Here is a 56,674-nt window from a genome sequence, read left to right on the forward strand (position 1 = left end):
GGTGTTGGTGTACGCCGCCTTCGCATGGGTGCTGCTGGCGCGGGCGGGGGCGCTCGAGGGCGACGAGAGCACCGTGGTCGTGGTGCTCACTTGGGTGCTTCTCGGCTACTTCGTCGTCGGCACGATGATGAACCTCATCTCTCGCAGCCGCGCTGAGAGACTCGTCATGACGCCGACCTGTGCTGCGCTTGCCGTGGCGACGCTGATCGTCGCACTCAGCTGAACCCGACGACCCCACGAGCGCTGGGAGCTGACGCCTCAGGCGACGCCGTCAGTCTCGTTCGATGAGACCGATCGCTTCGTGCAGTCCCGCGATCTCGTTGAGTCGGGCGCCACCGGCGATGACCTCGAGGGTCCGTATCCGTTCGCCCATAATCTCGAAGATCATGACTGAGACGATCCGACCGTTGACGACGGCTGCGACTGCCGGCCGTCTGTTCACGAGCACGGTGCGGGAGTTCGAGGCGAGGCGCTGGGATAGCGCCGCCCTCTCGGCGATGCTTCGTGCCCCTCGAATCGTCTCACTGTGAGATCCGTAGTCCGCGTGGAGTACGGCTCCCTCATCGAGCAACTCCAGCAGCGCGGCGAACTCGCCGTGTTTCGCGGCGAGCAACCACGCTTCGACGACTTTTCCGTGCGCGCGCGTCACGGCCTTGTGCGGCGCGCTCTCGCGGACGCGCGATCGAGCGCGCGAAGCGAGCTTGCGGGCCGCAGCCTCGTTCCGTCCGAGGACCTGCGCGACCTCACCAAAGGTCAATCCGAAGACATCGTGCAGCACGAACGCGAGACGCTCTGCAGGGCTGAGGGCATCGAGAACGACAAGAAGTGCCACGCCTGCGTGATCCGCCTCCGCGATCTCGTCTTCTGGCGTTGCGGGAGTGCTCGCGACCTGTGCCCAGTCCTCTGCGAACAGTGGGCCTTCGTGCCGACGTCGCGAGGAACGGAGCAGGTCGAGGCTGAGACGCGACACCACGGTCGTCATCCATGCGGCGAGATTGTCGATGTCTGAGGGCGTCGTCCGTTGCAGGCGCAGCCAGGCTTCCTGCACGACGTCTTCCGCCTCGGACGCGTCGCCGAGGAGGTTGTACGCGATGGTCGTGAGCCGACCGCGCTGCGTTTCATACCAACGCGCCAGAATTCGAGGATCGGTCATGTCGTCGTTCGCCTATCTGCTCCGTCACTCACTTGACGGCGAGTCCTCGGGAAACGTGACGAGGTCGGGCGCTCCTCGTGGCGACCAACCTACGCAGCCGACTGGTGCGTCATCAACTGCCGAGGCTGAGATGGGCCCGACGGCGGTACTACGAGCAGTTGGCCGCAGGTGTGCGTGTGGCGGAAAGCCGTGAGGAAGTCAGTTGGTGGCGTACGACTTCTCCGGTCTGGTCACCTGCGGCGGCGAGCACCTCGCCGTCTGGCCCCCAGATCGTGGAGCGACCGCACGTGTGTGGGTAGACAGCGCCGGCTCGGCCAGCGAAACTCGCGAACGCCGCATAGGCACGGCACGCGCGGGCCGCCACGAACCCGCGAGCGGACTGCTCATCGAACTCCTCCGGGGAGTGGACGACTCCCGCCGCGTACAGATCGACATCGAGCCTCGCGAGGTCCGACGTGTGGACGCTTGCGCTGGTGTCCTTGCAGATCGACATTCCGACCTTCCAGCCGTCGACCGTGATGGTCCGAGCCGCACGGCCCGGGGCGAACCGGTTCAACTCAGGGGCGTGCAGCGTGCGTTTGTGGTAGACGACGTCGGCGCTTCCGTCGTGCACCCTGATGCTGCTGATGAACTCCCTCCCCTCCCCATCTCGCGTCGGCGCGCCCACGATCGCGATCGACCGACAGTCGCGGGCGGCGTCGATGAGAGGTTGCAGGCGTGGGTCGTCGAGCTCCAGAGCTGGTGCCTGCAGGCGATACCCGGTCAACGAGAGCTCTGGAAACAGGATCAATCTCGCCTGTGCGGAACGAATGGCTTCCGCGTGGCGCTCAGCATTGCCTGCGATGTCCGACGGACTCGTCGCCGGCTGGGCAAGAGCGATGAGCAACGTCTCGCTGCGCCGTGTCGGCACGGACGCCTCTCCAGACAGATCAAGTGTTGCGCTCTCTGCCGCTTGTGTCACGGTTCGCACCTCCTCCTCGTCAACACTCTGACGACGCCCGGCAGGTCGGCGTGACAAGACAGGGAGAAGAATCAATGCGAAACATGCTCGTCACCGGCGGTACCGGAAATCTCGGACGACACGTCCTCCCGCACCTGCAGGAGGCTGGTGTCAACCCCCGTGTGCTCACGCGGTCGCCCCGTTCGGACTCAGACGGTGTCGTGTTCTTCCGGGGAGACACGGTCAAGGGCGACAACCTGGCTGAGGCGGTTGCCGGGATGGAGACGGTTCTGCATCTCGCCGGAGGTGCGAAAGGCGACGACGTCGCCGCGCGCAACATCGCCGCCGCTGCGAAGGCTGCCGGAGTCGAGCATCTCGTGCTGATCTCCGTCGTTGGGGCGGATCACATGCCGATCGGCTATTTCCGCGCGAAGGCGCGGGCCGAGGAAGAGTTCGCAAACTCAGGGGTTCCGTACAGCATCGTTCGCGCGGCGCAATTCCACGACTTCATCCTCAAGACGATCGGATCGATGGCAAAGCTCCCGTTCGTGCCACTTCCGTCTGGGCTTCGATTCGAGCCGGTTGACGTCTCGGAGGTGGCCGCGTACGTTGCTGAGATCGCTTTGCGAGAACCGTCTGGCCGCGCACGAGACATTGCCGGGCCCGCCGTGATGGATGTCGAGGAGATCGTCAGGCCGCTCCTCAAGTTGCGTCAGCGGCGATTCCGTCCGCTTCGTGTGCCATTGAGCGGGGCGATCGGGCGTGCGTACAAGGCTGGAGACAACCTTGCGCTACCCGGAGTGATGAGAGGCGGCATCCCGTGGTCGGAATACCTTGTGGCGCGCGCCGCGGTCGAGCAGAAAGTCTGAGATGTCGGTCACGGAGGGGGAGAGTGCTCAGCTCACGCTGTGTTGTCTGCTTTGGGCACGAGATGGCGCACGCCGTGAACTTCGTGAGTACGAGGATTCAGTGATCGAGCTGTTGCCCCGGCATGGTGCGGGATTGCTGCTGCGGGCGTTCGGATCAGGAACGGGAGATGGCCCAGACGAGGTCCAACTGTTCCGTTTTCCGGACGATGCAGCTCTCTCGAGCTTTCTCGCAGACCCCGATCGGGTAGCCAGAGCAGAGGCCAGGGATCGAGCCATCGCCAGGACCGTGACGTTCTCGGTGACGGTGGCAGATCCTGCGGGACGAGGAAACGACGAAACGAGGATTCATGAGTGACGGAGTGTTCGACGAGGATGTCGCGCGTTCGTACGACGCCGACATCGAGCATATGTATGCCCCTGAGGTCCTGATACCGACCGTCGACGTCCTGTCGAAGTTGTCGTCCGGCGGGTCAGCGCTGGAGTTCGCGATCGGAACCGGCCGGGTCGCGGTGCCACTGGCGCGTCGCGGGGTGCACGTCGAGGGGATCGAGTTGTCCGCGGCGATGGCGGACGTCCTCCGTGAGCGCGAAGGCGGCGAAACGATCAACGTCGTCATCGGGGACATGGCGACGACAACGGTCCCGGGAGCGTTCGATCTGGTCTATCTGGTCTTCAACACCATCGGGAACCTGACTTCCCAGGACCAGCAGACTGCGTGCTTCGTCAATGCCGCTCGCCATCTCAAGCGAGGCGGTCGGTTCGTCATCGAAGTCGGAGTCCCGGCGTTGCGGAGACTGCCTCCCGGCGAGCGGTTCGTCACGTTCTCCATGTCCCACCACTACATCGGCGTCGATGAGTACGACCTGGTGACCCAGTCGCTGGTGTCGCATCATCTCAACGTCGACGACGAGGGACGAGCGAGGTCCTTTCGAACGCCGCAACGGTACGTCTGGCCGGCCGAGCTGGACCTCATGGCGCAGATCTCGGGAATGCGTCTCGAGTCCCGCTGGGAGAGCTGGGACAAGACCGCCTTCACTCACGAATCAGAGCACCACGTATCGGTCTGGATCAAGCCCTAGGGGTACGACTGCGAGAGGGTCGTTTCGGTAGAGGGCCCGCCGACGGTACGCGCCCCGAACCGCGGTCAGACTCCGGTCTCCGCCGGGAGGCGTCCGGATGCGACGGCTCGGCGCAGCAGCTCGAAGTCGGCCTCGGCGACATCGGCGTACGCGGCCGACCATTCCGCTGTCGCCTCGGCGAATTCTTCGGATCGGCCGAGGTAGCCCACGATCGCTGCCGAGGCGGGGGACTGCCCGTGCGCCCGAGCCAGGAGCGCGGCGCACAGCGCACCGTACGAGCGGAACTGGTCGGCGTCGAGCGTGTCCGGCTCGATCGACCCCTTCATGTCGCGGAACTGCCGCCAGTAGTAGTCCACCCGATACCGGTCCGCGGAGTCACCGGCCCAGCCGCGGATCCATCCGACGAACAGGTCGGAGTTCGCCTGCAGGATCCGCTGGGCGGCGACGACGCGGTGGCCCTCGATGAAGTCGGTCATGCCGGGGCGACCGGGGATGATCGATCGCCGGCCCCCGTACGTCGTCAAGACGGACGGCGGAGCCTCCTTGGCCTGGAGGAACAGCATGTCGCCGGTGGGGCCCTCGACTGCGAGCAGGTAGCAGCGGGTGCCGACGCTGCCGACACCGACGACCCGCAGGGCGAAGTCGACCACGCGGTACTGCTCCAGCAGGAACGCGATGTCCTCGCGCAGGGTCGCGCGGTACTGGGTAAAGAGGTCGGTGACCTCGCCCAAGGTCGCGTGGTCGACGTGGCGCAGGATGGGAGGCTGATCGACGATGCGGATGCCGCCGTCGACCGAAATCGTCGTCAGGCGCTGCAGGAGCCGCTCGGACGTGCGTGCGCGGGCCTTCTTCGCTGCTTTGCGGACCGTCCGCTCGCCTTTCTCCCCGAGGTGACGTGCGACCGAGGACGTGTCGACCCGGGTGTAGTAGCGCTCCCGCGTGGAGAGGCGGCAATAGCCCCGCAACATCTCGCGGTACCCGTCAGCGGCGGCGAAGGCCGCGTCGCGGCATCCGTCCTCGCTCAGGCCGATGTCGCGTCCGCTGAGGTACACGCTCGCGGTGAGCCGGCGCACGTCCCACTCCCACGGCGCGACGCCGGCCTCGTCGAAGTCGTTGAGGTCGAAGACGAGCGCGCGTTCGGGCGAGGCGAAGAAACCGAAGTTCGAGATGTGGGCGTCGCCGCAGGAGACGACCTCGAGGTCGGTGGTGGGTGCACGGCGCAGGTCGGCCGCCATGACGGCCGCCGTGCCGCGGTAGAACGAGAACGGCGATTGCAGCATCCGTCCCACCCGCACCGGCACGAGATCCTTCAGTCTCGACGCGTGCTGTTCCTCGAGGATGCCGAGGGGATCCCGGTCGACGGGGAGGACCAGCTCGGCCAAGCCTCGCCGCGGCAGACGCTTGCGCACCCGGCGCCCGGCTTCATTCGCGGAGGACCGTCGCTCGCCGTTGCCCATGTGGGCAGGCTACCGCGTGACCGAGCGCGACCGGGGGCGGATGGTCACACGTCGGCGCGGCAGAAGCCGGCGGATGGGCGATCGACGATGGCCAGAACACCACCGTCGGCGGAGACGATCGAGCGCGGAAGGCCCCATCGTCGTCACAGGCACCAACGGGCGAGGACACAGTGCTCGCGGTCAGTCGGGCGGTGCGTGTCGCTCCGCGGCCACCAGGCGCCGGTACTGCGAAGGCGTCAGCTCGAGCGTATGGCGGAACGCCGTGGTGAGATGTGCATGATCCGCGTACCCCATCTCGGCGGCGATCTGTGCGATGGGGACGGCTCGGTCGCTGCCGATTCTCTCGAGCGTCTCGTGGAGGCGGTGCCGCCGGATGACCGCGAGCGGGGACACTCCGAGGTAGCGACGCGAGAGACGCTGCAGCGTTCGAGGGCTCACGCCAAGACCGTCGGCAAGCTCGTCGACCCGCGCGATGGACGTGTCGCTGTGGATCAGGTCGACCATCCTGTTGGCAAGGCGTCCGCGGGCGTCTGGGATCGGGATGCGCGCTCGTGCCCACTCGGCAACCGCGGTGACGGCCTGCTGAGGTCCGGGTTCTGGACCGGCCGTCATCGACTCGACTGCTGCACGTCCGAGTGACGGCTCCGCTCGCGGCACTTCGCCGTCCAGATATGGGGCCGGGTCGCCGAAGAGGGCTGGGGTGGATGCGGGTCGGAGCTGAATCCCGACCAGCCAACCCTGCCCTCGCAACTCCCGGGAGAAGAAGTTCCGGGATGGGCCCAGTACCGTGACGTGGCCACGGTCATCGACGATCAGGTTCATCGAGTGGAGCACGAGGGCCTTCGGCCGAAGCACCACTCCGGATGGCACGTCCCACCGTGGCACCCACACCCACTGCAGCCGGTCGGCGACATCGGTCGGCGGCGCGATTCGCTCGTACGGCGGAATGTCCCTGTGGAACAGCAGGCCGCGCCCGCGAGGTTGAGATCCCGAGTCGACGCTTCGTCGAAGGGAAATGGGCATGATGACGCTCCGTCTGTGAGTCGTCCGAGCGCACGAATGAGGCCCGGGTGATGACACACGGCGAAGAGGTCGCGAGGAGCTTCGCCGCGCTAGCGGCTGAGCCAGATGACGGCAATTGCTGCAGTACCCATACGAGGGAGTGTATGGCGCCCGAACGTTCGGCCCAAAGTTCGAGCACGAGACGTCGGGGTGGGCCGTTTCGCCCCGGCCCGTACGGTGCCGGGGCGAAACGGGCTCGCGCGGTCTGCAGATCAGCCCGGAACGCGGTCGAGGAATCCATAGACATCTTGGATGAACCCTCGATCGTCGGCGACGACCACGTCGAAACCGATGACGATCGGCTCTTCACCGGCGGGCCCGAGTCCCCACCGGAAGCGGGACAATCGACCGTGCGCGTCGGGCTCGCCGACACTCGTGAAGTGGAAGCCCGGAAACTGCTTCCTCACGCCATCGATGACCTGGGCGATCTCCGCGTGGCCGACCGCCTCGACGAGAGGGTCGGCGTACACCGCGCGTTCTGACCAGTGCTCCTTCAGGAGCGCTCTGCGGAGTTCCTCGTCTGCCGCATTCCACGTCGCCAGGTAGTTCTCGACCAAACGCATTGCGCAGTCCTTTCTCATCGGCACAAGGTGTCGGAAGCATGCTGGTGCCAACAGAAGCGAGTGGTCCATTACCTCCGAGGTCATTGGATTGCAGCGCCGGCTCGGTACCCTCGACGTCATGTCCGTGACCGACGACGCGCAGGTGGGCGGTCTGCTGCGCATGTGGCGGGAGCGCAGGCGCCTCAGTCAGCTCGAGCTCTCGGCACGCGCCGGAGTGTCCTCTCGTCACCTCAGCTTCTTGGAGACGGGTCGCTCGCGACCTACGCCACAGATGATCGACCGACTCGCGACACAGCTCGACGTGCCATTGAGAGAGAGGAACCAGTTACTGCTCTCCGCGGGCTTCGCGCCGGCGCACCCCGAGCGGTCGATACGTTCCCCTGAGCTCTATGCGGTGAGTGTTGCGTTCCAGCGGATCCTCGACGCCCATATGCCATTCCCGGCGCTCGTTCTGGACCGCTGGTGGAACATCGTCGACCGCAATCCTGCGACTGATGTCGTGCTGCGGGGCTGCGCGTCTCACCTCCTGGAGCCACCTGTCAACGCCGTCCTGGTCACGCTGCACCCTGAGGGGCTTGCCCCGCGCATCCGCAATCTCGCGCAATGGCGTACTCACCTGCTCGGGCAGGTTCGTTCGCGTGCCGAGCACACCGGCGATGCGCGACTGCACCAACTTGTGCGCGACGCATCAGCCCTCGGAGAAGTCGAGGAGAGCGCTGGCAGCGCCACCGATGTCGTGTTGCCGCTCGAGCTCGATCGAGGTGGTGACATCCTGCGGCTCTTCAGCATCGCTGCCGCTCTTCAGTCTGCTACGGACATCACCATCGACGAGCTCCATATCGAGGCGTTCTACCCCGCGGATCAGGCGACGGCTGCATGGTTCGGACGACTGGGCAGCTGAGATTCCCGCTGCGAGCACCGCCGGCCGCCGGGGACGTGGTGGGAGCCTGGTCGCAAATATGCAAGACCGCCAGTTTCGGCGACCGTACCGTCGGGCACATGACTCTGCGCGAATCTCGGCCGCCGCTCTCCGAAGCCCGCACCGACCCCGCTCTTCCGAACGGGTTCACCAGCGTGACCCCCTTCATCACGGTCGCCCGAGCTCGAGACGCGATCGAGTTCTATCGACACGTGTTCGGCGTCCGCGTCGTCGACGTGACCGAGGTCGATGGGAAGGTGGTGCACGCAGAACTGGAGTTCCCGAGTGGCCGACTCCAACTCGGCGAACCCAACGACGTCTACGGCCTGGTGGCGGCCGGAACCGACGGGGACTGCTATTCGCTCGGCCACTACTGCGCCGATGTCGATGCGGTCGCGGCACGCGCCGTGGCGGCCGGCGCGGCGATTCGCGAACCCATCACCGATTTCGTCACGGGTGACCGATACTGCAGCCTGCGAGACCCCTTCGGGGTCAGGTGGTCGGTCATGACGCGGATCGAGGAGATCCCAGAGGCCGAAGGGGCGCGTCGTGTGGCGGAATGGGCACACACGCAACAGGCGACCACGTGAGCACGCGAAGTTCGGCCTCGGTTCCGGGTCCGGCCCCGAACGCGGGGATCGATGAGGCGGCGAAGCAGCAGTACCGCGCACACTTCGATGCTCGTGTTCGCTTCGGGAACGGTGGGCGGCTCGACGCGTACGGATTCCGGCTGGATGTTCCCTCGGAGGCGACGCCACGGGACCGAATCGGTCAGCTGTTCATCCGTCATCTGGGCCTGTCGATGGTCGAGTCCGTCGAGCTCTCCGATCTGGTCATCGTCGAGGAAGCGCACAAGGGCAGTCGAGGCGTCGAGGATTCGGCTCGCCCGCCATCGCTGGTCGACCTGAGCCACGCTGTCCCGTGGGAGGCGCTCGGATCCCCGAGCCGGCACGATCACAGCGCCCTGTCTGCGTGGCGTGTTGACACGGCCACGCGTCCTCCTACGTCCATCGTCGTCGGGGACGGCCGCTCGGGCGTCGGCGACGACCTCGAGCACACGTCGCTCGTCAAGTTGGCAGCGATCCAGGGTGAGGTGTTCCATCTCACCGATCTGAAGAGCCGATCCATCCCGCCGGGCGTCTTCTACGAACGCGAGGTCGCCGGACGCGCCGTCCTTCTCGACACCGGATGGAGCCCGCGCTTCGGAACGCCGCTGTACTGTGAACCCGCTCCATTCCTCAGCCGTGAGGCCGCCGACTACCTCATCTGCGAGGGCGTCACCATGGTCGGCATCGACACGTCCGGTCTCGACGACTCCGCCGCTCGCCGGGAGGCGAAGGCGATGGTGCGCACAACTCTGCTCCAAGCCGGTGTGGTTCTGCTCGAGAACGTGACCAATGTCGACCTGCTGCCAGCCTCCGGTTCACGCATCGTCGCGGCGCCCCCGGCGTTGGCAGGGATGCACACATGTCCCGTCAGGGCATTCGCCCTCGTGGGTGAGGGAGCGTGAACGGGAGGGAAGCCATCGGGGCAGGTGCTCGTGAGCGCCGAGTCGTCCGATCAGTCGAACCCGGCGATCGCCCTCGATGGACGCAGCTGTTCGAACAGTACCGATCGATCGAGGGCGCACCTGCTGACGATGCCGTCGCGTCTCGCGTCTGGTCGTGGATCACCGGGTCTGGCGGCCCACTCGAAGGGGTCGTCGTCGAGACGGACGACGACACCGGCGCAGGCGGCTTGGCCGGCTTCTGCCTGTACCGCGAATTCGCGCGCCCCGCGAGCGGCACGATGGGCATCTACCTCGACGATCTCTACGTTGCGGTCGAGCATCGCGGACAGGGATACGCGAGGCAGATGATTCACGCTGTTCACGACATCGCGATCCATCGCCGGTGCAGTCTGGTGCGGTGGATCGTCGACCCCGCGAACACCACGGCCTACCGCCTCTATGAGCGGATCGCCGACCCGAAGGCGTGGGTCACGTTCGAGATCGACGGCGGCGAAGCCGGGCGCGGCTGAGCGGCGTGGAACGTCGCCCCTCGTTCCGAGTGCCCGCCCCACGGCTCGCCGGCTTCGGGAAGATCGCGCTTGCAGGAGTGCTGTGGGGCACGGCCCCGATCGCCTTCGAGATCGTTCGCGACGAGACAGCGGCCAGCGCCTACGCGGTGAGCGCGGCGCGGATGACCATCGCCGCGGTCGCGCTCCTCGCGGTGATGGCGGTCACGAGAGGACGTGCTCCAGCGCTCGGCCTTCTGCGCGTTCGGCCATGGATGGTGGTCGGGATGGGTGTGGGCGTGGCGGTCTACCAGACGACCTGGTTCGCTGCCATGACCTATGTCGGCGTCAGTGTGGCGACCGTGGTCTGTTTGGGCGCGGCGCCGCTGCTCGTGATCGTCTGGGAGGCGGTCCGCGATCCGCGAGGGGTGACGTTGGCGAGCATGCTGACCCTGCTCATCGGTGTGCTGGGGCTTGTACTCGTGTGCGTCCCGGGCGCCGAGGTGTCGACCGAGACGTCGTGGATCGGCATGGCACTGGCGTCTGTGTCTGCCGTGACGTTCGCCACGTGCATGGTCGTGGGTCGCAGCCTCGCACTGGCTGGGGAGCCACGCGCGCTGACCACGGTGACCACCGTGGTTTCAGCGCTGACACTTCTTCCGTTCCTCTTCGTCTCCGGCACGGAACGGATCTCACCCGGAGCTGCGCTCGCGCTGACGTATCTCGGTGTCGTGACGCTCGCCGTCGGCTACCTGCTGTTGTATTCAGGCCTGCAGACGGTACGAACGAGTTCCGCGACGCTCGCCGCGTTGCTCGAGCCGGCGACGGCGACCGTGCTCGCCGTCTGGCTCCTGGGCGAGGTCCTGACGGGGCCTGAGGTCGCGGGCGTCGCACTGATCCTGGTCGCTCTGGTCGTTGCGGGCTCGCGAGACGAGTGAGCACGCCCGCGCCAGACTGGGGCGGACGAGCGCCCCCACCCTCATTCCTCGGCGGCGGTCTGCTGATAGGCCGCGAGTCGCAGCTCGCCGTGCTCTCGGCGGTAGGCGCTGGTCATGATCGCGGTGAAGGGAGGTTGCCCCTTGCGTGATGCCGACCCGGCGTAGATCAGGAGCGCGGCATCCGGACCGAGGCTGAGCACTCGCGGATCGCGTATCTCGTACGAATCCCAGCTCTCTGCTGCGTCCAGTGCCTCGGCGGAGGCTTCGCGATCCAGCGTCATGCCGTTCACGAGGATCATGGTGCCGTCCTCGCTCATCACCCGCCGGTAATAGGCGCCGCCGCGGCCCTCGCAGAGCGCCTGCCACCCGGCGTGTTCGAGTTCGAGCAGCGCGTGGAGTCCGATGTCGGTCATCTCGGTTCCCTTTCAGATGTGTGGCAATGGATCATGCGCGCTCGGACGGCCGAGCTGCCGAGCTCGATGACCGCGTGCCTGCCGCATCCTCGTGGGTCCGCGTGGTGGGAACATCGTCACGGATGAGGCCACGCACGCGAAGTTCGTCCCAGAGCGCCTGTGGCACAGGTTCCACATAGTGAGCCGCGCTCCGCGCGACGTGCTCGGGACGGTCCGCGCCCACAACCGTGCCGACGACGGTCGGATGAAAGCCGGGGAACTGGAGTGCGGCCGTCGACAATGCCGTCCCGTGGCGCGAGCATACTTCGGCGATCGCCTCGCATCGTTCGATCTCGTCGGGGGTCGGGGAGCGGTAGTTATAGGTCGCGTGAGGTATCGCCCCAGTCGCGTACAGTCCGGAGTTGAAGACACCGGCTGCCACGACACCGATGCCCTGCTCGTGGCACAGCGCCATGTCATCGTCGATGGAATCGTGCTCCGCGATCGTGTAGCGGAGCGCGAACAGCATGAGGTCGAGGTCCGCGAGCTGCAGGAGCCGGCGAATCATCCCGCGCTCGTTCACGCCCGCGCCGAATGCCGCGATGGCGCCTTCGGCGCGGAGCTCCTCCAGTGCGCGGAAGCCTCCATGTATGAGTTGCATGATGCCCGCTTCGACAGCGGCGGGGCTGCCGAGGTTCGGCTCGTCCAGGTCGTGGATGTAGAGGATGTCGACCCGTTCCAGCCCGAGCCGCTGAAGACTGTCTTCATGCGACCGCATGATGCCGTCGTACGAGTAGTCGACATGGTGGTCGAACCTGAGCCCGCCGCGCCATGGGAGTGCGGTGCGCCCGCGCGGGCGAGTGAGTACGCGACCCACCTTCGTGGATACGACGAAGTCGTCTCGGTGTTTGTCCCGGAGGAACTGACCGACGCGAAGCTCGCTCAGCCCGAGTCCGTACCAGGGGGAGGTGTCGAAGTACCGTGTGCCGGTGTTCCACGCAGCCTCGAGGGTCAGGAGCGCGTCCTCCGGTGTGACCTTGCGAAACAGCTCGCCGAGAGCGGATGCTCCGAATCCCACGCCCTGGGTGAGCGGTGTCAGTTCCACCGGAAGCGCTGGACTCATCGCGACAGTCCGGCGCCGGCAGCTCGGTCTCCGAGGATGGATGGGCGAGATTCGCGGGACGTCATGTCACCGACGTTACGGAGACCGAGACGTGCGGTCTTGGACATTAACGACGCAGATCTGCGCCGGTGCGCGAGCCCCAATCGGGAGCAACAGATGGCCCATCTCGGCTGAATGTCACGCAGATAGGTATGATCACCAGTGACACGGATGGGAGTGTCCATGGCCAGGCAGTCTCCCGCGGACGTACAGCCGCTGGGCGCGTCGTGAGCGGCGCGTCGTGAGCAGCGCGTTGTCCGCTCGCCTCGCCGCCGTCGTCGAGGCGCTGCCACTCCGGCCCGGGCTCCGGGTGCTGGAGGTCGGCGGCGCGCCCGGTGCTGCCGCGAAAGCGGTCGCACGGCGGATCGGCGACGGGCACATCCTGGTCATCGACCGATCGGCCAAGGGCGTCGCGCAGGTCGAGCGGAACGCCGCCGAGGAGATTGCGGCGGGTCGGCTGAGCGTGCGGCAGGTCGCGGTCGAGACGTTCGAGCTTCAGGCTGGAGAGGCGCCGTTCGATCTCGCCTTCGCCGTTCGTGTCGGTGCGCTCGACGGGCGGCATCCCGACGCCGGTGTCGAGGCGCTGCGACATCTCGCCGCCGCGCTGACGCCCGCGGGGCGTCTCCTGATCGACGGCGGCGACCCGCTTCGCGAGGTCGCCCTCGTCCGCTGAGCCGATTGCCACGGCAGAACCGACTTCTATGCGTGACGCACGTGGGCTCGCCCCGCCGGGTCGCGAGCTGGCGCCCGACATCGCGCGAGGCGTCGCCCTGTGCTTCATCGGCCGAGCAGCTGCTCCGCTGGTTCGCCGACCGGTCTCCAGGGCGGGTCCGAGTCTCGCCGTGAGCACCGTTACGCTGGCCGCATGATCTCGACGGCTGATGCCCTGATCGGCGAGCTGCGCGACGCGGCCGATCCTGAGGCGTTTCCGAATCGGCACTATCGGGGCGGGGCAGACGTGCTGGGCGTGCGCATGGGGACGGTGTTCGAGATCTCGAAGCGGCGGAGCGCGATGGACCTCGGCGAGGTCGAGCGGCTGCTCGAGCAGACCGAGTACGAGCCGCGGCTCGCGGCATTCTGCGTGCTCGACTTCCAGGTGCGTCGCCCGGGCATGACCGACGGGGAGCGCGAGCAGCGGTACCGCCTGTACCTCGACCGGCACGAGGCGATCGATTCGTGGGACATGGTCGATCGCGCGGCGCCGCGCGTCGTCGGCGGGTATCTGCGCGGCCGCTCGCGTGCGCCGCTGTTCGAACTCGCGGCATCCGGCGACCCATTGCGCCGGCGCACCGCCATGACCGCGCCGCTCGCGTACACGCGCCCCGCCGACGTTGCGGGCATCGCCGACCTGCTGCGCCTCGCCGAGCTGCTCGCGGCGGATCCCGACCCCCTGGTGTCCAAACCGGTGGGCATCGCGCTCAAGCACGCCGGCGCCGTCGCGCCGGACGAGGTCCGGGCGTTCCTCGACCGGATGGGCGACCGCCTGCCCGCACCGGTGCGCCGCGAGGCGGGGGCCAAGCTGCCGGCGGCGCCGCGATGATGCACCGCGTGTTCTCGTACGGGACGCTGCAGCAGGCCGACGTGCAACGCGCGCTCTACGGGCGCGCAGTGCCGACCGTCGTGGATGCGCTTCCGGGGTATCGGATCGACTGGCTCCAGATCACGGACGCCGAGGTGCTCCGCATGAGCGGATCGGATCGTCATCCGATCCTGCGGCGAGGTTCGGCCGGATCCCGGGTCGAGGGCGCGTACCTCGAGCTCTCGGAGGCGGAGCTCGCCGCGACCGACGCGTACGAGGTCGACGACTACGTGCGCCGGACGGTCACGCTCGCATCTGGTGTGCAGGCGTTCGTGTACCTCGCGCGCGACGACGACACCGGCTCGCTCACGACCCTCATCGGCCGCTGATCGCGCGTCGCGGCGTCGATCGCGGCGAGCCGGGACGTCTGATACGTCTACGCGCGCGAGGCATCCTTCTCGCCCTCGACCGCGTAGGGATCGAAGTAGGCGACGTCCTGTTCGGCCGCCTCGATCACCCTCGCCGGACGGAATCCGTCGAGGAGGTGGGTCGGGGTGCCCGATGTGATCTCCTCAGCCGCGAGCCGGCTCATGATGGCACCCATCGTGACCCCGCTGTGCATCGTCATCACGTAGAGGCCCGGAAGGCCGTCCCAGTGGCCGACGACCGGGAGCCCGTCGAACGGGTACGGTCGCGCAGCGATCTGCACGCGCTCTCCGCGGACGGATGCGGGATCCACGTCGGTGAGGGCGAGGGCGGTCTGGTCGATCAGCCCCGTGACCGCCGAGTCGGGGAGGGTCCAGCCGGCGAGGTCGATCTGCTGGTCGGCCCGGGAGTTCCGGATCGCGAGGCGGCCGCCGGCGTCGGGACGGATGCTGAGTCCCGGGAGGTGCAGCATGGTGGTCAGGTTGGATGTGCCCGGCGAGGTCGTCACGGTGACGCCCGGGCTGCCTTCGGTGCGCACCTCGACGCCCTGGGAGGACATGACCGAGCCGATGCCGGCGCCGGCGGCCAGGACGACGACGTTGCTCTCCAGGCGATCGCCGTTCGCGAGCACGACACCGCGGACCTTGCTGCCGTCGGTGATGAGATCGACGACCTCCGCCCCGCCGACGACCGTGGCACCCATGCCCTTCGCTGCGTGCAGCAGATCGTGAATGAGCTCAGGCACGGTGATATGGCCCTCGGACGGGAAGAACACGGCGAGCTCGTACTCGTCGCGGACGCGGATCACGGGATCGAGATGCACCAGCTCAGCCGGCGTCAGCGGAATCGCTGCGTACCCGTAGGAGTGCAGCCGCTCGGCCTTCGCGCTCAGCTTCTGCGCGTCCTCGGCCGTGGCGGCGACGTGCACGTTCCCGTCCTGGTGCAGCCAGCGCGCGTCGCGCAGCTCTCGGGCGATGGCGCTCCATTCAGCGATCGACATCACATTGAGGTCGTGATAGGGGCGGAGCTCCTTGTTGTTGGAGTTCAGCCAGGCGAAACTCGCGGCGCTGGCGGCGTCGCCAGGCACCCCTTTCTCCAGGATGGTGACGTCCACGCCGCGCTTGGCGAGCTGGTACGCGGTGGACGCACCGAGCACGCCTGCTCCGATGACGATGGCCTTCATTGGGTATCTCCTTCTTCTGGACTGATCGCGGGTCGTGGTGATCGCACGGATTGCGGGAGTGAGAGGGGGCGGTGCGCCGACGAGTAGGCCACCTCGCCGTCGACGATCACGAGCTCCACGTCGGCGAGGGTGCGCGGCGAGGTCACCACGAGGTCCGCGGCCCGGCCGGGCGTGAGAACGCCGCGGGTCGCGCCGATTCGTGGGATCGCGCGCGCGAGGTTGCCCGTCGCCATGGCGACGGCCCGCTCGATGGGTGCGAGGCCCGCCTGTACGAATGCGGCGGCCATCTCCCACATGCCGTCCCAATGCCCGGCGGCGTAGTCGGTGGCGATGATGTCGATCATGTCCGCTTGGGCGAGCGCGATGAGACACTCGTGCATGCCGCTTCGGCTGGTTCCCGTCCCGCCGGTCCACAGGTCGAAGGTGTCGACCTCGACATGGCCACCGTGGTCACGGATCCACCGAGCACTGGCGAGCGCCTCGTCGACGCTGAAGGTGGGGTGGTTGGTGTGGCCGCCGATGAACAGCCCGCCCGCGATCTCCGCGGCCTGACGAGCGACATCGTCGGATGGCGCGGAGTTGTGGACGAGGGTCGGAAGCTGCAGCTCGACGGCGAGCGAGGCGGATCGAAGCAGCCCGTCCAGCGCGAGCTCGATCGACGGGAGCACCGACTGCTCGATGATTCCGACCAGGTCGTCGACGGTGAGCGGACTGAGACCGAACTCCTCGATGAGCTGCGTGAGCCGCGAGCGGTCGGGGTCACCGCTGCGGATATGGCGCCCGAGCGCGGCGTACTTCAGTTGCTGCGCCTGCGCCTGGACGATCCTGACGCCGGTGGCCTGCTCGATCGCCGCCGGAATGTAGATGTAGTCCTGCCCGCCGCCGCCGAGCGTCATGCCCGCGCCGACCTCCCCGAGAACGACCGCGCCGTGCTCCTTCATCTCCTGAGCGGTCAGACCGCGGTGGAGGTCGCTGAGGCCGGACCCGTCGCACGCGTCGGCCGCGCCGAACATCGGATCGAAGTGCACCGAGGACATCTCCACCTTGACGGGCTGCACGAGGGAGACCTGGGCGTGGTCGGCGGGCGACTTGAAGCCGTCGAGGTCGACGACCGTGGTGTGCCCCTGTGTGAGGTGCCGCCGAAGGTTGCCGAGCGACTCTGCGAGCGGCACGCCAGGGGTACCGCTGGCGAAGCGTGGTCCCGGCGCGGTGGCGTGCGCGTGCGCATCGATCGCGCCGGGAACGGTCAGTCGCCCACCGAGGTCGATGACGGTGTCGCCGGTACCGCCGGCGAGGTCATGCGGCGACACCGCCGCGATGAGTCCGTCTTCGATCGCGATCGATCCGCGAAACGGCTTCCTGCGGCCGTCGCCGGTGACGATCTCGGCGTTGTTCAGGACGAGCACCTGTTCTCCTCACTGCGCCCTCGACGGGGCTGATGGCTGAACTCGGAATCGGGGGTGCCGGCGAGCAGCGCGGCGGCCGGCAGGTACGGCTGGGCGAAGCGGGTGTGCTTGCCGACCACCTCCTCCTCGCTGAGGCCCCACGGGGCGGGGTCGAGCGGGTCAGACGTCCCGACGGCGAGCTCGAGACTCCGCCCCTCGGCGACCACCTCCAACGCGGCGACGGCCGAGTGCTCGTAGCGGACCCTGCCGCGGTGCATGAGCTCGGGCGAGCCATCGTCGAAGGCGTCCCAGGCTGGACCGGGGGCGACGCCGGAGACGAGGAGGCTGATGCAGGCCGGGAGACTGAACGCGACGTCCGCGGAGCCGGTGATGCGGTGGTCGCAGAACTTCTCGACCTCGCGCGGGCCGCGCACCACGACCGCGTCGAGCGCCGTGCCTTCGGGCAGCTGTGCGAGGGCCCGCGACATCGTGGTGAGGTACTGCTGCAGGTGCCAGCACGCCGGGTAGCGCTTGAAGCCGACCCGCATGACGCCGGGTTTGGAGAACACGGACGGGTCAGGGCGCCAGCGGTCCGATCCGGCCATGGCCCACATGCCGGAGTCGCCTTCGAGCGGCCGGGTGATGCCGGACTGGCCGGCTGCGACGAGCTCGGTGGCCAGGACGGCGCCCACTGCCGCCCAGCCGAGGTTGTTCTTCACGCCTGGCACAGGGCGGTCGTACCACTTGCCGGTGTAGGGGATGAGCGAATGCGATGCGGCGACGCCGACGATGCTCGCCAGGTCCTCGTCCCGCGTGTCGAGCGCGACCCCGATCGCGAGGCCGGCCGCGACGGTGTCCCACACCCCGACCGATCGAACACGCGCGGCTCGTTCCGGCGTGGGCCGGGCAGCGGCGGCGAGCAGCCAGTGCGCCTCGTAGCCCGCGGCGATCCCGCGGAGGACGGCGTCGGTGGTGAGGCGGTCACGGGAAGCGACCGCGAGGACGGCGCCCACGATCGGGGCGCCCGGATGACCGATGAGCGTGTCGTCGAAGTCGAGCGCGTTCGCAGCCTGCCCGTAGACGTACGCGGTTCTGAGCGCCGCCGGAGAGCCGTCGGCTCCGAAGAGGGTGCGCGCGGCGACAGCGTGCGGCCCGAAGTGCTTCAGCTTCTGGCCGACCGAAAAGCAGGCGAGGCTGTCGAGCAGGCAGAGCACCGTCCGCCGTCGCTCGGCGGCGTCCCACGCGCGGTCTCGGTACCGCGTGATCGATTCCAGGAGGGCGTCGAGCGCCGGTTGGGGAGAGTGGATGGCGCCTCCGCGGGCGCGCGTGTGCGTGATCATGCTGCGGCCTCAGTTGGTTCTGCTGGTGTCGAGTCGCGGATCGAGACGGTCACGCAGCTGCTCGCCGAGGACGTTGACGAGCGCGACGGTGATGACGAGCGCGGCGCCCGGCAGCGTGGCGATCCACCAGGCCGTGCCGATGAGCGCACGTCCTTCGGCGGCCATTCCGCCCCACGACGGCTGTGGCGGCTGGACGCCGAGCCCGAGGAAGGACAGCGAGCCCTCCGTCAGCATCATCATGCCGAAGTCGAGGCTGGCGAAGACGATGACCGTCGGCATGATGTTCGGCAGGACGTGGCGCAGCATGATCCGAAGGTGCGATGCACCGAGGAGCCGCGCACTGGCGACGTACTCCTGCTGCCGGACGACCATGACCTCGCTGACGACGAGACGTGCGTAGAGCACCCAGCCCGCGATCGCCAGCACGAGGATCACGTTGGCCAGGCTCGGACCGAGCGCGGCGATGATCCCGATCGCCAGGACCAGCGAGGGCAGGGCGAGCTGCACGTCGCCGAGCCGCATGAAGAAGGTGCGGATCGGGCCGGCGTAGTACCCGGCGATGAGCCCGATCAGCACGCCGACGACGAGGCGACACACGACGGCGATGGCGCCGACGCTCAGCGAGACCTGCGCACCGTAGAGGATACGGGTCAGGATGTCTCGTCCGAGGTCGTCGGTGCCGAGCAGGTGTGCCCCCGTGCCGCCTGACTGCCAGAACGGGGGCAACAGACGTGCGGACAGGTCTTGTGCGTTCGGCGCGTAGGGGGCGATCAGCGGAGCGAACACCGCCGCCGCGACGATGAGGGCGAGCAGCACCGCGGGGAGGATGAGCCGCCAGCTGATGCGCCTCCTCGCGATCGGGATGGCGGCGGTGGGAGGGTCGGTCGGGGATTCCAGCATGGGAAGTTGCGACATCAGCGTGCCCCCACTCGGGTTCGGGGATCGAGTCGGGCATAGACGACGTCGATCACGAGGTTGGTGATCACGACCAGCACGCCGACGACGAGGACGAACGCCTGGACGACGGCCATGTCACGGGACTGGATCGCCGAGAGCGCGAGTGCGCTGATGCCGGGCCACCCGAAGACGGTCTCGGTGACGATCGCGCCGCCGAAGAGCCCGCCGAGCTCGAGGCCGATGACGGTGATGATCGGGAGTGCGGCATTGCGCAGCGCATGGCCGAACACGATGGACCGCGATGACGCGCCCTTGGCTCGGGCCGTGCGCACGAAGTCGGAGTCGAGGACCTCGATCATGGCTGATCGGACGATCCTCGAGAAGGTGCCGACCTGGAACACGGCGAGCGCGACCGCCGGCAGGATCAGGTATTCGGGTCCGCGGAATCCCGACGTGGGCAAGAGGCGCAGCGTCGCGCTGAACACGAGGATCAAGACGATTCCGAGCCAGAAGGTCGGAAGGGACTGGACGAACACCGAACCCGCGATGACGAACCGGTCGAAGGTGCTTCCGCGGTACACCGCGGCGAGGACCCCGATCACGATCCCGATGATCGAGGCCAGGACCAGTGCGGTGGCGATGAGCAGCAGCGTGCGGGGGAGTGCGCCGAGGATCAGCTCGAGGGCGGGGCGCCCGCTGCGGTACGACGTGCCCAGGTCACCCTGGACGGCGTGCCAGAGCCAGTCGAAGTACTGGACGAAGATCGGCCGGTTGTAGCCGTTCGCCTCGCGGACGGCCTCGACTTCCGCCGGAGTTGCGTCCTCGCCGGCGATGAGGACGGCTGGGTCGCCGGCGAGATACACCAGTAAGAAGGTGATCGCGGAGATGCCGAGGACCACGAGGATGCTGTGCAGGAGCCGGTTGAACAGGCGACGAGCCACCATCGTCCTTTCGTTCTGTGGTGGTCCCGTGGCCGCGGGTGAGTTCACCGCGGCCACGGGAGGGGTTACCGCGTCTTGGTGACGTCGGCGAGATAGATGGCGCCGTCCGCGCGCGGCTGCCAGTCGACGCGATCGCTGGCCCCGTAGATCAGGTCGGTGCTGTAGAGGAACAGCACCGGTGCCGTCTCGTTGAGGTCCGCGTTCAGCGCGTCGTACAGGGCCTGCCGGGCGCTGGGATCAGACTGGCCTCGCGCGGCCGCGATCGCCGCGTCGGTCTCGGGCGTGCTGAAGTACAGGCCACGGCGCTCGCCGTCGAGCTCGAGTCCAAGGGCGAAGTCGGCGTCCATCGTGAGGTTGTTGTTGGCGCGGATCGCGATCTGGTTCGGCGCCTGGTTTCCGACCTGCCACACGTCGGTGAAGTAGTTCGGGTCGAAGCTCGTGGTCACGTCGAACCCGGCGTCGCCGAGGTTGGCGGCGACCGCTTGCCACACGGGGTTCAGTTCCTCGCGGAAGTTCACGAACTCGACCTGCACCTCGCCCTCGCCGTAGCCGGCCTCCTCGAGCAGCGCCTTCGCCTGGTCCGGGTCGTACGGGTACGCCTCGACGTTCGGGCTGAACCCGAAGACGCTCGACGCATAGAGCTGGCCGGCCGGCGTGCCATACCCGCCGAGGAGCTGCTCCGTGATCGCGTGCTTGTCGACGGCGTAGTTCATCGCCTGCCTGACCCGCTCGTCCGCGAAGGGACCTTCTTTCGTGTTCATCGAGATCCAGTTGGTCTGGTTTCCCTCGACCGATCGCACCTCGACGTCGGCGCTGGACTCGAGCGACGCGGCGAGGTCGGACGTCACGGCGGTGGCGATGTCGATCTCACCGCTCTGCAACGAGCTGATCTGCGTGGCGGGCTCGGAGATGAAGCGGAACTCGACCTCGCTCGGGATCGGTTCGTCGCCGTGGTAGTCACAGTTGGCGGCCAGGACGACACTGTCGCCCTCGTTCCACGAGTCGAGCTTGAACGGGCCCGTGCCGACGGGGCTCCGGCCGAACTCCGTGCCTCCGGCCTCGGCGATCACGCCGCCTGGCGTGATGTAGATGAGAGTGGCGAGCACTTTGACGAACGACGCGTCGGGCTGCGTCAGGGTGAAGCGCACCCGGTGCTCGTCGAGCTCTTCGACGGACGCGACATTGGCGACGTAGCTTCGTTGTTTCGACGCGAGCTCGTCATCGTTGGAGATGCGGTCGAAGGTGGAGATCACGTCGGCCGCGGTGAACGCGGATCCGTCGTGGAACGTCACGTCCTCCCGCAGCGTGAGGTCATAGGTCAGGTCGTCGACCTGCTCGTACCCCTCCGCGAGGTTCGGCTGCACCTGCATCTCGTCGTCCAGCTTGAACAGGCCGTCGAACATGTTTCGGCTGATCTGCGCGAACATCACGAGCGTCTCGGCGTTGGGGTCGAGCGTCGTCGGCTGCGTGGGCCAGGCGAGGTTGACCGTGATCGGCTCGCCGGATCCGCACCCGGCCGCGTCGGACGTCCCGGTGTCGGTCGGGCTTGCCGAGCACGCAGCGGTGCCGAGGGTGAGTGCGGCGAGGCTCGCGGCGGCGAGCCATCTGTGTCGTGTGTTCAACTCGGTGCTCCTCTTGCTGGTCGGAATGGATGGGTGCACTGGGCGGGCGGCTTGTGGTCGTCACCGCGCCAGCGTGTCGGCTGTGTGCTCGGGTCCGTGTGCCGGGAGGTCGGGAACCGCGGCGCGGAGCGCGCGGGTGTAGTCGTCGGTCGGATGGTCGATGACCGTCGCCGTCGGTCCGGACTCGACGACCTTGCCTCCGTGCATCACGACGACACGATCGCCGATCTGGCGCGCCAGGGCGATGTCGTGGGTGATGAAGAGGTAGGTCATGCCCTCCTGGTCCTGGAGGTCGATCAGCAGCTTCACGATCTGCGCGCGCACCGAGACATCCAGCGAGGTGACCGGTTCGTCGCAGACGAGCAGCTTCGGTCGCAGCGCCAGGGCCCTGGCGATGGCGATGCGCTGCCGCTGGCCGCCTGAGAACTGGTGGGGATAGCGGTCGGCGTGGCGGGCGTGCAGCCCGACCATCTCCAGCAGTTCGACCGCGCGGGTCTTGGCCTGTGCTCGAGACCTGACCCGCTTGGTGATGAGCAGACCTTCGGTGATGAGATCGGCGACGCGCATGCGTGGATTGAGGGACGCGTAGGGGTCTTGGAAGACCATCTGGATGTCCTGCCGCACCCCATGCCAGGCCTTCCGCGTACCGCCGATGAGCTGCTGCCCGTTGAAGACGATCTGTCCCTGTTCGGGGGAGATGAGCCCGACGACGCTTCGGGCGAGGGTCGATTTGCCGCTTCCCGACTCTCCGACGACGCAGACCGTCTCCCCGGTTCGCGCTGAGAGGCTGACCTCGTCCAGCGCGAGCGGAGTGGGATGCCCTCTGCGTGCCTTCCCGAACGAATGGCTGATCGCCTTCACCTCGAGCAGGTTGCCGAGGGATCTGATGCCGTGCGGCCGGGATTCGAGTGGTGGGCGGAGCGGGCCGTCGAGCGTGGGTGTCGCGCGCCACAGCCTTCGTGTGTAGGCCTCGCGCGGTCGCATCGACACGTCGGAGGTGGGCCCCTGTTCGACGATCCGGCCGTCATGCATGACGACGACGTGTTCTGCGACGCTCGACACGAGCGCGAGGTCGTGGCTGATGAACAGGATGGAGGTGTCGAACTCGTCGACGATCTCACGCAGCAGTGCGACGATCTGTTGTTGGACGACGACGTCGAGGGCGGTGGTGGGCTCGTCGGCGATGAGCAGCGCCGGGCGGCAGGCGAGCGCCATGGCGATCATCACCCGCTGCCGCATTCCGCCCGACAGCTCGTGCGGATACTGCTGCGCGACCTGCCGTGCGCGCGGCAGGCCGAGCCGCTCGAACAGTGCGACCACGCGATCGGCGACCTTCCGGCCGTCGACGTGCGGCTCGTGGATGCGGATCGCCTCTGCGACCTGGTCCCCGCAGCGGCGCACGGGGTTCAGAGAGCTCAGCGGATCCTGGAACACGTACGAGATGCCGGCGCCTCGGATCTTCCGCAGCTGCTGGGCGGAGCGTGTCGCGAGGTTCTGGTCCTGGAACTGGATGGTTCCGCGAATGGTCACGTCCGCGGACTTCGGAAACAGGCGGGTGAGTGCGAGGGACGTGACGGACTTGCCGGAGCCGCTCTCGCCGACCACGCCGACCGTGCTCCCTGACGGAACGTCGAAGGACACGGCCCTCACGGCGTCGACCTGGCCATCACCACGACCGAAGCTGACGGACAGGTCGCGGACCGCGAGCAGCGGTCGTACGGCGGATGCACCATGGTCGGTCGTCGGGGGCTGCGCCACGTTCACACGAAGTCCTCACTGTCGGGCCGGGTCGTCACGCGATCGCGGCGGGGAGTTCGGCCGAGTCGCTGACGTCGAGTATGATGTAACTAGTTACATTGCGCAAGTGCCGACGCCGAGACGCATGAACGCGTTATCCAGTCGCAACTCGCGCCGACACGGTTCGAGGGTGATGCGTGAGGTAGAACGGACACGGAAGCCCACCGGGCTTTCGCGGGTGAGATCGAGGGGACCAACATGACGTCGACGCCGTCGCGACGCGCCACCATCGCCGGTGTCGCCAAACTCGCCGGGGTGTCGACCGCCACGGTGTCGCGAGTGCTCTCCGGCGGCTCGCCCGTCAGCGAAAGCACGCGCCTCCGTGTCACGGCCGCCGTGAACGAGCTCAACTATCGACCGAGCGAACTCACGCGGGCCGTGTTCGCCGGACGCTCGAACACCATCGGTGTGCTGCTGGCCGACATGCGGAACCCCTACTACATCGACCTCATCGACGGCGTGTCGGGGGTCGCGAACGAAGCCGGCGCGCTGCCGTATCTTGCGGCGGGAAACCGCGATGTCACGACGGAGCGCCGTCTGCTCTCGCTGATGGACTCGCATCGCGTCCGCGGGGTGGTCACGACGGTCGCCAACGAGAACGAGGACATCTTCCACGCGATGGCGCTGGCCGGCACCGAGTGCGTCTTCATGACGAGGAACCCGACCATCGACCACCCGCGGATGCACAGCGTCCGCCTGGACGATCGCGCGGCCGGACGGCTCGCGTGGGAACACCTTGCGTCCGTCGATCGCACCAGCATCCTGATCGTGCAGCAGGCGCGCGATCTCGGGACGGTCCGCGACAGGACGGCGGGTCTCGTCTCCGCCGCGCGGGAGGCGGGCGTCGAGGTCGGCCCCGAGCACATCTTCAAGCTGTCGTCGCTCGACCGCCCGAGTGAGGAGCTGCGGGATCGCCTCCGCGCCGGCTTCGCCGAAGGCGTCGTGAACGCGGTCTTCGCGACGACGGGGATCGCGACCTTCCGCGCCTACGAGGCGCTCACCGCGACCGGTCTGGACGTCCCGGGCGAGGTCGCGATGCTCGGCCTGGACGATTTCGCGTGGGCCGAGTACCTCTCGCCGTCGCTCTCCGTGATCACGCAGCCGACGGTCCGAATGGGCGCCACTGCCGCGCAGCTCATCCTGGACGAGCCAGGCGAGAGCCAGCGGCTGACGTTCGAGCCGTCGATCACCGTTCGTGCCTCGACGACGATCTGATCACCGACCGTGCTGCGACGCGCGTCGCGCAGGTCCAGCCGTGGTCGGGACCGCGAAGCAGCCCGGCCGCCGACGCCTCACCAGGTCGAGTCGCCCCGGATCACGGCATCGGAGCCGCCGTCGATGAAGATGATCTGCCCGCAGAGGTGCGCCATCTCTTCGCCGGAGAGCCAGAGCAGCAGCTGCGCGATCTCCTGCGGTTCCACAAACCCGTTGAGCGGCATGGGCACCTGCTCGAGGAGGGCGGCCTTCGCGTCCTCGGTCGCGGTCAGATCGGCCGTCATCGGCGTGTTGACGACTCCGGGAGCGATGCCGTTCAGCGCGATGCCCGCTCCGGCCCACTCGGGCGTGGCAGCGTGCCGCCGGACCCAGCGGGCGAGCGCCCGCTTGGACGTCCCGTAGATGAGGTTCGCGTGCTCCGGCCCAGCTGCGGCCAGCTCAGCGGCGCGGGCGAGGGCGGATGCCTCGTCGCCGTCGAGGAACGCGTGCAGCAGGGCGTCGTCCGGCGGAGCTGGCTCCTTCGATCCGGTGAGTCTCCACCGTGGCACAGCTGGCGTCGCCGGTCCAGATCGCGCGCGGAGCCCGTCAGCCGTTCCGTGGCAGTACGGCCGCCGCGATGATCACGTTGTTGACGATGATCGCGGTCATCGTGCGGGTGACCGCCTCGGCGGCGCCGGCGGCGCCCCAGTTGCCCTGCTCGAGTTCCTTCGCGCGGGCGATCACCGGTGAGCTCCACGGGATCTCGCGATGGAACTGGGGGAGCGTCCCGCTTCCCGAGATGAGCGCGGTGAGCGCGGCCACCCGCGGCGTCGGTTCCGCACCGTCGACGAGGACCTCGCGTACGCTCGCGACCAGCTCGGCACGCCGCCCGGTGTCGCCTTCGGTGAGCGACGTCGTGGGGAACAGACCGAGCGCTTTGCCATGCTCACGACGGATCTCTCCGCGCTCGACGAGCCGGTCGAGCACGGGCTCGCGCAGGCGCGGCCCGATGGCCGCGAGCACCGTCTGCACGCTGCGCGGCTTCTCCGCGACGTAGTCCCATGCAGACCTGAGCAACGGGTCCGATGGCGGATGCCCGACGACCGCTCCGACACGCGGGCCGCCGGCGCCGTCGTCGTCGGCCCGCACGTGCTCGCCCAGCGCCAACTCGGTGACCACCGCACCGCCGAGCACGTAGAACAGCGTGTTCTCGCCGGCGATCGTGCCGGATCCCGGCTGGAACAGCGCCAGCATGAGATCCTCGGCGAGGGTCGGTGCGCCGTGATCGTGCGCCGCGAGCTCCGGGCGGTCGTCGCGTGATTCCTCAGGCGTCGGTGATGCTTCGGGTGTCTGGGTCATGGTTCGGTCCTTCCGGTCGCAGGCTGAGGTCCACCTCGGTCGATGGTCCGATCCATCACACACCGTGTTCCCACCACAGGGTCAAGTCCGGCATCCACCGCTTGACCCTGTGGTGACCACATGGTTTTCACTCGACGTGTATCGCGACCAGGCGGACGCCCGCGTCGCGCGAGACACCGGAAAGGTGACGCACATGTCCAGTCCGTATGAGGGTCTGCAGAACGCCGTGGACCAGCTCCCCGAGTTTCTCCAGCCGCTGATCGTCGCTGGCCTCGGGGCGATTCCGTACGTCGAGGGCGAGGGCTCCGCGGCCCTCGGCATCCTCGTCGGAATCAACCCCGTGGTCGCGGCGGTCGCCGGCGCCGCCGGAAACATCCTCTCGGTCGTCCTGGTGGTGTTCTTGAGCGCGCGCGTCCGCCAGTCGGTGGTCGCGCGCCGCGCCAGGTCGAAGGCGCTCGCGCCCGCCGGTGCCGGCACCGGCTCCGGCACGTCGGGCGACACCTCCTATGCATCCTCGGTTGCGGATGCCTCGTCTGGAGCGGATGCCTCGGCCGGTACCGATGTCTCGGCCGGCACCGATGCCTCGGAGGAGGCCGACGGCGCCACCTCGACGCGTCGCGCCAAGGGCCGCAAGCGGCTTCGCGGCATGCTGGTGAAGTTCGGGGTGCCCGGCGCGAGCATCCTCGCGCCGTGGGTCCTGCCGACGCAGCTGACGGCCGCGTTCTTCGTCGCATCCGGAGTGGCGAAGGGCTGGGTCATCCTCTGGCAGGTCGTGGCCATCGTGCTCTGGACCGGGTTGGTCGCGGCCGCGGCGCTCGGCGTCGTAAGCCTGCTCGGATGGTGAGCCCCCTCGGGCGCGGCGACGTGGGATGATGTGGCGATATGGCGTGGAGTACGCGTGAGCTCGCCGAGCTGGCGGGCACGACGGTGAACACGATCCGGCACTACCACCGGCTCGGGCTGCTCGATGAACCCGAGCGCCGCTACAACGGGTACAAGCAGTACGGGGTCCAGGACCTCGTCTGCCTGCTGCGGATCCGCCGACTCGCCGACCTGGGCGTCCCGCTCTCGCAGATCGGCGACGTCCGGGCGTCCGGGGAGAGCGACCCGGAGCTGCTGCGCGAGCTGGATGCCGAGCTCGACGCGACCATTCGACGGTTGCAGCGCGCCCGAGCCGACATCGGTGCGGTCCTGCGCGAGCGTGCGCCGGCCGACTCGCCGGCGGGGTTCGCGTCCGTCGCAACGGGGCTCTCGGAGGCCGATCGTTCGATCATCCACATCACCGCACAGCTGTACGACGAGGACGCGCTGGACGACGTGCGCAAGATGGTCGAGGCTGCCAAGGGCGACGACCTGTCAGGCGAGATCGACCGTCTGCCCGCCGACGCCGACGACCGGACCAGACAGCTCCTCGCCGATCGACTCGCCCCGACGCTCGCGCAGCACATGCACGATTATCCATGGCTGGTCGACCCGGCCTCGCATCTGTCGAAGAGCCCCGAGGTGACGGCGCGCACATTCATCGAGTCGATGGTCGAGCTGTACAACCCCGCGCAGCTGGACGTGTTCGGGCGGGCGGGCCTGCAAGCGCACGAACTCCTGCGCGAGTCACGGGAGCCGGGGAAGAGCGACGGGTGACCGGCGGCGTCAGAGGAGGCGTTCGCACCAGGCGCGGTACCGCTCGCGCGCCTGCCGAGTGCGGTTGACGACGTCCGTCCCGGGACGGGGAACGGTGACCGTCGAGATGGCGGCCGCGGCATCGGCCGCTGAGCCGTAGACCCCGGTGCCGAGTCCGGCGAGCACCGCGGCGCCGAGTGCGGAGCCGCCATCGGGAACCAGTTCGAGCCGCGCGTCGACGACGCTTGCGAGGGCCTGCCGCCAGATCGCCGACCTGGTGACCCCGCCGACGAGATGCACGGCCTCGGGCTGCCCGGTCACCTCGGCGACCGCATCGATCGCGTCGGCGCACGCGAACGCGATGCCCTCGAGGACCGCAGCCGCGAGCTCGGGAGCTCCGTGCTGCTCGGTCTGACCGAGGAACGCCGCACGCACCGCGTCGTTCTTGCGGGGGACGGTCGATCCGAACATGAACGGCAGGTAGGTCAGCCCGGCCGAGCCGACCTTCGCGGCCGCGGCCGCCTCGTTGATGTCGCGTCCGCCGAGCACGCTCCGTTCGGCCCACCGTACACTGGCGCCGGCCGCGTAGAGCGAGGCCATCGTGACGAACCCGTCGCCGGTGGCCGAGCCGAACAGGAAGCCCGGCCCCGGGTCGGCCGTCTGACCGACACCCATGACCTGCGCGGCCGTCCCCACGTTGAGGACCATGCGACGGCGGTCCACGACGCCGGCGCCGACGACCGACGCGGAGACGTCGCCGGCGCCCGCGACCACCGGGGTGCCGATCGGCAGGCCGGTCGCATTCGACGCCGTCGCCTGCACCACACCCCGCATCGCGGTCGAGCGGAGGACCCGCTGGCCGAGCCGCGGCGATGCGCCGACCGCCTCGAACAGTTCGGGGCTCCACCGGCCGTGACGGAAGTCGTAGAGCAGCGTGCCGAGCGCATCGGTCTCGTCGGTCGCCCACTCGCCCGTCAGCAGGTGCCCCACGAAATCCTTGACGAGCACCAAGCGGCTCGCCCGCGCCACCGCATTCGGGTGTGTGCGGACGGCCCAGGCGAGCTTCGGCGCGGTGAACGCGCCCACGACCTCGTTCCCGCCCGTCTGCCGGAACCGCGGATCCGTCGCGAGCCGCGCGGTGTCCGCCGCGGCCCGGCGGTCGGCCCATGTCATCGCCGGCAGTACCGGTTGGTCGTCGGCGTCGACGAGGAGCAGGGAGTGCATGTGCCCGGACAGGCCGACGCCCGCGACCGGCCGGCCCGGCACGGCGTCGATGACCGACCTCGTGCATGCGACCACGGCGTCCCACCAGAGGTGTGGCCGCTGCGCGTGCGCACCGTCGGCATCGGTGTCGGTCGGGTACTCGAGCGCCGCGGCGGCCACGACGGCGCCGGAACGGGGGTCGAGGCCGATGACCTTGACCCCCGTCGTGCCCACGTCGATGCCGACGAGCACCGGATCGTGCGGGTCGGTCACGCACGCTCTTTCGCGGTCGTGAACCCGTACTCACGGAGGAACTCGAGCGACTCCTCGGCGACCCGGTCGAAGTTCGCCAGGCCGATGCCCGCGGGCTCGCCGACGCCGATGTTGCCGCCGACCTGCCAGCCCTCCCACTCGACGCTGACGTACCCGTCGAAGTCGATCTCGGTCAGCGCGTCGAACGTCTCGCGGAAGTCGACGAGGCCGCCGCCGAACCAGATGTGGTTGGTGTTCACGATCGTCGGGAGACCGACCTCGTCCTTGATCTGCACGATGTCGATGTACTGTGCCAGCCGCTTGATGCCCTCGGGCACGCTCATGAACGGCTTCACCGCGACGTAGAACGCGCCGGTGTCCATCGTCATGCGGAGGTTCGAGGCGCCGATCTCGTCGAACATCCGCTCGACGAGCTCGACCTTGTTCAGGATCGTGCCCTGCAGCAGCTCGATGCTCACGTTCAGGTCCAGCTTCGACGCGTAGTCGCACACCTCGGTGATCGCCTCGCGCGCCTGGCGCCAGGCCTCCTTGCGCGACATGAGCACGTTGAGGGGCGGGTCGTAGAACCCGTCGCCGAGCAGGGTGCAGGCCGACTTCGCGCCGAGCGCCTTCGCCGCGTCGAGCGCCTTCTTGAAGCTCTCGATGCCGCGCTCACGGTCGTACTCGCGCGGGCTCACGAACGTCGTGTGGTTCGCGACGTATCCGATCTCGATGCCTGCGGCGTCCGCGGCCGCCTTGGTCGCGGCCAGGTTCGCCTCGTACTCGCTCGCCGGGCCGTTCATCAGGTGGCCGAGCAGGAAGTCCACCGCGTCGTAGCCGTACTCCGCCACCTTCGTCGCGGTCTCGGCCGACGGCAGGTCGCCCCACGAGTTCCAGGCCGGTCCGGCCGCCTCGAGGCGCCCCCACGGCATGTTCGGCCAGACTTCGAAGCTCAGTTTCATAGGTGTGTCCTTACGTGTGTCGGTGGTGCGGATGCCGGCGGCCGGCTGCGCGGCGCGTCGGCGGGACGGTCAGATGTGCGGGTTCCTGCGGCCGAAGCGTTCGGCCATGCGTGCGTTGTGCTCGCGGGCACCCGGCATGCCCGCGCTCAGATAGATGTCGGGGCGGTGCCCGCGCGAGGTCTGCCTGGCCAGGGCCTCGACGATCAGCGCGTTCAGGAGCGCGAGCCCCACGACGCTCGACGCCGGGCCGACACGGGGCAGGTCGCCATCGAGCACGACGAGCGCGTCACCGGGTGGGCACAGGTTGTCGAGCACCACGTCGGCGACCTGGTGCAGACGGCCGCCCGGGCTCGTCGACGCGTTCGCATAGGCGACCGACGTGATCGCGATCACGGTGATGCCCCGGGCCTTGGCCGTCTCGGCGACCTCGACGGGCAGGGCGTTCGCGCCGGAGTTCGAGACGACGAGCAGCACGTCGGCGGCCGGGTCGATGGCGTACGGCTCGAGCAGGCCGGCGGCGAGGCCGGTCTGCCGCTCCAGTTCCGTGCTGCGCTTGGCGCCCTCGTGCAGCATGTGCTCGGGTTTCAGGATCGGGCACACCCTGGCCGCTCCACCCGCACGGTAGAACGCCTCCTCGGCGAACACGTGCGAGTGGCCGCTGCCGAACACGTAGAGCATGCCGTCGCGGTCGAAGCAGTCGGCCACGATCCGGCCGGCGACCTCCAGGGGTGCCGCCGCCTGCTCGATCGCGGCATGCAACAGCTCTTCCGTCGTGTCGAGGTAGCTGCGCGTCGGCTGCATGAGCCCGGTCGCGATGTCGGTCATTTGGTCGCTCCCGCGATCAGGCCACCGACGAAGTAGCGCCCCACGAAGAGGAACAACACGACCGTCGGCAGGAGGGTGAACAGGGTTCCGGCCATCACGAGGCCCCAGTTGACCGTGTACTGGCCGATGATCGCGCTGAGCCCGATCGGCAGGGTCTGCAGCGCGTCGCTCACGATGAACTGCGAGGCGAACACGAACTCCGTCCACGAGAACACGAACGAGTACACCGCCACGGTCGCGATGCCGGGCAGCAGCAGCGGAAGCACGATCTGCAGCATCGTGCGGGTGGGGCCCGCACCGTCGATCGCGGCGGCCTCGTCCATGTCCCGGGGTACGGCGAAGATGAAGCCGCGAAGCAGCCACGTGCAGAACGGCGCCGTGAACGCGACGTTCACGAGCACGATCCCGGCATGGGTGTCGATGAGCTCGAGACCCGCGAGCGTGCGGTACAGCGGCACGATCAGCAGCGTTCCCGGGATCATGTACGAGAGCAGCACGATCCCGGCGATCTTTCCGCTCCCCGGCACTTTGAGCCGGTACAGGCCATACGCGGCGGCGAGCGAGACGATCACGGTGACCACGGTCGTCGCCACCGCGACGATGATGCTGTTCGTGAGGAAGACCGGGTACTCGGTCGACATGAACAGCTGCTCGAAGTTCGAGAGCGTGAACGTCTCGGGCCAGAACGTGGGCGTCGACCGGATGATCTCCTCTCGACCCTTGAAGGCCGAGATGGCGATCCAGTAGAGCGGGCCGAGCACGATGACCGTGAGCACGATCCATGCCACGACGCGGGGCACGGCGCCGAGCCGGTGCTGAAGCGTCCGTCCCGATCGGCGGGACGCGGTGAGGCCGGTCACGAGTCCTCCTTCGGACGGGCGAAGCGCACGAAGAGCAGCGCCGCGATGCCGAGCACGATCACGGTGAGCACGCTCGCCGCCGCCGCCTGGCTGGAACGGAAGGCGCTGAACGCGGTGTCGTACACGTACACGGGCATGGTCGTCGTGGATCCGACGGGTCCGCCGCCCGTGATCAGGTAGATGGTGTCGAGCACATTGAACGACCACAGCGAGCCCACGAGCGCGAGGGCGAAGAGCACGGGCTGCAGGAGCGGGAATGTCACGGCCCAGAACGTCCGCCATGCTCCGGCGCCGTCCATCTTGGCGGCCTCGAGCACCTCGCCGGGCACCGTGGCCAGCGCACCGTAGATCACGACCGCGCTCAGCGGGAACCAGTGCCAGCTGTTGACGAGGATCACGGCGATGAGTGCGACGCCGGAGTCGCCGAACGGCGAGCCGAGGTCGATCCCGATGCCGCGGAACAGTTGCGTGACGATGCCGTAGTTGCTGTTGAGCATCCACTGCCAGACGACCGCCACGGCGACCGTGGGGATGACCCACGGCAACACGATCCACGTCCGCGCGGCGCGCGACCAGCGGCTGCTGCGCTGCAGCAGCAACGCCGTCGAGAACGCGAGGATCGTCTGCACGATCATGTTGACGGCGAGCCAGATGCCCGATCGGCCGAGCGCCTCCCAGAAGGCGCCGTCGCCCAGCACCTTGGCATAGGTGTCGAACCCGACGAAGTCGGAGGGGCTGCCGATGGTTCGCTGATCCTGGAAGCTCGTGATCACCGCGTTGACGAGTGGGAACGCGATGACGAGCGCCATGATGATGACGATCGGAGCGATGAGCGCGTAGCCCAGGATGCGTTCACCCGAGCTCTGCCGCATCTTTGGAGCGGGAGCCGACGAGGGGCGGCGCTGACGGGTCTCCGCCAGCGCCGCCGGACGGCTCGTTACCGAGCTGGTCATCGTCAGTCGATCGCCGCCTGCATCTGCTCCTGGGCCCAGGCTGCCGCCTCTTCGGCCGTCATGCCGTTGACGTACATCTGCTGCACGGCCTGCGCCAGGAAGTTCTGGCCCGAGATCTCGCCGATGGTGTCGATGTACTGGCCGTCGACGAAGCCGAACAGCTCGCCGGTCTCCGACTGCTCCAGCATGGCGTCCACGCACTCGGCGTAGGTCGTCAGGACCTCGTTGGAGCGCCACTGCTCGAGCTCGGCACCATCGCTCGTGACGGGGAGGAAGAGGCCCGGCTCGGCGTTCAGGAAGTCGCCGTAGTTCTCGGGCTCGAGGAGCCACTCGAGGAACTCGCCGGCGCCCGCCTGCTTCGCCTCGTCGTCGCTCAGCACCATGGCGCCGTTGGAGTAGTAGATGCTGCCGGGCTGACCACCGTCGTCGGCGACCGGGATGGGTGCGCAGCCGAGCTGCGACGGGTCCAGTCCGGACTCCTCGGCGAACGGGGCCAGGTACTGGCCCTTCTCGATGGCCATGGCCGCCGCGCCGCTGTTCAGCGCGGCCTGCGGCTCTCCCCACGCGTAGTTCGCGGAGTCGGTGGGGGAGAACTGCAGCAGCTCCTTGTAGACCTCGAAGGCCGCGACCGTCTCGGGCGTGTCGATGTCGACCTGGCCGTCCTCCGTGAAGAAGTTGGCGGCGCCGCCCGTGATCATCAGGCTGTAGAGCACCTGGTCGGTGGCGAGGTTTTTCCCGGCGGGCAGCGCGATGCCGCTGGTGCCGTCGGTGGTGAGCGCCTCCGCCGCGGCGACGAGCTCGCTCCAGGTGGTGGGCGCCTCGATGCCGGCCGCAGCGAGCTTGTCCTCGCGGTACCAGAGCATCTGCACCATGCCGTAGAGCGGGACGGCCCAGTACTCGTCATCGTCCTGGTACGGCGCCTTGGCGGCGTCGATCAGCCCGTAGTCGCTGTCGAGCGTGTCGACGACGTCGGTCACGGGCTGTCCGAGGCCGAGGTTGCGCACGTACGTGGCGAAGTCGGGGATCGCGAACAGGATGTCGGGCTGCTTGCCCGACTGCGCCGCGCCGGCGATCTTCGTGTACACCTGGTCCCAGTCCTGCACCTGGACGGTGACGGGGTACTCGGGGTCGGTCTCGTTGTACTTCTCGGCCAGCGACTCGAAGGCGGCCACGCGGTTGGGCGTGCCCTCCATGTGCCAGAGCACGAGCTCCTGGTCTCCGCCGCTGTCCGACTCTCCGGTGCCGCCTGAACACGCGGTGAGGGCGAGCATCGCCGCCGCTCCGAGTGCCACAGCCGTAATTGCTTTAGATCGCATCTCACAACTTTCTGGTTGATGGGGACGCCACTCGACGGTGAGAATGGCGCGGGGGCGGGAGCTTTTCGGCTCCGCCTGGGCAACGCTGGAGCGACCATAGCACGAACCGCTCTAGAGCAATATAGGCTGTGCTACATAACAAACGTGTTTCGCACACTTCCACGTTTCCTGAACAATTGCCGGAGACGACACCGACCGACGATGGGGCGCTGAATGGTCCAACCCAAGTACCTGGAGATCCTCGAAGCGCTTCGCAGCCGCTGTTCGAGCCTGCCGATCGGCGCCAAGCTCGCCCCCGAGCGCGCGCTCGCGGAGGAGTTCGGGGTCAGCGTGATGACGGTGCGTCATTCGCTCGGGCGGCTCGTCACCGAGGGCTGGGTGAAGAAGTCGCCGGGCAGCGGCAGCTATGTGAGCCGGCCGACGATCTCGATGGGCCCCACGCTCACGTCGTTCACGCAGGACATGCGCCAGCGCGGCTTCACACCGAGCTCGCGGGTCATGCGCGCCGAGACCATCACGCCGGACGTGGAGACCATCGGCATGCTCGACCTCAGACCGGGGGAGTCCGCGGTGCTGGTCGAACGGCTGCGGTACGCCGACAATGAGCCGATGTGTCACGAGATGAGCGTGTTCCCGCCCCAGCTCGCGCCTGCACTGCTCGGCACCGATCTGTCCGGCTCGATCCACGAGCGCCTCGCCGAGCACGGCACCACGCCCGTGTCGACCGAGCGCGTCGTGCGCGCCGTGCTCGCGTCGAACCGGGAGAGCGAGCTGCTGCAGTTGCCCCGGGGGTACCCGGCGCTCGAGATCGTGGACACGTTCTTCGACAACCTGGGCCGCCCCATGCAGTACGTGCGTTCGCGCTACCGATTCGACCGGTACGAGGTGCGCACCGACATCAATCGCGGGTGACGGCGCCCGGTTCATGACGACCTCACCGGGCTCGACCCCACGGGCATCATGCGGCCGGCAGGGCCGGCGCCTTGGCGCCGTGGCCCGTGAGCATCAGGACGACGGGTCCGTCGTCGTCGAGTCCGCCCGAGGCATCCGCCCCGTGTACGCCTGGAATCGCGGCCGCGCCGCTGCCGACCGCGGCGAGCGCCGTGGCCGCGGAGGGCTCCACCCAGATACCGGATGCCGCGAGTCGGCGGGTCGCCTCGACGATGGACTCCTCGTCCACGGCCACGACCGCGCCACCGGTGCGTTCCACCGCGGCGACGGTGAGGTCGCCGTGGGACTCGTAGCCGGTGAGCCGATCGGCGATCGCCGTCGCGAGCGTGGGGCCGCCCGCTGCCGGGGTCGCCCCGCCACCAGCGCCCGGCGAGCCGTGTCGGCGTACCCACGCCGCGTGGATGGGCGCGACGCGAGCAGCCTGCACGCCCACGAGCGCCGCTGGCCGGGGTGCGCGGCCGACCGCCACGGCGTCGGCGAATCCGCGTTCGATCCCGCGGAGCAGCGGACCCGCGCCGATCGGCACGATCACGGCACTCGGCGCGCGACCCAGCTGTTCGATGAGCTCGAACGCGATGGATCGGTAGCCTTCGGCGAGCAGAGGATTCCGGTAGGTCGTCGACACGTTCATCCAGCCCTCGCCCTCGAGGGCCCGGGCTCGGGCGTACGCGGCGCTGTAATCGCCCGGGATCTCCTGGACCTCGGCGCCGAGGGCGCGGCACGCATCCAGCTTCTTCGCCGCCTGCGACTCGGAGCCCACGAGGACCGTGCACGACAACCCGGCCGCCGCAGCGTAGGTGGCCGCGGAGACGGCCGCGTTCCCCGTCGAGGCGACCACGAGGCCGTGCAGGCCGCGGTCGACGGCCGCGGAGGCGCCGACCGCCATCGCGCGATCTTTGAACGACAGCGACGGATTGAGGGACTCGAGCTTGGCGAAGACCGGCCGGGGCCCGGCGCGGACGAACGACAGCGGCACGAGCGGCGTGTCGCCTTCGCCGAGCGAGACCCGTGTCTCGGTACGGGGCAGGAGCGCGGGGAATCGCCAAGGCCCGCGGGCGCCCAGGCCGGCGGGGCCGAGATCGCCGGCCGTCACGGCCGCCGCGTCGACGAGGACGGGTCCGCCGCAGCGGGCGCAGTCGTACCGGAGGGCTCGGTCGGCGTCGCCGCAGAGCGCGCACACGAACCGATGCTCGCGGGTGCCGCCGTTCGTCGTCACCGTCACGCGCCTGCCTTTCGATAGATTGTGGAAGGCCATTCTGAAAGCTACGATCACGTTTGACAAGTCGATCGTCCAAGTCGATCGACGGCCACCGGACGGCGACATGCGTCCGCGGCCCCGATGAGGAGACTTCATGGACGTGCTCGATCTCACCCGCGAACTCGTCGCCATCGACTCGCAGAATCCCGGCCCGCAGGAGCCCGAGATCGTCGCGTACGTCGCGCGATGGGCGGACGAGCGCGGATTCGACGCACGAGTGCTCGAACCTGTCAGCGGGCGGCCGAACCTCGTCGTCACGGTCGACCGCGGAGGGCAGGGCCACCTCGGCCTGTCCGGTCATCTCGACACCAAGCCGATCGGCGATGCGCGTGCCGAGTGGCACACGCCGCCGCTGGAGCTCACCGTGGTGGGCGACGACGCCTTCGGCCTGGGCAGCACCGACATGAAGGGCGGCGTGGCCGCCATGATGCGTGCGCTCGAGGATTTCGCCGCGGGCGGGCGGGCTGCGGCCGCGGGCGTGGGCGCGGACGCGAGCGAGCCCGGCCGGGTCTCGCTCGTGCTCACGGCCGACGAGGAGCAGGGCTCCGACGCGGGCGCGAAGGCGCTCGCCGCCGAGGGCCTGCTTCCCGGCCTCGATGACATCGTGATCGGCGAGCCCAGCGGCATCACCGACCCATGGGAGGCCGTCTACCTCGTCTCCAGGGGCATCTGCTGCTTCCACATCGACGTGCTCGCACGCCAGGGCCACAGCGGGCTCTCGCACACGCTCGGTCGCAACGCCACCCTGCACGCGGCCGACCTGCTGCACGCGTTCGAGTCGTTCGTGCCCACGGTGGACGCCCCCGGCGAGGTGGCGTGCGCGCCGACCGTCAATCCCGGCATGTTCATCACCGGCGGCGTGAGCTTCGGCACCTGGCCCGGCCACTGCCGGGTGAGCATGGAGGTGCGGCTGGTGCCCGGCATGAGCCGGGAGACGCTGCACCGTGAGGTCGAAGAGCTCGTGCGTGCGACCCTCCCGGCCGACGTCGACTTCCGCATCAGCTACCTCGAGAGCGGGCAGGGCTGGATGCCCGCCGTCGAGCTGTCCCCGACGACGGCGGTCGCCCGTGCCGCGCAGTCGGCGGCCGAGTCCGTGCTCGGCAAGCCGGTCCCGTTCGCGGCGTTCCCCGGCGGCACCGATGCGACCTACTTCATGGGCCAGGGCGGCATCCCCACGATCGCGAGCCTCGGGCCAGGGTGGATCAGTGTCGCGCACGGCGCCAACGAGAAGGTCGGCGTCACGCAGCTGCGCCAGGCGCACCGCCTCTACAGCACCCTCATCGACCGGTATTTCGACCTTCGGAGACAGGAACGCGCATGACCCGGATCGCCCACACCAGCGAGACCCTCCCGAACCCCGCGGGACCGTACAGTCACGTGATCGACTGCGGGTCGTTCGTGGTCACCGCCGGGTTCGGCCCCCAGGACCCGGCGACCGGACTCGTGCCCGACGGCATCGAGGCGCAGACCGAACAGGTCATCAGCAACGTCGAGACCGCGCTCGGCCTCGTCGGGCTCACGCTCGCCGACGTCGTGAAGTCGACCGTGCACCTCGAGCACCTCGATCGCGACTTCGCGGCCTACAACGGCGTGTACGAGCGGCGCTTCCCGGCACCGTACCCGGTGCGCACGACCGTGGGCAGCACGCTCGCGAACATCCTGGTCGAGATCGACGTGATGGCGGTGCGGCCGCTCGCGGGAGTCGCCGCGGACCCGACGGACATCGTGACGGATGCCTCGGCGGCAGGTACGCCCGCGGCATGAGCGCCGTCCGGCTGGGGGAGTATGTCTGGCTCGTCGGAACCCCCGACGAGCAGAGCCCGGCGTTCACGAGCCCGTACGACAGCAATCAGTACCTCCTCTGGACCGGTACGAGGGGCGTGCTCATCGACGCCGGGACCGGCCTCGCCGCCGACGCCTGGTACGCGAACGTGGCGGCCGTGGCCGATCCCGGGGCGATCGACGTGGTGCTCGTCACGCACTACCACGGCGACCATGCCGGCGGCGCGGCCGCGGCGGCCGCGTACGGATGGACCATCGCCGCGGACGAGGTCACCGCGAACGCCCTCGCCGCAGGCGACGAGACGGTGACCCAGGTCGCGCGGGCCCGGGAGCTCGGGATCTACCCGCCGGAGTTCTCCTTGACCGCTCACGCACCAGAGCGGGTCCTCGGCGACGGTGAGCAGATCGATCTCCCCGGCATCCGCGTCACGAGCATCGCCGCCCCCGGGCACTGCGACGGACACGTGGTCTTCCTCGTCGAAGGGACCGCGGGCCGCGCGCTGTTCACGGGGGATGTGCTCTTCGCGGGAGGCCTCGTGAGCCTGCAGGCCATCCCCGACTGCCGCCTCGACCGGTACGCCGAGAGCGTCATCGCGCTTGCCGCACTCGGCGTCGATCAGCTCTTCCCCGGTCACGGCCGGCCGGTGCTCCACGATGCCGGCACCGAGGTCCGCGCCGCCGCGGCGTCGTTCGAGCGTCTGATCCCGCCGCGCAACGTGCTCAATCCGTGAGCACGGCCTCCGGCTGACCGCTCTCGAGCGATCGGATCATCGCCTCGGCCGTGGCGACGCTCCAGAGCGCCTCGCGGTGCGGCATCCGCTCGTTGGGGAGCGTTCCGGAGAACACCGCGAGCGCGTGCTCGACTTCCTCGCGGAGCGCGCCGCCGATGCGGCCGTTCCGTTCCGGCCAGAGCGAGAGGTCCGGCGCGAAGACACCCTGCTCGTTCCACTCGACGAGGGCGTCGTTGATCAGGCGCTGCGTGATCGTGCCGCTCGAGCCGATGAGCTCGGCCGCGCCCGCGATCGTCCCGTCCAGTGCCAGTGCACCGGCCAGGGACTGCGGCCCGCGATCCGGCACGCTCCACGCGGACTCGATCGTGACCGTGCGACCCGAGGCGAAGCGGAGCAGGGCGGACATCGACGCGGGGAACCCGGTGGCGTCGTCGGCCACCTGCAGGGCGTACACCGACTGCGGGCACTCGCGCGTGAAGAAGATGGCGAGGTCGATGTCGTGGATGCAGGACTCCCAGGCGGGGTGCACGCGGTGCCCGAAGGCGGCCAGCCAGCTCCGGGTGAAGTCACGGCGGAGTCGCACGCTCCAGAGGTCGCCGAGCCGGCCCGCGTCGAGCGCCTCCCGCATGTACGCATACGGCTGCGCGAAGCGCGAGATGTGCCCGGCGACGAGGTGCAGTCCGGCGCGCTCGGCGGCTGCGATGCTTCGGGCCGCCTCGGCAGTGTGCAGCGAGAACGGCTTCTCGACGAACGCGTGACAGCCGTGCTCGATGGCCTGGTCCGTGAGGCGGGTGTGCGAGGCCTCGTCGCTCGCCACGATCACCGCGTCCACGCCACCGTCCTGGAGCACGACGCCGAGGTCCGTGCCGTGGCGGTCCGAACCGTGCGCGGCGGCGAGCGCACGCGACCGTTCGCCGTCGGCGTCGACCGCCGCCACGATCTCGGCACCGGCCTCACTCCAGGCTCGGGCGTGCAGGGTGCCGAACCGGCCTGCGCCGGCGATGGCGATGCGGAGCGTCATCTCAGTCCTGTCCGTTCGTCGTGCCCGGCCAGTCGGTGATGTGTCCGAGGGCCTCCGAGATGCGGCCGGCGCTGCGGCGGACGAGGGCGCCCAACTCGGCCACGCGCGCAGGCTCGAACCGCTCGGTCGGGATCGACAGGCTGATCGCGGCGACGGGCGAGCCGTTCTCGTCGAAGACGGGCGCTCCGAGGCAGCTGACCCACGGCTCGTTCTCGCCCAGGTCGCGGCTGAACCCGTCCTGGCGGGTGCGCGCGAGCTCTGCGTGCAGGGCGTCGGCGTCGATGTGCCTGCCCAGCTGGGTCGCCGTGGAGGCGATGACGGCGTCGACGACCTCGGCGGGCGAGTGGGCGAGGATCGCCCGACCCACCGCGGTGGTGACGGCCGGCGCGGTGCCGCCGATTCGTGAGACGACGCCCACCGAACGCGTGCTGTCGAGCTTGTCGACGTAGACGATGTGCGGGTTGGCGAGGGTGCCCAGGTGGCAGGCCTCATCGGTCGCATCGCGGAGCTCGGCGAGCACCGGGAGGGCCTCGACCCGGAAGTCGAGGCCGCCGAGGAAGCCGCGCGCGAGGATGAGCGTTCCCGGCCCGAGCGCCTGGCGTCCGTCTGGCGTCTCCCGCGTGAGCCGGTGAGCCCTGAGCGTGCCGATCATCCGGTGGACCGTCGTCAGCGTGAGGCCCGTCTGCCGCGCGAGATCGGCCAGGCTGAGCCCGCCGGGGTGCGCCGCGAGCTCGAACAGGATCGTCGTCGCGCGATCCATCGCGCGCAGCCCTTCGGGGCCGCGGCGCTTGGGATCGTCCGCGTGCTGGGTCATGCTGGCCTCTCGTCGGCGACGTCGAACGTCGTGGTTCCGGAATGCCCTTCCAGTTTATCCGTCAGCCGGGCCCGAGCGGCGCGGTATCAGAGTCGGATGAATCCACCCGTCGCCGTTCGTTCATCGGGCCATCGCCCAGATGCCGAACACGGTTCAATCGCGGACGCTCGGATGTCGCACGTACGTCTTCCCCCGATGGCCACCGACCGCACCCCGCCGGACCAGGCCAGAAAAGATGACCATGATTCGCGCGCGCGCTCGTTCCCGCTGGTTCTCCCTGTTCGTCACCGCCACCGTCGGCACGGCACTCATCGCGACGGGTGGGCTGGCGTCCGTGGCCGCGGCCGTCGAGCTCGGGCTCGACGGCGACGGCTCGACCCGGTCGCCGTATCAGATCGGCTCCGCCGCCGATCTTCGCGTCGCAGCGGACGCGATCAACTCCGATCCGGCCGGCTTCGCCGGTGCGACCTACCGGCTGACGGCCGACATCGACTTCAGCGGTGAGACCTTCGCCGGCATCGACACGTTCCGGGGCGTGTTCGACGGTGCGGGACACGTCATCCGCGACATCGTGTACGGGCCGAGCGCCACGGGCGGGAGCACCGGCGGACGACTCGGGTTCTTCAGGTCGGTCACGGATGCGACGGTCCGAAACCTCACGCTCGACGGCATCGTCGCCGACAGCGGGAGTCGCACCGACTGGGTGTCCGGGCTCACCGTCCTTGCCACCCGCTCGACGATCACGGGCAACACGGTCTCGGGTGCGACCCTCACGGCCGCGAGCGGTGAGAAGGCGGCGGGCCTGATCGCGGAGATGGACGGCGGCGTCACGTCGGACAACCGGGTACAGGCTGACATCACGGCGAACAAGATGGCCGGTGGCGTGGCGTCGTACTCGAAGAACAGCGTCACGATCTCGAACAACCTGGTCGAAGCCGACCTCACCGTGGTCGTCGACGGCCAGGGCGGCACGCGCGGGGTCGACGCCGCCATGATCGCGAACTACCCGGGCAACCCCAGTGGCGATTCCCGGTTCACCGGGAACGTCGCCTACGCCGGATCCATCGACTACCGGGGTGCCGTCGACGGCTTCGCCGGTCGCATCGTCGGGTACACCGGTTACGGCGGGTGGACCGCGACCGACAACCTCGCCAACAGCGCGATCACGGTCGGCGGATCGACCGTCACCGGTCCGGGCACCAAGAACCAGCACGGCGAGGACCGCACGGCCGAGCAGCTCGCCGAGCGTTCGACCTACGAGGCGCTCGGCTGGGACTTCGCCTCAGCGTGGCGGTTTGACGACGTGCTCGGGCACCCCGTGCCGTCCTACACCTACGCGCTGCTCGGCGACGGGACCCCCGAGGTGCCGTTCGAGATCGGCAGCGAGGAGGACCTCGAGTTCCTCGCGGCGCAGCTGAACGCCGGCAACCCCCGGTACACGGGGGAGAAGACGTACGCGCTCACGACCGATCTCGACTTCGCCGACCGGGCGGAGTGGCCCGGCATCGACCGCTTCGAGGGGGTGCTCGAAGGCAACGGACGCCGGATCGCGAACCTCGTGTACGGCCCCGGCGGCGCAGGCGCGCAGCTCGGATTCATCCGTCAGTTGCATGAGGCCACGGTGCGCGACCTCGTGCTCGACGGCGTCACGGCAGACCAGGGCACCGGAACGCAGTTCGTCGCCGGCCTCGCCGTCGTCTCGACCCGTTCGACCATCACCGGCACCTCGGTGATCGATGCGCACCTGCGCGGACCGGCCGCAGAGAAGGTCAGCGGGCTCGTGGCCGAGATGGACGGCGGCCTCGTGTCCGGTAACTGGACGAAGGTGAGCGCCTCGGCCGACCGGATGCCCGGCGGCCTGGTCTCGTACTCGAAGAACGGCGCCGTCATCTCGGAGAACCTCGTCGAGGCCGAGCTCACGGTCGGCCGCACCGGGGGCACACGAGGCGACAACGCCGGTTTCGTGATCTCGTACCCCGGCAATCCGGGCAACGGGTCGAGCTTCACCGGAAATGTCGCGTACGCGGGTTCGATCGCGTACGGCGGCCGCGTCGACGGCTTCGCCGGCCGCATCGTCGGGTACACCGACCTCGGCGGGTGGACCGCGACCGACAACGTCGGCAACGCCGCGATCACGATCGGCGGGTCGCCGGTGACCGGCCCGGGCGTCAAGAACCAGCACGGTGCAGATCGCACAGGCGAGCAGCTCGCCGACCGGTCGACGTACGAGGGGCTCGGGTGGGACTTCGGGGAGAACTGGCGGTGGGACGACGCGCTCGGGCACCCCGTGCCGCGATTCATCCTGCCCGGCGAGCTCCCCAACCGCGTCACGACGACGTTCCACGGCGACGGTGCGACCGCGCGCGCCTTCACCTGGTACTCGACGCTGGTCACGGACACGGCAGTCGTGCGCCTCAGCACCGACCGCGAGTTCCCCGAGGGGGCTTCGACGGTCGATCACGGGGCAACGGCCGACACCAGCCGTCACGGCGAGCGTCTCTACCGTGCGGTGGTGCAGGACCTCGCACCCGGCACCCGGTATCACTACCGGCTGGGCGACCCCGTCAACGGGGTGTGGAGCACGACGGGGTCGTTCGTCACCGCCGGCACCGACGAGGACTTCACCTTCATCGGCCTGACCGACACGCAGTCGCAGAACCTCGCCGAGGCACAGCTGTCGGCCGCGACCATGTCGAAGGCGTTCGCCGCCGTGCCGGAGGCGGAGTTCATGGTGCACAGCGGCGACCTCGTCGAGCAGGGCGCACGCGAGCAGGACTGGATCGACCTGCTCGGCTCCGCACGCGACACGCTGCTGAACACCACGATCGCGCCCGCCGCCGGCAATCACGAGGAGGCGGATGACTCGTTCACGGACCATTTCACGCTCGAGGCCCCGAACGGCCAGGACACCCGTCGCGGCGCGTATTACTCGTTCGGCTACAACGATGCGCACTTCATGGTGCTCAACACCAACGAGGACGGCGCCACCAACCAGCAGGGCGCCCAGGCGATCTCCGACGCGCAGGTCGAGTGGCTGCGGCAGGACGCTCTCGCCGCGCGCGAGGCCGGCGCGAAGTGGCTCGTCCTGTCGCTGCACAAGGGGCCGTACACGACCGCGAACCACCTCGACGACTGGGATGTCGTCGCCATGCGGAAGGTGCTCATGCCGGTCATCGACGAGGTCGGCGTCGACCTGGTGCTGCAGGGCCACGACCACGTCATGAGCCGGACCAAGGTGCTCGGGTACGACCCGGAGGGCATCGAGCAGGCACGCGTGGTCGAGACGACGAAGTACACGGAGATCATCAACGGCAAGCGCATCGAGTACAACGTCGACCCCGATGGCACCATCTTCCTGCTGCCGAACACCGCCGGGGCCAAGCACTACGCACAGAAGGGCAGCGCGCGCGGCTTCGACCTCGAGCAGTACCTCCAGCTCTTCGACCGCACGGGCGCACAGGCGACCGAGAACTTCGTCGCGGTACGGGTGACGGACGACCAGCTCACGGTCGACGTGTACGACATCCGGAACCAGTCCAGCCCGCGCGTGTTCGAGAGCTTCGGCATCGACCGCTCCCTCGCCCCGGTCGAGGCCTCGATCTCGGGGCTGCCGGCGCTCGACGAGCTGACCCTGTCCGATGAGGTCGCGGTCGGCGCGGCGCGCGAGGCCGTCGATGCGCTGCGACCCGGGCAGCGTCAGGCGGTCGGGGGTCTCGCGGCCCTTGCAGCGGCCGAGCAGCGCATGCGCGAGCTCACCGGTCGGGTCTCCACCGACGGCAGCGTCGTCGCGTGGGCCAAGTCCGACGCCGAGCACCGTCAGGCGATCACGGTGCGAAACGACACCCGCTCGTCGTTCTCTGACGTGCCCGTGCAGGTCCGCATCGAGGACACCCCGGACGTCAGCGCCGAGAGCCTCGCCTTCGTCGACGCGAACGGCGTCCCGCTGCCGTACGAGGTCGAGACCTGGCGTCCGGGTCACACCTCGACGGTCTGGGTGCGGGCCACCGAGCTGCCCGCCGAATCGGCGGCCGTGCTCTGGGCGTATTACGGCGGCGGCGAGACCGCCAACGACCCGACGCGGGTGTGGGCGGGCGACTACGCACTCGTCGAGCACTTCGGCGAACCTCGCCGGTCCGGCGACACCGTCGTCGACTCCACGGGAACCGCCAGCGGCACGCTCGTGGGTGCGGACCTCGACGCCGTCGTCTCCGATCGCGGCACCGGGCAGACGCGCTTCGAGGGCTCGCGTCTGCAGTACCCGGGCGACATCGGTGGTGACTTCGACCGGATCAGCATCAGCGGCGTGTACGCGCTGACCGCGGGGGACATCGCCGCGCTGACGGGCAACGCCCCGATCGTGGCCAAGGAGAGCGCGACGGGCGACGGGCGTACGACCTTCTGGCAGGGCGTCGTGAAGAACGAGTCCCGTCTCGGCACCCGGCTCGCCGGGAACAGCTTCGAGTTCAACGACGCCGACGTCAGCTCGCGCCACGACGCGCCCGCCGACGGGGCGCCGCACCTCGTGACCCAGGTGTACGACGGCATGACCTACTCGGTGTTCATCGACGGGCGCGAGGTGCACAGCCAGATGCTCGAATACCGCACGACGTTCTCAGACCACCGCGTGCGCACCACCATCGGCGACTACGACACGTCCACGGGCGCGCTCTCCTCCCCGTTCCGCGGCACGATCGACGAGATCCAGATCGCCGGGGTCGCCTTCACGCCCGAGTTCGAGTCGTTCCGGTACGCGAACTACCTGGGCGACGCGGTCTCGCTCGGCGAGCGGATCTCCCGTGACGGCGACGCGATCTCGCTCATCATCGGCACTCCCACGACGGGCGCCGAGGTCGAGGCGGGCCTCGTGGAGTTCGCGGGCTCCGTGAGCCACCGGGCGACCGTGACAGCCCGAGTGGCCGGCGAGGAGGTCGTCTCCGAGCGGGTCGACGCCGGGGTGTTCCGACTGCCGGTCCCGGTGGACCCGATCGGAGACCAGGAGGTCGAGCTGACCGCAACGGCCGATGGCGGATCATCGGCGCCGGCGCGTGTGCGACTCGCGGTGACCGACACCGCAGCACCCGCTCAGCCCGAGCTCGACGACACGTCGTCCTCCGCGGGCCGGGGGGAGGGCATCGAGCTCACGGCGACGCCGCGGACCGAGAGCCTCGAGCGGGTCGATGTGGAGTTCTTCGCCGAGGAGCTGCTTGCGCTCGACGCCTCGAACACCGTCGTCCGATCAGGTGCGACGACGGATCGCGTGCCGACGGCGCTCACGCCCCAGTCCGGGACCGTCACCGGCGAGCTGTTCTCGCGGACAGCCGCCGAGAACGCGAACCCGTTCCAGATCTACGAGATCTCCCTGACGGAGCAGCAGGCCGAACAGGACCGATTCCATGTCGTGTGGCGAGGGTCGGGAGATGACCGCCGGGTGTCGGCGTGGGTGTACGACCACGCGGCCGGGGCATGGCGGCTCAAGGCCAGCGATGCAGACGAGGGCGGTGCCGCGATCGAGCTCGACGTGGAGGCATACGCCGGCGAAGGCGCGGTCTCGAACGAGCGCACCATGCACGTGCTGGTGTGGCGCGGTCTCACGGCGGAGCCGTTCGGCGAAGACCACGACTACGAGCGTGAGCCCGCGGCGGCCGACTACGACTGGGCGTTCGATCACATTCCGGACACCCAGCTGTACACCCAGGCGACGCCGCACATGTTCGAGGAGCAGATGGCCTACGTCGTCGACCGCGCGCCGGAGCGGAAGACCTCGATCGTCGTGCACGCCGGGGACCTCGTCAACCGCAAGTACCTCTCCCAGGAGTACCAGTGGGTCAACGCCGAGCGGGGCATGTCCAAACTCGACGAGGCCGGCATCCCGTACCTCGTGTCGTGGGGGAACCACGACTACGAGAACGACCGGAACAATCGCGTGATGCTGCCGAAGTACTATCCGATGTCACGCATGGCGGAGAGCCTCGAGGGCTCGCCGTGGACGTTCGGCGGCAGCAACAACATCGACAACTCCTACTACACGGCTGAGATCGAGGGCGCGAAGATCATGCTCCTGACGGTCGGCTTCTTCTCGGCCGATCAGGCCGGCGACGAAGGGCTCGCCTGGGCGAGGAACATCATCGCCGAGCATCCCGATCACGCGGTGATCATCGCGGCGCACCAGTCCGTCGACACCGGCGCGAACCGCTGGGCCAATCAGCACCTCACCAGCCAGCTGATCGATCCGTTCCCGAACGTGAAGCTGGTGCTCGGCGGGCACATCACGGGAACCGGGGTCGCGTCGCGGACCGCGGCCGAAGGCGCGCTCGTCTACGGCATCCTCACCGACTACCAGGGGCGGGTCTACGGTGGCCAGCAGTACCTGAGGTCCCTGAGCGTCGACGCCGAGAACGGGCTGCTCTACGCGAACACCTATTCGCCGTACCTCGATGCACGCACCTCCGACGGGCCGTGGCGACAGCCGATCGCCGAGGGGGCGATCCCCGGCTTCCACGGCAGTGACAGCGAGAACTTCGTGCTCGAGCTCGACTTCGGGGGGAGCACGACGCGCACGCTCGAGACGTCGTCGTTGATCATGGCGGCGGGTGAGGCGACCAGGATCGGGCCGTCGCAGGGGGTGGTGGGTGCCACCGCGGCAACCGTGATCCTCGAAGGCGTCCGTCCGGAGACGGCGTACGGCTGGTATGCCGAGTTGCGCGACGGCGCGGGCCATGTGACCCGGAGCACCACGCGCACGATCCAGATCACCGCGGCGGAGGCGCCGTCCGCACCCCTCGACGTCGTGGCGACCGGCGCCGGCGGCACGGTGACGGTGAGCTGGAGCGCGCCGGAAGACGATGGCGGAGCGCCCGTGACGCAGTACGAGGTGCGCCTCAGCGACGGCACGATCGTCACGGTCGATGCCGGCGTGCGCACGGCGGCGTTCACGGGACTCGCGCCCGGCATCTATTCTGCGACGGTGTTCGCACGCAACGCTGCGGGCCTGTCGGAGGGCTCGGCGCCGTCGAACGAGGTCGAGCTGGTCGCCGACCCCGGCGAGGATCCCGAGGCGAACGCCGCGCTGCGGGTGACCGGTGACCTCGTGCCCGGCGGCCGGATCGTGGTGCACGGCACGGGTTTCGCTCCGAACACGGCGTACGCGCTCGAGTTCCGATCTGCTGTGGTCGACCTCGGCTCCGTCACGGCTGACGAGGCCGGCGCCTTCACCACGACGGTCACAGTACCGACCGATACTGCACCCGGCGCGCACTCGATCGCCGCAGTCCGCGACGGGGTGGATATCGCCGCGATCCAGCTGCAGATCGCTCCCGCCAGCGAGCCCGGCGGAGAGCCGGGCGGACAGCCCGGCGACGGCGGCGGGGCCGTACCGGACGGTTCGGCCTCAGGCGGCGGCCTGTCCGGGCACTTGCCGGAGACGGGCTCCGACTCCGGCCGGCTCGTCGTCGGCGCCCTGCTCGCGGGCATGCTCCTGCTCGCAGGGATGGCAATGCTCCTGGTGCGCCGCCGCGCCCGCGTCGGATGGGAGAGCTGACCGCTTCGGGGACGCACGGAGCTGCTCCTCCGCGCCGGCGGCCGGCTCCGAGGACCGGCGCGCTGCGCATTCGTTCAGCTGCGCGGGGTAGCGTCGGCGGGCTGAGGAGGTGCATGGGTGAGCACGACGACGATCGGGATGCGCCGGAGGGCGGCGGCCGGGCTGCGTGACTGGCGGGACGACCTCACGAACGCCCCCCGGTTCGTTCTCGCGCTCAAGACCGCCGCGGCGGCCGCGCTCGCCTGGTACCTCGCGCCGCTCGTGCCGTTCGCGGCCGCCGAGTACTCCTACTACGCGCCGCTCGGGGTGCTGCTCAGCATGTACCCGACCTTCATCGACTCGGCGAGGTCGGGCCTGCAGATCATCGCGGGCCTCGCGATCGGCATCGGGCTCGGCCTCGGCGGGCTGGCCATGGTGTCGACGGGCGCTCCCGGCATCTCCGCCGTCGCGGCGGTGATCGCGGTCGGCGTCTGGCTCGGCGGGCTCAGGTCGCTCGGTTCCGGGCGTGAGCTCGTCGCGGTCGCCGGGCTCTTCGTGCTGCTGATCGGCGGGCGCGACGCCGACGAGTTCTCGATGTCGTATCTCGTGACGATGGCGTTCGGGGTCGTCGTCGGCGTCGTGGTGAACCTGCTGGCCTTCCCGCCGCTGTACCTGCAGCGTGCGAGCGATCGTCTCTCGGCGCTGCGCGACGCCGTCACGGCGCGGCTCGCTGAGCTGGCCGATGCGGTCGAGCACGACCAGATCGACCCGACGGCGATCGAACACGCGGCCGACGAGCTCGCCACGACCGTCACCGCGGTCGCCGCTGACGTGCGCGAGGCCGCGGCGAGCCGCCGAGGCAATCCCCGCGGGCGGCGGCGGCACGCGGACCAGCAGGAGAACGCCGACCGTCTCCGCGCGCTCGAGCGCATCGTGTTCTTCACGCGCGACCTGGCCGACGTGCTCGCGTCGATCACGCCGAGCTCCGCCGACGACGACGCCGCGCGGATCGTGCGGGGGAGCGACACCGGCGAGTCCCAGCCCGGCACCGCCCTCGACGCGACGTCTCGGGCCTCGCTCGTCGAGGCGATCCGCCGCACCGCCGACCTCGTGGCCGCCGCGCCCGGCGCCGAGGACGCCGCCCGGCGGCTTCAGGCCGCGACCGACGCGCTCGAGGCCGCGACCCGGGCGATCGACGCGCGGCCGCACCCCGCCTCGGGCATCGCCGACGACCTCACCGCCGTCGTGTGCGTCAGGCGCATCATCGAGGCGGCGCGCCCATTCACCCGACCGCGCGACTGACCGGCCACCACTCACGCGCACCGCGCCCCGCGAGCCGGGGCGCGTGACACGCCGCCCGACTGAACCCAGCGCCCTACTGTGGAAGCCATGGACCTGTTCATCGACGTGGCGAACGTCCTCGGCTCGCGACCCGACGGCTGGTGGCGCGACCGCGCCGGCGCCACGACGCGCCTGCTCGCGAGCACGGCCGAGCTGATCGGTGCCCGCGTCGAGCTGCCCGCGGGCGAAGCCCAGGCCGTGACCACGCTCGATGCCGTCACCGTCGTGCTCGAGGGCGCCGCGAAACGTGCGGAGGTGCCCGATGGGGTGGCGGTCGTCCGCGCTCCCGGCAGCGGCGACGACGCGATCGTCGACGCGGTGCAGGCACGCATCGCCGCGGGCGGGGCCGCCCTCGTCGTCACGGCCGACCGCGGGTTGCGGCGCCGGCTGCCCGCATCCGTCCAGGTCGCCGGGCCGGAGTGGCTCAACCGGCTCCTCCAGCGCTGACGCGCCGACCGCGCTGACCCGCTGACGCGCCGATGCGCTCACGCGCCGACCGACCGACGTGCTCGTGCGCCGACCGTCCCGGGTCGCTGCGATCAGCCCAGGAGCAGTCCCTGCGCGACCTCGAGCACCTCGACGTCACCGTCGGCGCCGCCGCCCTCGTGGCCGTTGTACGGCCAGATCGTGAGCTCCTTCGGCCCCTGCCACTCGTGGAACGCGCCCACGACGGTCGACGGGGGACACGTGGCATCCATGAGTGCGGCCGAGATCCACAGCGGAACCCGCCCACGCCGGGCGAAGTTCACGCCGTCGACGTAGCGCAGCGTCTCGTGCACGCGCTCGACCTCGCGCCGGTGCACCGAGAGATACCTGACGAGCTCCGAATACGGCGGAGCATCCGTGATCGTGATCGCCCGCGGGAAGTCGCACAGGAACGGGACCTGCGCGATGGTGCCGAGCACATCGGGGGCGAGCGCGCCCGCGGCGAGCGCGAGCCCGCCGCCCTGGCTGCGGCCGTACAGCGCAACCCGCGAGCCGTCGACGAGATCGATCGCGCGCACCGCGTCGATCGCGCGAACCGCGTCGGTGATGAGGCGGCGGTAGTAGTACGTCTCGCGTGTTCGCACGCCGCGCGTCATCACGCCCGGGAACTGCGGGTCGGTGCCGTCGGGGTCGGGCGTGTCGCCGACGCTCCAGGTGGAGCCCTGCCCGCGCGTGTCCATGACGAAATGCGCGAACCCGCCGGAGGCCCAGATCAGGTTCTCGGTCGGCAGCGCGCGCCCGCCGCCGTACCCCAGGTACTGCACGAGCACGGGCAGCGGGCCGTCGGCATGGCGCGGCAGGCGCAGCCAGCCGCGGATGGGCTGGCCGCGGAACCCCGGGAAGGTCACGTCGTACACCTCGAATGCGTGCAGCGGCGTCTCGATCCGCTCGACGGTGAGCTCGGCCGCATCCGTCTCGTCAGCCGCTGCGCGGCTCTCGGCGATGGTCGACGCCCAGAAGGCGTCGAAGTCGGCGGGTTCGGTCTGCGCGCTGCGATACGCGTCGAGGGCGGGGCCGTGGAGGTCGACGAACATGGTTCAGATCCTGCCGCGGACGTCGGCGGCGATCGGATGCGGCACGCCGTCGTCGGGCCGACCGGCGGATGATCCGGGCGGCGGGCCGGGCCGTCGTTCGGGGAGCAGCTCGGCCGCGGGGATGAAGCCACGCCCGGTCGGGCTCGCGGGGTCCCAGATGCCGAGCGCCGCGGCGAGCTCCCGGTACAGCACACGATGACCTTCGGCGTTGGGGTGGCAGCCGTGCCCGATCCACCGCTCGACCGCCCCGGCCTGCTCGGCGCGGCTCCAGGCCGCGTGGTGGTCGACCAGCACGGCGTCGGTCGCGACCGCGACCTGACGGACAACCTCCGCGTAGGACGCCAGGTTGGCGCGCCGGGCCGCGGTCTCGGTGGCGATGATGCGGTTCGGGGTGTGCACGATCACGGCGCGGGCGCCCGCGGCGCGCGCCAGCGCGACGGCACGGGTGAGGTCGTCGGCGAAGCCGAGCAGATCGGGCGTCGCCGTGTTCGCGTCGTTCATGCCGAACATGAGCGAGACGACGTCGGCGCGGTACTGCGACAGACTCCACTCCGCGTCATCGAGCAGATCCGGCACGGTGCGTCCGCTGATCGCGGTGCGGAGGACGTGGTCCCGCGTGCGGCCGAGCTCCCAGCGCACGCGCTCCTCGAAGAGCTGCACGTAGTCGCGCGAGCCGTTCGTGTGCGCGGCGCCGTGCGTGATGCTGTCGCCCGTGAAGAGCCAGCGGAGCGGTTCGCTCCCCGCGAGCAGCGTGCTCGCCTCGTCGAGGTCAGCCATGTTCGACGGCGGTCCAGCTGCGGGTCTCCGCCGAGCGTGCGAGCGCATCGGCGACCGCGAGCGCGGCGACGCCGTCGGTGAGCGTCACGCGTGGTTCCGCCTCGCCGTCGGCGACGGCGAGCAGATGTTCGGCCTGCCTCGCGAGCGGCTCGGCCGGCGACTCCGCGAGGGCGTACCGGCGTTCGTGGTCCTCGCCGGCCCGGCGCAGCGAGATCCGCCCGTGCCGGATGTCCGCGAAGAGGACGCCCTCGGTGCCCGCGAGCTGCAGCGTGCGCGTGCCGCGGGGCTCGACATAGTCGATGTGCGCCGCGCCCACGATTCCCGACCGGAGCTCGAGCAGGGCGTCCACCGCGTTGGGCGACTCGACGTGACCGGGCACCGCGACGGTGCGCGCGACGGCCGACACCGCGGTCACGGGGGAGAGCAGGAAGCGCAGGTAGTCCCACTCGTGCGAGTAGTCCCGGTACAGCCGGTCGGGCTCGGGGGTCGCGAAGCGCGAGGCGGCCGCCGGGATGGTGCCGTAGGCGCCGAGCATGACCTGGAATGTGGCGACGTCGCCGATCGCCCCCTCGGCGATGAGCGCGCGCACGGTCTCCACAACGCGCCGATGCCGCAGCACGTAGCCGACGAGCACGGGCACGCCGCTGCCGGCGAGGTCGTTCGCGGCCGTCGCGGCAGCGCTGAGCGAGTCGGCGAGCGGCTTCTCGACGAGGGTCGGGATGCCACGGGCGACCGCCGCACGGAGCTGCTGGATGTGCCACGGGTCGGGGGCGGCCACGACGACGGCGTGCGGGTCCGCGTCGAGGAGCGCCTCGAGCGAGGGCGCGACACGCTCGACGACGCCGTCGGCGAGCGCGGCGTCGCGCATGGCTTCGCTCGGGTCGAATCCGATCCGTTCGATGCCCGGTAGGCGGCCGAACGCCGCGGCGTGCTGGCGCGCGATCGAGCCGAGCCCGGAGATCGCCACGAGACGGCGGCTGCCCACGTCGGTTCCTCTCGGTCGATGTTGCGCACATGTTTCAATCAGCGGAACACGCTTGACCACTGTATGAGACACATTGATAGCCTGACCGACGATCCACTGTCAATGCCGAGGTGAAGGACGCCCACCGTGCCACTGCTCGACCGTTTCGCGCTGACCGGGAAGACCGTGCTCATCACCGGGGGTGCCGGGCTGTACGGCTCGCACTTCGCGCGCTCGCTCGCCGAGGCCGGCGCGCACGTCGTGACCACCTCGCGCGATGGCGACCGCGCGGCGGCCACGGCAGACCGGCTCACGCGCGACGGGCTCGAGGCGACCGGGCTCGCGCTCGACCTCGCCGACGCGGCCGATGTCGAGCGGTTCACGACCGCGCTCGGCGACGCGGTCGGCCCGGTCGACGTGCTCGTGAACAATGCTGTGCACCGCGCAGGCGGTGCGCTCGAGGACACCACGGTCGCCAACTGGGAGGCGACCTCGGCGGTCAACTCGCGCGGCCTCTTCCAGCTCACCCGCGACGTGGCCGCAGGCATGGCCGAGCGGGGGCGCGGCTCGATCGTGAACATCGGTTCGATCTACGGTCTGGTGGCGCCCGAGTTCGCGATCTACGAGGGCACCGGCCTCACCATGCCGGCCTTCTACGCGTACGACAAGGCGGGCATGGTCGGCTTCACCAGGTATCTCGCGGCCTGGCTCGGTCCGCGCGGCGTGCGAGCGAACTGCCTGTGTCCCGGCGGGTTGCTCGACGGGCAGGACCCGGGATTCGTCGCCGCCTACGAGGCGCGGGTCCCGCTCGGGCGTTTGGCGGGACCGGACGACGTCACCGGCGCACTCGTGTTCCTGGCTTCGGATGCCTCGGCCTATGTGACGGGCGCGACGCTGCCGGTCGACGGCGGCTGGACGGCGAAGTGATCGTGGACCCGCGCTTGACAGCATTCGGCTCGACCCACCAGACTGCTCCGAAATGAAACCACCGGTTTCATTCTCGGATCGGAGGAGGACCGTGGACCTACTGCCCTCGTGCACGCTCGTGGCGAGCGGCGATCTCGGATTCGGCCTCACCGACCCGTACGACGCGCACGCCTACCTCGTGACCGCGGGCGACGCCGCGGTGCTCGTCGACACCGGCTGCGGCCGCGCGACCGAGCGGGTCGCGCGGCGCATCGAGGAGGCGTTGCGCGGCCGATTTCTCGCAGCGATCCTGCTCACGCACGGGCACGTCGACCACGCGGGCGGCGCGGCCGAACTCGCGGCGCACTTCGGCGCGCCGGTGCACGCCCACCCCGTCGCAGCGGCACGGATCGCCGCGGGCGACGAGCGCGCCATCGGGCTCGAGGCCGGTCGCCGCGATGGCGTGTACCCGGCGGACACGCTCCTTCGGCCGCTGCCGGGCATCCTGCCCGCCGGCGACCTCGAACTGGGCGATCTGCGGGTCGATGCGGTGCCCTCGCCCGGCCACAGCGACGACTCGGTCGCCTGGGCGATCCGGCTGCCGAGCGGACTGGCCCTGTTCACGGGTGACGTCGTCTTCGCTCAGGGCCGCGTCGCGATCCTCGACACCGCCGACACCGACGCCGCGGCGCTGGCCCGGAGCATCCGCGCGCTCCGCGCGCTCGAGCCCGACCATCTCTTCCCCGGCCACGGCGCCGTCGCCGTCACCCGGGCGCACGTGCACCTCGACGCGGCCGTCGCGGCGTTCGACGCCGGCCGCCGACCGCAAAAGCTCGTCGCATGACCGCCGAGCTCGCCGGCCGCCGCGTGCTCATCACCGGCGGCGCCACCGGAATCGGCGCGGCCGCGTCGCACGCGTTGCTCGACGCCGGCGCCGCGATCGCGGTCGTCCAGCGGACCCAGTCCGAGCTCGCGTCGGCACTCGAGTCGACGGGCCTCGCCGGCAGGGTCGCCGGGCTCTCCGCGGACCTCGGCGTGCCCGGCGAGCCCGAACGCGCCGTGCGCTGGGCCACCCGGACGCTCGGCGGACTCGACGGATTCGTCGCCAACGCGGCCGTCACCGGGCCTCCGGCGCACCGCACGCTGCTCGACATCGACCATGAGTACGTCGACCGGATGCTCGCGGTGAACCTGCGTGCGCCGATCACGGCCACGGCCGAGGCCGCACGCCACTTCGCGGCGCACGGTGGAGGCACGGTCGTACTCGTCTCCTCCGTGCTCGCGCACGCACCCGCGCCCGCGGCATCCGTCTACTCGGCGACCAAAGCCGGCCTCATCGCCTTCGCCCGCGGCGCGGCCCTCGAACTCGGCGCGCTCGGCGTCCGCGTCGTGACCGTCTCCCCGGGGGACATCGCGACGCCCTCGAGCGTCGCGCCCGACGCCCCGGACGGACGACGGGCCGTGCGCGAGCCCGCCGTCGGCCGACGCGGAGAGCCGGCCGAGATCGGCTCGGCCGTGCGCTTCCTGCTCGGTCCGGGCGGCTCGTACGTGACGGGGACCGACCTCCTCGTCGACGGCGGGTTCCTGCTCAGCTGACCCGGCCCTCCAGATCCATCCCGGCACCACCGACCCATGGAGTTCTGCATGATCACCCCCGACGCCCTCCCTCGCGGCATCGTCACGCCCCTGGTCACCTTCCTCGACGCCGACGGCGAGCCGGATGCCGCCGCGATGGCGGCCCTCGTCGAGTCACAGCTCGCGGCCGGGATCCACGGTCTGCTTGCGGTCGGCTCGACCGGCGAGCTGGGCACGCTGACGCCGGCCCGCCGGGCGCGCACCATCGAGATCGTGGCCGACGCCGTCGACGGGCGGGTCCCGGTGTGGGCCGGCGTCGTCGGGCACGGCACGGACGACGCGGTGCTCGCGGCGCGCGAGGCCGAGAACGCCGGCGCCGGCGCGCTGCTCGTGCTGCCGCCGATGTTCTTCGACTCGAGCGATACCGAGCTCGAGCGCCACTTCACGCTCGTCGCCGACGCGGTCGATGTGCCGGTCGTCGCATACGACGTGCCCCCGCGCACGCCGCGGAAGCTCCCGGCCGGCGTGATCGCGAACCTCGCCCGCTCCGGTGTGCTCGCCGGCGTCAAGGACTCATCCGGGGACCTCACGGCCGGGCGCCTGATGGTCGACGCGGTGGCCGGGATCGACGGGTTCCGCAGCTACATCGGGTCCGAGATCACGATCGACGCGGCCTTCGTGCTCGGCTTCGACGGCATCGTCCCCGGCTTCGCGAACGTGCTGCCCCGGCCGGCGGTCGAACTGTTCGAGGCGGCCGTCGATGGGCGCGTCGACGCCGAGGCGCAGCGCCGCTACCTCGAGCTGTTCGAGGTGCTGCGGGTGCCGCTCGCGGGCGGCGGTGGACCGGCGACGGCGATCAACGCACTGAAGACGGGGGCGGCGCACATGCTCGGGCTTGCGCTTCCGCCGGTCGCGGAGCCGTTCACGCAGCCCGATGCCGTGTTCGCTGAGCGCATCGCGGCGATCGTCGACGTGGCGGCCGGGCGATGACCGCCGCGACGCGGGTCAGAATCGCGGGCGCAGGTGCCGTGACCGGGACGCCGGCGATGTTCCCCGCCGCGGTGGAGACGCCGAACGCCCTCGTCGTGGCGTACTCGACCGTGCCCGACGGCTGGCCGGGCGGCGCGGTCCACGTGACCCGCTCGCTCGACGGCGGGCGGAGCTGGACGGGGCCGGCCGTGGCCGCGGCGCCGCACGACGGCGAGGACGCCGTGCTCGGCGCGGTCGGGCTCGCCCGGCGGGCCGACGGCGCGCTGCTGCTGCCGGTCAACGCCGTGACCTGGACCGAGGGCGAGGGCACCGCCGGGCGGCGCCTTCGGCTGCGGCTGCTCCGGTCTG

Annotated in this window: 54 protein-coding genes (2 of these 54 cut by a window edge); 26 read left to right on the forward strand and 28 right to left on the reverse strand. The window is 69.7% G+C overall.

Annotated elements, in window-relative coordinates:
- On the forward strand, positions 1 to 223 hold the 3' portion of the coding sequence (locus tag QU602_RS09190; RefSeq protein WP_308799984.1) for a hypothetical protein. The gene continues 155 nt to the left of window position 1, outside the view; the window shows 223 of its 378 coding nt (coding positions 156-378); its start codon lies off the left edge, out of view; the stop codon is at positions 221 to 223.
- Positions 224 to 271: 48 nt separating this feature from the next.
- Here QU602_RS09190 and QU602_RS09195 read toward each other — a convergent pair whose 3' ends face one another.
- Together QU602_RS09195 and QU602_RS09200 are read right to left on the reverse strand one after the other, a co-directional pair.
- A complete protein-coding gene (locus QU602_RS09195) occupies positions 272 to 1,153 on the reverse strand; it encodes a sigma-70 family RNA polymerase sigma factor (RefSeq protein ID WP_308799985.1) in 882 nt (293 codons plus the stop codon).
- A 148-nt stretch (positions 1,154 to 1,301) separates the two neighbouring features.
- Complete coding sequence (locus tag QU602_RS09200; protein WP_308799986.1) at positions 1,302 to 2,114, reverse strand: carbon-nitrogen hydrolase family protein; 813 nt, start codon at positions 2,112 to 2,114, stop codon at positions 1,302 to 1,304.
- Between the two features lie 83 nt (positions 2,115 to 2,197).
- On the opposite strand from QU602_RS09200, the gene QU602_RS09205 reads away from it, so the two are divergent.
- Together QU602_RS09205 and QU602_RS09210 are read left to right on the forward strand one after the other, a co-directional pair.
- Positions 2,198 to 2,962 (forward strand): SDR family oxidoreductase, encoded by a 765-nt coding sequence (locus tag QU602_RS09205; RefSeq protein ID WP_308799987.1) that lies wholly within the window; start codon positions 2,198 to 2,200, stop codon positions 2,960 to 2,962.
- Positions 2,963 to 3,309: 347 nt separating this feature from the next.
- Entirely contained in the window at positions 3,310 to 4,041 is a 732-nt protein-coding gene (locus QU602_RS09210) for a class I SAM-dependent DNA methyltransferase (protein WP_308799988.1), read from the forward strand.
- A 65-nt stretch (positions 4,042 to 4,106) separates the two neighbouring features.
- On the opposite strand, the gene QU602_RS09215 is transcribed toward QU602_RS09210, so the two are convergent.
- The 3 genes from QU602_RS09215 to QU602_RS09225 all read right to left on the reverse strand — a co-directional run bounded on the left by QU602_RS09215 (position 4,107) and on the right by QU602_RS09225 (position 7,123).
- Positions 4,107 to 5,498: a DUF2252 domain-containing protein gene (locus QU602_RS09215; RefSeq protein ID WP_308799989.1), complete on the reverse strand. Its 1,392-nt coding sequence runs from the start codon at positions 5,496 to 5,498 to the stop codon at positions 4,107 to 4,109.
- A gap of 180 nt (positions 5,499 to 5,678) precedes the next feature.
- On the reverse strand, positions 5,679 to 6,521 hold the full coding sequence (locus tag QU602_RS09220) for an AraC family transcriptional regulator (protein WP_308800136.1): 843 nt from the start codon (positions 6,519 to 6,521) through the stop codon (positions 5,679 to 5,681).
- Positions 6,522 to 6,772: 251 nt separating this feature from the next.
- Positions 6,773 to 7,123 (reverse strand): nuclear transport factor 2 family protein, encoded by a 351-nt coding sequence (locus tag QU602_RS09225; protein WP_308799990.1) that lies wholly within the window; start codon positions 7,121 to 7,123, stop codon positions 6,773 to 6,775.
- Between the two features lie 118 nt (positions 7,124 to 7,241).
- Here QU602_RS09225 and QU602_RS09230 point away from each other — a divergent pair, with 118 nt between their 5' ends.
- The 5 genes from QU602_RS09230 (at position 7,242) to QU602_RS09250 (ending at position 10,975) form a co-directional block, all read left to right on the forward strand.
- Complete coding sequence (locus QU602_RS09230; RefSeq protein ID WP_308799991.1) at positions 7,242 to 8,024, forward strand: helix-turn-helix domain-containing protein; 783 nt, start codon at positions 7,242 to 7,244, stop codon at positions 8,022 to 8,024.
- A 98-nt stretch (positions 8,025 to 8,122) separates the two neighbouring features.
- Positions 8,123 to 8,632, forward strand: a complete 510-nt coding sequence (locus QU602_RS09235) for a VOC family protein (RefSeq protein WP_308799992.1) — start codon at positions 8,123 to 8,125, stop codon at positions 8,630 to 8,632.
- Positions 8,629 to 9,552 carry a cyclase family protein gene (locus tag QU602_RS09240; protein WP_308799993.1) on the forward strand — a complete coding sequence of 308 codons (924 nt, stop codon included), beginning with the start codon at positions 8,629 to 8,631 and terminating at the stop codon, positions 9,550 to 9,552. Before QU602_RS09235 ends, QU602_RS09240 begins: the two co-directional genes overlap by 4 nt.
- Complete coding sequence (locus QU602_RS09245) at positions 9,549 to 10,061, forward strand: GNAT family N-acetyltransferase (protein WP_308799995.1); 513 nt, start codon at positions 9,549 to 9,551, stop codon at positions 10,059 to 10,061. The genes QU602_RS09240 and QU602_RS09245 overlap by 4 nt, the downstream gene beginning before the upstream one ends.
- Positions 10,062 to 10,066: 5 nt before the next feature.
- The gene (locus tag QU602_RS09250) at positions 10,067 to 10,975 is read left to right on the forward strand and encodes a DMT family transporter (RefSeq protein WP_308799996.1); all 909 of its coding nucleotides are present in this window, start codon (positions 10,067 to 10,069) and stop codon (positions 10,973 to 10,975) included.
- Positions 10,976 to 11,016: 41 nt separating this feature from the next.
- Here the strand turns inward: QU602_RS09250 and QU602_RS09255 are convergent, their stop codons facing one another.
- Positions 11,017 to 11,388, reverse strand: coding sequence for a nuclear transport factor 2 family protein (locus QU602_RS09255; protein ID WP_308799997.1), 372 nt, complete (start codon positions 11,386 to 11,388; stop codon positions 11,017 to 11,019).
- 31 nt (positions 11,389 to 11,419) lie between these two features.
- On the reverse strand, positions 11,420 to 12,490 hold the full coding sequence (locus tag QU602_RS09260; RefSeq protein WP_308799998.1) for an aldo/keto reductase: 1,071 nt from the start codon (positions 12,488 to 12,490) through the stop codon (positions 11,420 to 11,422).
- Between the two features lie 280 nt (positions 12,491 to 12,770).
- Between QU602_RS09260 and QU602_RS09265 the strand changes: the two genes are divergently transcribed.
- The 3 genes from QU602_RS09265 to QU602_RS09275 all read left to right on the forward strand — a co-directional run bounded on the left by QU602_RS09265 (position 12,771) and on the right by QU602_RS09275 (position 14,437).
- Positions 12,771 to 13,202, forward strand: a complete 432-nt coding sequence (locus tag QU602_RS09265) for a methyltransferase domain-containing protein (RefSeq protein WP_308799999.1) — start codon at positions 12,771 to 12,773, stop codon at positions 13,200 to 13,202.
- A gap of 192 nt (positions 13,203 to 13,394) precedes the next feature.
- Entirely contained in the window at positions 13,395 to 14,069 is a 675-nt protein-coding gene (locus tag QU602_RS09270; RefSeq protein ID WP_308800000.1) for a DNA alkylation repair protein, read from the forward strand.
- Between the two features lie 8 nt (positions 14,070 to 14,077).
- Complete coding sequence (locus QU602_RS09275) at positions 14,078 to 14,437, forward strand: gamma-glutamylcyclotransferase family protein (protein ID WP_308800001.1); 360 nt, start codon at positions 14,078 to 14,080, stop codon at positions 14,435 to 14,437.
- A 47-nt stretch (positions 14,438 to 14,484) separates the two neighbouring features.
- Here QU602_RS09275 and QU602_RS09280 read toward each other — a convergent pair whose 3' ends face one another.
- The 7 genes from QU602_RS09280 to QU602_RS09310 form a co-directional block, all read right to left on the reverse strand.
- Positions 14,485 to 15,657 (reverse strand): NAD(P)/FAD-dependent oxidoreductase, encoded by a 1,173-nt coding sequence (locus QU602_RS09280; RefSeq protein WP_308800002.1) that lies wholly within the window; start codon positions 15,655 to 15,657, stop codon positions 14,485 to 14,487.
- Positions 15,654 to 17,063 (reverse strand): amidohydrolase family protein, encoded by a 1,410-nt coding sequence (locus QU602_RS09285; protein WP_308800003.1) that lies wholly within the window; start codon positions 17,061 to 17,063, stop codon positions 15,654 to 15,656. The genes QU602_RS09280 and QU602_RS09285 overlap by 4 nt, the downstream gene beginning before the upstream one ends.
- Positions 17,051 to 18,382, reverse strand: coding sequence for an MmgE/PrpD family protein (locus QU602_RS09290; RefSeq protein WP_308800004.1), 1,332 nt, complete (start codon positions 18,380 to 18,382; stop codon positions 17,051 to 17,053). The genes QU602_RS09285 and QU602_RS09290 overlap by 13 nt, the downstream gene beginning before the upstream one ends.
- A 9-nt stretch (positions 18,383 to 18,391) precedes the next feature.
- A complete protein-coding gene (locus QU602_RS09295; RefSeq protein ID WP_308800005.1) occupies positions 18,392 to 19,282 on the reverse strand; it encodes an ABC transporter permease in 891 nt (296 codons plus the stop codon).
- 14 nt (positions 19,283 to 19,296) lie between these two features.
- Positions 19,297 to 20,223: an ABC transporter permease gene (locus QU602_RS09300; RefSeq protein ID WP_308800006.1), complete on the reverse strand. Its 927-nt coding sequence runs from the start codon at positions 20,221 to 20,223 to the stop codon at positions 19,297 to 19,299.
- 62 nt (positions 20,224 to 20,285) lie between these two features.
- Positions 20,286 to 21,842, reverse strand: a complete 1,557-nt coding sequence (locus tag QU602_RS09305; RefSeq protein ID WP_308800008.1) for an ABC transporter substrate-binding protein — start codon at positions 21,840 to 21,842, stop codon at positions 20,286 to 20,288.
- 60 nt (positions 21,843 to 21,902) lie between these two features.
- Positions 21,903 to 23,600 (reverse strand): ABC transporter ATP-binding protein, encoded by a 1,698-nt coding sequence (locus tag QU602_RS09310; protein WP_308800009.1) that lies wholly within the window; start codon positions 23,598 to 23,600, stop codon positions 21,903 to 21,905.
- A 237-nt stretch (positions 23,601 to 23,837) separates the two neighbouring features.
- Here QU602_RS09310 and QU602_RS09315 point away from each other — a divergent pair, with 237 nt between their 5' ends.
- Positions 23,838 to 24,854, forward strand: coding sequence for a LacI family DNA-binding transcriptional regulator (locus QU602_RS09315; protein ID WP_308800010.1), 1,017 nt, complete (start codon positions 23,838 to 23,840; stop codon positions 24,852 to 24,854).
- 77 nt (positions 24,855 to 24,931) lie between these two features.
- Here QU602_RS09315 and QU602_RS09320 read toward each other — a convergent pair whose 3' ends face one another.
- Positions 24,932 to 25,402: an SDR family oxidoreductase gene (locus QU602_RS09320; RefSeq protein ID WP_308800011.1), complete on the reverse strand. Its 471-nt coding sequence runs from the start codon at positions 25,400 to 25,402 to the stop codon at positions 24,932 to 24,934.
- 37 nt (positions 25,403 to 25,439) lie between these two features.
- Positions 25,440 to 26,192: a GOLPH3/VPS74 family protein gene (locus QU602_RS09325; protein WP_308800012.1), complete on the reverse strand. Its 753-nt coding sequence runs from the start codon at positions 26,190 to 26,192 to the stop codon at positions 25,440 to 25,442.
- A gap of 193 nt (positions 26,193 to 26,385) precedes the next feature.
- Here QU602_RS09325 and QU602_RS09330 point away from each other — a divergent pair, with 193 nt between their 5' ends.
- Together QU602_RS09330 and QU602_RS09335 are read left to right on the forward strand one after the other, a co-directional pair.
- Entirely contained in the window at positions 26,386 to 27,036 is a 651-nt protein-coding gene (locus QU602_RS09330; protein ID WP_308800013.1) for a small multidrug efflux protein, read from the forward strand.
- Positions 27,037 to 27,074: 38 nt separating this feature from the next.
- Entirely contained in the window at positions 27,075 to 27,830 is a 756-nt protein-coding gene (locus QU602_RS09335) for a MerR family transcriptional regulator (RefSeq protein WP_308800014.1), read from the forward strand.
- 9 nt (positions 27,831 to 27,839) lie between these two features.
- Here QU602_RS09335 and QU602_RS09340 read toward each other — a convergent pair whose 3' ends face one another.
- The 6 genes from QU602_RS09340 to QU602_RS09365 all read right to left on the reverse strand — a co-directional run bounded on the left by QU602_RS09340 (position 27,840) and on the right by QU602_RS09365 (position 34,156).
- Positions 27,840 to 29,285: an FGGY family carbohydrate kinase gene (locus QU602_RS09340; protein ID WP_308800015.1), complete on the reverse strand. Its 1,446-nt coding sequence runs from the start codon at positions 29,283 to 29,285 to the stop codon at positions 27,840 to 27,842.
- Complete coding sequence (locus QU602_RS09345; protein ID WP_308800016.1) at positions 29,282 to 30,226, reverse strand: sugar phosphate isomerase/epimerase family protein; 945 nt, start codon at positions 30,224 to 30,226, stop codon at positions 29,282 to 29,284. Before QU602_RS09345 ends, QU602_RS09340 begins: the two co-directional genes overlap by 4 nt.
- 69 nt (positions 30,227 to 30,295) lie before the next feature.
- Positions 30,296 to 31,051 carry an SIS domain-containing protein gene (locus tag QU602_RS09350; protein WP_308800017.1) on the reverse strand — a complete coding sequence of 252 codons (756 nt, stop codon included), beginning with the start codon at positions 31,049 to 31,051 and terminating at the stop codon, positions 30,296 to 30,298.
- The gene (locus QU602_RS09355) at positions 31,048 to 31,911 is read right to left on the reverse strand and encodes a carbohydrate ABC transporter permease (protein WP_308800018.1); all 864 of its coding nucleotides are present in this window, start codon (positions 31,909 to 31,911) and stop codon (positions 31,048 to 31,050) included. Before QU602_RS09355 ends, QU602_RS09350 begins: the two co-directional genes overlap by 4 nt.
- Positions 31,908 to 32,783, reverse strand: coding sequence for a carbohydrate ABC transporter permease (locus tag QU602_RS09360; protein WP_308800019.1), 876 nt, complete (start codon positions 32,781 to 32,783; stop codon positions 31,908 to 31,910). Before QU602_RS09360 ends, QU602_RS09355 begins: the two co-directional genes overlap by 4 nt.
- Before the next feature lie 83 nt (positions 32,784 to 32,866).
- Entirely contained in the window at positions 32,867 to 34,156 is a 1,290-nt protein-coding gene (locus tag QU602_RS09365; protein WP_308800020.1) for an ABC transporter substrate-binding protein, read from the reverse strand.
- 237 nt (positions 34,157 to 34,393) lie between these two features.
- On the opposite strand from QU602_RS09365, the gene QU602_RS09370 reads away from it, so the two are divergent.
- Positions 34,394 to 35,092, forward strand: coding sequence for a GntR family transcriptional regulator (locus QU602_RS09370; protein ID WP_308800021.1), 699 nt, complete (start codon positions 34,394 to 34,396; stop codon positions 35,090 to 35,092).
- A gap of 46 nt (positions 35,093 to 35,138) precedes the next feature.
- On the opposite strand, the gene QU602_RS09375 is transcribed toward QU602_RS09370, so the two are convergent.
- On the reverse strand, positions 35,139 to 36,353 hold the full coding sequence (locus tag QU602_RS09375) for a threonine synthase (RefSeq protein ID WP_308800022.1): 1,215 nt from the start codon (positions 36,351 to 36,353) through the stop codon (positions 35,139 to 35,141).
- A gap of 130 nt (positions 36,354 to 36,483) precedes the next feature.
- On the opposite strand from QU602_RS09375, the gene QU602_RS09380 reads away from it, so the two are divergent.
- From QU602_RS09380 to QU602_RS09390, 3 genes are read left to right on the forward strand one after another with little or no spacing between them, the layout of a single operon-like run.
- Complete coding sequence (locus tag QU602_RS09380; protein ID WP_308800024.1) at positions 36,484 to 37,710, forward strand: M20 family metallopeptidase; 1,227 nt, start codon at positions 36,484 to 36,486, stop codon at positions 37,708 to 37,710.
- The gene (locus QU602_RS09385; protein ID WP_308800025.1) at positions 37,707 to 38,153 is read left to right on the forward strand and encodes a RidA family protein; all 447 of its coding nucleotides are present in this window, start codon (positions 37,707 to 37,709) and stop codon (positions 38,151 to 38,153) included. The genes QU602_RS09380 and QU602_RS09385 overlap by 4 nt, the downstream gene beginning before the upstream one ends.
- Positions 38,150 to 38,902, forward strand: a complete 753-nt coding sequence (locus QU602_RS09390) for an MBL fold metallo-hydrolase (RefSeq protein WP_308800027.1) — start codon at positions 38,150 to 38,152, stop codon at positions 38,900 to 38,902. The genes QU602_RS09385 and QU602_RS09390 overlap by 4 nt, the downstream gene beginning before the upstream one ends.
- Here QU602_RS09390 and QU602_RS09395 read toward each other — a convergent pair.
- Positions 38,892 to 39,923: a Gfo/Idh/MocA family protein gene (locus QU602_RS09395; protein ID WP_308800028.1), complete on the reverse strand. Its 1,032-nt coding sequence runs from the start codon at positions 39,921 to 39,923 to the stop codon at positions 38,892 to 38,894. The two genes, QU602_RS09390 and QU602_RS09395, sit on opposite strands and share 11 nt — an antisense overlap.
- Before the next feature lies 1 nt (position 39,924).
- A complete protein-coding gene (locus QU602_RS09400) occupies positions 39,925 to 40,737 on the reverse strand; it encodes an IclR family transcriptional regulator (RefSeq protein WP_308800029.1) in 813 nt (270 codons plus the stop codon).
- Positions 40,738 to 40,972: 235 nt separating this feature from the next.
- On the opposite strand from QU602_RS09400, the gene QU602_RS09405 reads away from it, so the two are divergent.
- The 3 genes from QU602_RS09405 to QU602_RS09415 all read left to right on the forward strand — a co-directional run bounded on the left by QU602_RS09405 (position 40,973) and on the right by QU602_RS09415 (position 50,041).
- Entirely contained in the window at positions 40,973 to 48,274 is a 7,302-nt protein-coding gene (locus QU602_RS09405) for a DUF2341 domain-containing protein (protein ID WP_308800030.1), read from the forward strand.
- 117 nt (positions 48,275 to 48,391) lie between these two features.
- Complete coding sequence (locus QU602_RS09410; RefSeq protein ID WP_308800031.1) at positions 48,392 to 49,555, forward strand: FUSC family protein; 1,164 nt, start codon at positions 48,392 to 48,394, stop codon at positions 49,553 to 49,555.
- A gap of 87 nt (positions 49,556 to 49,642) precedes the next feature.
- Positions 49,643 to 50,041 carry a hypothetical protein gene (locus tag QU602_RS09415; protein ID WP_308800032.1) on the forward strand — a complete coding sequence of 133 codons (399 nt, stop codon included), beginning with the start codon at positions 49,643 to 49,645 and terminating at the stop codon, positions 50,039 to 50,041.
- Positions 50,042 to 50,133: 92 nt separating this feature from the next.
- Here QU602_RS09415 and QU602_RS09420 read toward each other — a convergent pair whose 3' ends face one another.
- The 3 genes from QU602_RS09420 to QU602_RS09430 are packed head-to-tail and all read right to left on the reverse strand — an operon-like array spanning position 50,134 to position 52,876.
- Positions 50,134 to 51,114 (reverse strand): acetylxylan esterase, encoded by a 981-nt coding sequence (locus tag QU602_RS09420; protein ID WP_308800033.1) that lies wholly within the window; start codon positions 51,112 to 51,114, stop codon positions 50,134 to 50,136.
- Positions 51,115 to 51,117: 3 nt separating this feature from the next.
- Positions 51,118 to 51,891: an SGNH/GDSL hydrolase family protein gene (locus tag QU602_RS09425; protein WP_308800034.1), complete on the reverse strand. Its 774-nt coding sequence runs from the start codon at positions 51,889 to 51,891 to the stop codon at positions 51,118 to 51,120.
- Positions 51,884 to 52,876, reverse strand: a complete 993-nt coding sequence (locus QU602_RS09430; RefSeq protein ID WP_308800035.1) for a Gfo/Idh/MocA family protein — start codon at positions 52,874 to 52,876, stop codon at positions 51,884 to 51,886. Before QU602_RS09430 ends, QU602_RS09425 begins: the two co-directional genes overlap by 8 nt.
- Positions 52,877 to 53,002: 126 nt before the next feature.
- Here QU602_RS09430 and QU602_RS09435 point away from each other — a divergent pair, with 126 nt between their 5' ends.
- From QU602_RS09435 to QU602_RS09455, 5 genes are all read left to right on the forward strand, one after another.
- Positions 53,003 to 53,782, forward strand: a complete 780-nt coding sequence (locus QU602_RS09435) for an SDR family oxidoreductase (protein ID WP_308800036.1) — start codon at positions 53,003 to 53,005, stop codon at positions 53,780 to 53,782.
- Between the two features lie 91 nt (positions 53,783 to 53,873).
- Positions 53,874 to 54,605 carry an MBL fold metallo-hydrolase gene (locus QU602_RS09440; RefSeq protein ID WP_308800037.1) on the forward strand — a complete coding sequence of 244 codons (732 nt, stop codon included), beginning with the start codon at positions 53,874 to 53,876 and terminating at the stop codon, positions 54,603 to 54,605.
- Entirely contained in the window at positions 54,602 to 55,357 is a 756-nt protein-coding gene (locus tag QU602_RS09445; RefSeq protein WP_308800038.1) for an SDR family NAD(P)-dependent oxidoreductase, read from the forward strand. The genes QU602_RS09440 and QU602_RS09445 overlap by 4 nt, the downstream gene beginning before the upstream one ends.
- A gap of 48 nt (positions 55,358 to 55,405) precedes the next feature.
- Entirely contained in the window at positions 55,406 to 56,326 is a 921-nt protein-coding gene (locus tag QU602_RS09450; protein WP_308800039.1) for a dihydrodipicolinate synthase family protein, read from the forward strand.
- Positions 56,323 to 56,674, forward strand: partial view of a sialidase family protein gene (locus QU602_RS09455; protein WP_308800040.1) — the 5' portion only. Its footprint extends 851 nt past the window's final position; only the first 352 of its 1,203 coding nucleotides appear in the window; it begins with the start codon at positions 56,323 to 56,325; its stop codon lies beyond the right edge, outside the window. The genes QU602_RS09450 and QU602_RS09455 overlap by 4 nt, the downstream gene beginning before the upstream one ends.

Origin of the sequence: Agromyces protaetiae, from assembly GCF_030866785.1 — a bacterium.
GTDB classification, from domain to species: domain Bacteria; phylum Actinomycetota; class Actinomycetes; order Actinomycetales; family Microbacteriaceae; genus Agromyces; species Agromyces silvae.

What these genes read in the sequence shown, in the direction of transcription:
- QU602_RS09195 (WP_308799985.1), bottom strand. Translation starts at nt 1,153, where the DNA reads ATGACCGATCCTCGAATTCTGGCGCGTTGGTATGAAACGCAGCGCGGT.
- QU602_RS09205 (WP_308799987.1), top strand. Translation starts at nt 2,198, where the DNA reads ATGCTCGTCACCGGCGGTACCGGAAATCTCGGACGACACGTCCTCCCG.
- QU602_RS09210 (WP_308799988.1), top strand. Translation starts at nt 3,310, where the DNA reads ATGAGTGACGGAGTGTTCGACGAGGATGTCGCGCGTTCGTACGACGCC.
- QU602_RS09215 (WP_308799989.1), bottom strand. Translation starts at nt 5,498, where the DNA reads ATGGGCAACGGCGAGCGACGGTCCTCCGCGAATGAAGCCGGGCGCCGG.
- QU602_RS09220 (WP_308800136.1), bottom strand. Translation starts at nt 6,521, where the DNA reads ATGCCCATTTCCCTTCGACGAAGCGTCGACTCGGGATCTCAACCTCGC.
- QU602_RS09225 (WP_308799990.1), bottom strand. Translation starts at nt 7,123, where the DNA reads ATGCGTTTGGTCGAGAACTACCTGGCGACGTGGAATGCGGCAGACGAG.
- QU602_RS09230 (WP_308799991.1), top strand. Translation starts at nt 7,242, where the DNA reads ATGTCCGTGACCGACGACGCGCAGGTGGGCGGTCTGCTGCGCATGTGG.
- QU602_RS09235 (WP_308799992.1), top strand. Translation starts at nt 8,123, where the DNA reads ATGACTCTGCGCGAATCTCGGCCGCCGCTCTCCGAAGCCCGCACCGAC.
- QU602_RS09255 (WP_308799997.1), bottom strand. Translation starts at nt 11,388, where the DNA reads ATGACCGACATCGGACTCCACGCGCTGCTCGAACTCGAACACGCCGGG.
- QU602_RS09260 (WP_308799998.1), bottom strand. Translation starts at nt 12,490, where the DNA reads ATGAGTCCAGCGCTTCCGGTGGAACTGACACCGCTCACCCAGGGCGTG.
- QU602_RS09270 (WP_308800000.1), top strand. Translation starts at nt 13,395, where the DNA reads ATGATCTCGACGGCTGATGCCCTGATCGGCGAGCTGCGCGACGCGGCC.
- QU602_RS09280 (WP_308800002.1), bottom strand. Translation starts at nt 15,657, where the DNA reads ATGAAGGCCATCGTCATCGGAGCAGGCGTGCTCGGTGCGTCCACCGCG.
- QU602_RS09290 (WP_308800004.1), bottom strand. Translation starts at nt 18,382, where the DNA reads ATGATCACGCACACGCGCGCCCGCGGAGGCGCCATCCACTCTCCCCAA.
- QU602_RS09295 (WP_308800005.1), bottom strand. Translation starts at nt 19,282, where the DNA reads ATGCTGGAATCCCCGACCGACCCTCCCACCGCCGCCATCCCGATCGCG.
- QU602_RS09300 (WP_308800006.1), bottom strand. Translation starts at nt 20,223, where the DNA reads ATGGTGGCTCGTCGCCTGTTCAACCGGCTCCTGCACAGCATCCTCGTG.
- QU602_RS09315 (WP_308800010.1), top strand. Translation starts at nt 23,838, where the DNA reads ATGACGTCGACGCCGTCGCGACGCGCCACCATCGCCGGTGTCGCCAAA.
- QU602_RS09325 (WP_308800012.1), bottom strand. Translation starts at nt 26,192, where the DNA reads ATGACCCAGACACCCGAAGCATCACCGACGCCTGAGGAATCACGCGAC.
- QU602_RS09330 (WP_308800013.1), top strand. Translation starts at nt 26,386, where the DNA reads ATGTCCAGTCCGTATGAGGGTCTGCAGAACGCCGTGGACCAGCTCCCC.
- QU602_RS09335 (WP_308800014.1), top strand. Translation starts at nt 27,075, where the DNA reads ATGGCGTGGAGTACGCGTGAGCTCGCCGAGCTGGCGGGCACGACGGTG.
- QU602_RS09345 (WP_308800016.1), bottom strand. Translation starts at nt 30,226, where the DNA reads ATGAAACTGAGCTTCGAAGTCTGGCCGAACATGCCGTGGGGGCGCCTC.
- QU602_RS09350 (WP_308800017.1), bottom strand. Translation starts at nt 31,051, where the DNA reads ATGACCGACATCGCGACCGGGCTCATGCAGCCGACGCGCAGCTACCTC.
- QU602_RS09360 (WP_308800019.1), bottom strand. Translation starts at nt 32,783, where the DNA reads ATGCGGCAGAGCTCGGGTGAACGCATCCTGGGCTACGCGCTCATCGCT.
- QU602_RS09370 (WP_308800021.1), top strand. Translation starts at nt 34,394, where the DNA reads ATGGTCCAACCCAAGTACCTGGAGATCCTCGAAGCGCTTCGCAGCCGC.
- QU602_RS09380 (WP_308800024.1), top strand. Translation starts at nt 36,484, where the DNA reads ATGGACGTGCTCGATCTCACCCGCGAACTCGTCGCCATCGACTCGCAG.
- QU602_RS09385 (WP_308800025.1), top strand. Translation starts at nt 37,707, where the DNA reads ATGACCCGGATCGCCCACACCAGCGAGACCCTCCCGAACCCCGCGGGA.
- QU602_RS09390 (WP_308800027.1), top strand. Translation starts at nt 38,150, where the DNA reads ATGAGCGCCGTCCGGCTGGGGGAGTATGTCTGGCTCGTCGGAACCCCC.
- QU602_RS09395 (WP_308800028.1), bottom strand. Translation starts at nt 39,923, where the DNA reads ATGACGCTCCGCATCGCCATCGCCGGCGCAGGCCGGTTCGGCACCCTG.
- QU602_RS09400 (WP_308800029.1), bottom strand. Translation starts at nt 40,737, where the DNA reads ATGACCCAGCACGCGGACGATCCCAAGCGCCGCGGCCCCGAAGGGCTG.
- QU602_RS09405 (WP_308800030.1), top strand. Translation starts at nt 40,973, where the DNA reads ATGACCATGATTCGCGCGCGCGCTCGTTCCCGCTGGTTCTCCCTGTTC.
- QU602_RS09415 (WP_308800032.1), top strand. Translation starts at nt 49,643, where the DNA reads ATGGACCTGTTCATCGACGTGGCGAACGTCCTCGGCTCGCGACCCGAC.
- QU602_RS09420 (WP_308800033.1), bottom strand. Translation starts at nt 51,114, where the DNA reads ATGTTCGTCGACCTCCACGGCCCCGCCCTCGACGCGTATCGCAGCGCG.
- QU602_RS09425 (WP_308800034.1), bottom strand. Translation starts at nt 51,891, where the DNA reads ATGGCTGACCTCGACGAGGCGAGCACGCTGCTCGCGGGGAGCGAACCG.
- QU602_RS09445 (WP_308800038.1), top strand. Translation starts at nt 54,602, where the DNA reads ATGACCGCCGAGCTCGCCGGCCGCCGCGTGCTCATCACCGGCGGCGCC.
- QU602_RS09450 (WP_308800039.1), top strand. Translation starts at nt 55,406, where the DNA reads ATGATCACCCCCGACGCCCTCCCTCGCGGCATCGTCACGCCCCTGGTC.